General features: G+C 63.1%; 44 protein-coding genes (1 of these 44 running past the window's edge). 17 read left to right on the top strand and 27 right to left on the bottom strand.

Translation table 11 applies throughout. From position 1 onward, the window contains the following. A protein-coding gene (locus NA645_RS02270; protein ID WP_256047323.1) for a nucleobase:cation symporter-2 family protein crosses the window boundary here: on the top strand, positions 1-129 show its end. The gene continues 1,413 nt to the left of window position 1, outside the view; the window shows 129 of its 1,542 coding nt (coding positions 1,414-1,542); its start codon lies beyond the left edge, outside the window; the stop codon is at positions 127-129. 146 nt (positions 130-275) lie between these two features. Here NA645_RS02270 and NA645_RS02265 read toward each other — a convergent pair whose 3' ends face one another. Beyond that, a complete protein-coding gene (locus tag NA645_RS02265; protein WP_256047322.1) occupies positions 276-635 on the bottom strand; it encodes a DUF1090 domain-containing protein in 360 nt (119 codons plus the stop codon). Between the two features lie 159 nt (positions 636-794). Here NA645_RS02265 and NA645_RS02260 point away from each other — a divergent pair, with 159 nt between their 5' ends. Continuing rightward, positions 795-2,183 carry a uracil-xanthine permease family protein gene (locus NA645_RS02260; RefSeq protein ID WP_256047321.1) on the top strand — a complete coding sequence of 463 codons (1,389 nt, stop codon included), beginning with the start codon at positions 795-797 and terminating at the stop codon, positions 2,181-2,183. On the opposite strand, the gene NA645_RS02255 is transcribed toward NA645_RS02260, so the two are convergent. After that, on the bottom strand, positions 2,184-3,284 hold the full coding sequence (locus NA645_RS02255; RefSeq protein ID WP_256047320.1) for an NAD(P)/FAD-dependent oxidoreductase: 1,101 nt from the start codon (positions 3,282-3,284) through the stop codon (positions 2,184-2,186). A 105-nt stretch (positions 3,285-3,389) separates the two neighbouring features. On the opposite strand from NA645_RS02255, the gene NA645_RS02250 reads away from it, so the two are divergent. Further along, positions 3,390-3,845, top strand: coding sequence for a metallophosphoesterase family protein (locus NA645_RS02250; protein WP_256047319.1), 456 nt, complete (start codon positions 3,390-3,392; stop codon positions 3,843-3,845). A gap of 211 nt (positions 3,846-4,056) precedes the next feature. Here the strand turns inward: NA645_RS02250 and NA645_RS02245 are convergent, their stop codons facing one another. Both NA645_RS02245 and NA645_RS02240 read right to left on the bottom strand, forming a co-directional pair. Beyond that, positions 4,057-4,704, bottom strand: a complete 648-nt coding sequence (locus NA645_RS02245; protein WP_256047318.1) for a YitT family protein — start codon at positions 4,702-4,704, stop codon at positions 4,057-4,059. Between the two features lie 85 nt (positions 4,705-4,789). Beyond that, positions 4,790-5,305: a dihydrofolate reductase gene (locus tag NA645_RS02240; RefSeq protein WP_256047317.1), complete on the bottom strand. Its 516-nt coding sequence runs from the start codon at positions 5,303-5,305 to the stop codon at positions 4,790-4,792. A gap of 149 nt (positions 5,306-5,454) precedes the next feature. Between NA645_RS02240 and NA645_RS02235 the strand changes: the two genes are divergently transcribed. Continuing rightward, positions 5,455-6,576: a glycerophosphodiester phosphodiesterase gene (locus NA645_RS02235; protein WP_256047316.1), complete on the top strand. Its 1,122-nt coding sequence runs from the start codon at positions 5,455-5,457 to the stop codon at positions 6,574-6,576. Positions 6,577-6,615: 39 nt separating this feature from the next. Here the strand turns inward: NA645_RS02235 and NA645_RS02230 are convergent, their stop codons facing one another. Further along, the gene (locus NA645_RS02230) at positions 6,616-7,008 is read right to left on the bottom strand and encodes a DUF4282 domain-containing protein (protein WP_256047315.1); all 393 of its coding nucleotides are present in this window, start codon (positions 7,006-7,008) and stop codon (positions 6,616-6,618) included. A 61-nt stretch (positions 7,009-7,069) separates the two neighbouring features. Between NA645_RS02230 and NA645_RS02225 the strand changes: the two genes are divergently transcribed. Both NA645_RS02225 and NA645_RS02220 read left to right on the top strand, forming a co-directional pair. Next, on the top strand, positions 7,070-8,464 hold the full coding sequence (locus NA645_RS02225) for a DUF2868 domain-containing protein (protein WP_423836555.1): 1,395 nt from the start codon (positions 7,070-7,072) through the stop codon (positions 8,462-8,464). Positions 8,465-8,842: 378 nt separating this feature from the next. Next, on the top strand, positions 8,843-10,216 hold the full coding sequence (locus tag NA645_RS02220) for a GTPase/DUF3482 domain-containing protein (protein WP_256047313.1): 1,374 nt from the start codon (positions 8,843-8,845) through the stop codon (positions 10,214-10,216). Between the two features lie 233 nt (positions 10,217-10,449). On the opposite strand, the gene phoU is transcribed toward NA645_RS02220, so the two are convergent. The 5 genes from phoU to NA645_RS02195 all read right to left on the bottom strand — a co-directional run bounded on the left by phoU (position 10,450) and on the right by NA645_RS02195 (position 17,406). Continuing rightward, positions 10,450-11,169 (bottom strand): phosphate signaling complex protein PhoU, encoded by a 720-nt coding sequence (gene phoU, locus NA645_RS02215; RefSeq protein WP_256047312.1) that lies wholly within the window; start codon positions 11,167-11,169, stop codon positions 10,450-10,452. Between the two features lie 132 nt (positions 11,170-11,301). Further along, positions 11,302-12,129 (bottom strand): phosphate ABC transporter ATP-binding protein PstB, encoded by an 828-nt coding sequence (gene pstB, locus NA645_RS02210; RefSeq protein WP_256047311.1) that lies wholly within the window; start codon positions 12,127-12,129, stop codon positions 11,302-11,304. A 76-nt stretch (positions 12,130-12,205) separates the two neighbouring features. Next, the gene (pstA, locus tag NA645_RS02205) at positions 12,206-13,876 is read right to left on the bottom strand and encodes a phosphate ABC transporter permease PstA (protein WP_336605243.1); all 1,671 of its coding nucleotides are present in this window, start codon (positions 13,874-13,876) and stop codon (positions 12,206-12,208) included. A gap of 73 nt (positions 13,877-13,949) precedes the next feature. Beyond that, complete coding sequence (locus NA645_RS02200) at positions 13,950-16,226, bottom strand: ABC transporter permease subunit (protein WP_256047310.1); 2,277 nt, start codon at positions 16,224-16,226, stop codon at positions 13,950-13,952. Positions 16,227-16,440: 214 nt separating this feature from the next. After that, positions 16,441-17,406, bottom strand: coding sequence for a PstS family phosphate ABC transporter substrate-binding protein (locus tag NA645_RS02195; RefSeq protein WP_256047309.1), 966 nt, complete (start codon positions 17,404-17,406; stop codon positions 16,441-16,443). A 217-nt stretch (positions 17,407-17,623) separates the two neighbouring features. On the opposite strand from NA645_RS02195, the gene NA645_RS02190 reads away from it, so the two are divergent. After that, the gene (locus NA645_RS02190) at positions 17,624-18,025 is read left to right on the top strand and encodes an acyl-CoA thioesterase (RefSeq protein WP_131649457.1); all 402 of its coding nucleotides are present in this window, start codon (positions 17,624-17,626) and stop codon (positions 18,023-18,025) included. On the opposite strand, the gene NA645_RS02185 is transcribed toward NA645_RS02190, so the two are convergent. After that, entirely contained in the window at positions 18,011-19,234 is a 1,224-nt protein-coding gene (locus NA645_RS02185) for a GGDEF domain-containing protein (protein WP_256047308.1), read from the bottom strand. The two genes, NA645_RS02190 and NA645_RS02185, sit on opposite strands and share 15 nt — an antisense overlap. A gap of 167 nt (positions 19,235-19,401) precedes the next feature. Here NA645_RS02185 and NA645_RS02180 point away from each other — a divergent pair, with 167 nt between their 5' ends. Then, positions 19,402-20,310, top strand: coding sequence for an AEC family transporter (locus NA645_RS02180; protein ID WP_423836557.1), 909 nt, complete (start codon positions 19,402-19,404; stop codon positions 20,308-20,310). Between the two features lie 30 nt (positions 20,311-20,340). Here the strand turns inward: NA645_RS02180 and NA645_RS02175 are convergent, their stop codons facing one another. The 4 genes from NA645_RS02175 to recC all read right to left on the bottom strand — a co-directional run bounded on the left by NA645_RS02175 (position 20,341) and on the right by recC (position 30,720). Beyond that, a complete protein-coding gene (locus NA645_RS02175; protein ID WP_256047307.1) occupies positions 20,341-21,561 on the bottom strand; it encodes an ATP-binding protein in 1,221 nt (406 codons plus the stop codon). Positions 21,562-21,643: 82 nt separating this feature from the next. Beyond that, on the bottom strand, positions 21,644-23,482 hold the full coding sequence (gene recD / locus NA645_RS02170; RefSeq protein ID WP_256047306.1) for an exodeoxyribonuclease V subunit alpha: 1,839 nt from the start codon (positions 23,480-23,482) through the stop codon (positions 21,644-21,646). Positions 23,483-23,678: 196 nt separating this feature from the next. Beyond that, the gene (recB, locus tag NA645_RS02165; protein WP_256047305.1) at positions 23,679-27,224 is read right to left on the bottom strand and encodes an exodeoxyribonuclease V subunit beta; all 3,546 of its coding nucleotides are present in this window, start codon (positions 27,222-27,224) and stop codon (positions 23,679-23,681) included. Between the two features lie 181 nt (positions 27,225-27,405). Continuing rightward, positions 27,406-30,720: an exodeoxyribonuclease V subunit gamma gene (gene recC, locus NA645_RS02160; protein WP_256047304.1), complete on the bottom strand. Its 3,315-nt coding sequence runs from the start codon at positions 30,718-30,720 to the stop codon at positions 27,406-27,408. 226 nt (positions 30,721-30,946) lie between these two features. On the opposite strand from recC, the gene NA645_RS02155 reads away from it, so the two are divergent. Continuing rightward, the gene (locus NA645_RS02155; RefSeq protein WP_256047303.1) at positions 30,947-32,629 is read left to right on the top strand and encodes a Na/Pi cotransporter family protein; all 1,683 of its coding nucleotides are present in this window, start codon (positions 30,947-30,949) and stop codon (positions 32,627-32,629) included. Between the two features lie 135 nt (positions 32,630-32,764). Here NA645_RS02155 and NA645_RS02150 read toward each other — a convergent pair whose 3' ends face one another. The 4 genes from NA645_RS02150 to NA645_RS02135 form a co-directional block, all read right to left on the bottom strand. Beyond that, entirely contained in the window at positions 32,765-35,314 is a 2,550-nt protein-coding gene (locus NA645_RS02150) for a TRAP transporter permease (RefSeq protein WP_256047302.1), read from the bottom strand. Positions 35,315-35,465: 151 nt separating this feature from the next. Further along, positions 35,466-36,431, bottom strand: a complete 966-nt coding sequence (locus NA645_RS02145; protein ID WP_256047301.1) for a TAXI family TRAP transporter solute-binding subunit — start codon at positions 36,429-36,431, stop codon at positions 35,466-35,468. A 204-nt stretch (positions 36,432-36,635) separates the two neighbouring features. Next, complete coding sequence (locus NA645_RS02140; RefSeq protein WP_256047300.1) at positions 36,636-38,042, bottom strand: sigma-54-dependent transcriptional regulator; 1,407 nt, start codon at positions 38,040-38,042, stop codon at positions 36,636-36,638. After that, the gene (locus NA645_RS02135; RefSeq protein ID WP_336605242.1) at positions 38,029-39,516 is read right to left on the bottom strand and encodes an ATP-binding protein; all 1,488 of its coding nucleotides are present in this window, start codon (positions 39,514-39,516) and stop codon (positions 38,029-38,031) included. Before NA645_RS02135 ends, NA645_RS02140 begins: the two co-directional genes overlap by 14 nt. 150 nt (positions 39,517-39,666) lie before the next feature. Here NA645_RS02135 and NA645_RS02130 point away from each other — a divergent pair, with 150 nt between their 5' ends. After that, positions 39,667-40,053, top strand: coding sequence for a DUF4168 domain-containing protein (locus NA645_RS02130; protein WP_256047299.1), 387 nt, complete (start codon positions 39,667-39,669; stop codon positions 40,051-40,053). Positions 40,054-40,462: 409 nt separating this feature from the next. On the opposite strand, the gene NA645_RS02125 is transcribed toward NA645_RS02130, so the two are convergent. The 3 genes from NA645_RS02125 to NA645_RS02115 form a co-directional block, all read right to left on the bottom strand. Continuing rightward, the gene (locus NA645_RS02125; RefSeq protein ID WP_256047298.1) at positions 40,463-40,921 is read right to left on the bottom strand and encodes a DUF1456 family protein; all 459 of its coding nucleotides are present in this window, start codon (positions 40,919-40,921) and stop codon (positions 40,463-40,465) included. A gap of 175 nt (positions 40,922-41,096) precedes the next feature. Then, on the bottom strand, positions 41,097-41,447 hold the full coding sequence (locus NA645_RS02120) for a c-type cytochrome (RefSeq protein ID WP_256047297.1): 351 nt from the start codon (positions 41,445-41,447) through the stop codon (positions 41,097-41,099). 75 nt (positions 41,448-41,522) lie between these two features. Then, positions 41,523-42,797, bottom strand: coding sequence for a PQQ-dependent sugar dehydrogenase (locus tag NA645_RS02115; protein ID WP_256047296.1), 1,275 nt, complete (start codon positions 42,795-42,797; stop codon positions 41,523-41,525). Positions 42,798-43,108: 311 nt separating this feature from the next. Here NA645_RS02115 and NA645_RS02110 point away from each other — a divergent pair, with 311 nt between their 5' ends. Beyond that, positions 43,109-43,840 (top strand): carbonic anhydrase, encoded by a 732-nt coding sequence (locus NA645_RS02110; protein WP_256047295.1) that lies wholly within the window; start codon positions 43,109-43,111, stop codon positions 43,838-43,840. Between the two features lie 198 nt (positions 43,841-44,038). Beyond that, complete coding sequence (locus tag NA645_RS02105) at positions 44,039-45,658, top strand: NAD(P)/FAD-dependent oxidoreductase (protein ID WP_256047294.1); 1,620 nt, start codon at positions 44,039-44,041, stop codon at positions 45,656-45,658. Positions 45,659-45,696: 38 nt separating this feature from the next. On the opposite strand, the gene NA645_RS02100 is transcribed toward NA645_RS02105, so the two are convergent. The 3 genes from NA645_RS02100 to NA645_RS02090 are packed head-to-tail and all read right to left on the bottom strand — an operon-like array spanning position 45,697 to position 48,554. After that, positions 45,697-46,422, bottom strand: a complete 726-nt coding sequence (locus NA645_RS02100; RefSeq protein ID WP_256047293.1) for a substrate-binding periplasmic protein — start codon at positions 46,420-46,422, stop codon at positions 45,697-45,699. A gap of 21 nt (positions 46,423-46,443) precedes the next feature. Then, entirely contained in the window at positions 46,444-47,796 is a 1,353-nt protein-coding gene (locus tag NA645_RS02095) for a GGDEF domain-containing protein (protein ID WP_256047292.1), read from the bottom strand. Beyond that, on the bottom strand, positions 47,787-48,554 hold the full coding sequence (locus NA645_RS02090; protein WP_256047291.1) for a substrate-binding periplasmic protein: 768 nt from the start codon (positions 48,552-48,554) through the stop codon (positions 47,787-47,789). The genes NA645_RS02095 and NA645_RS02090 overlap by 10 nt, the downstream gene beginning before the upstream one ends. Positions 48,555-48,912: 358 nt before the next feature. Here NA645_RS02090 and NA645_RS02085 point away from each other — a divergent pair, with 358 nt between their 5' ends. Further along, complete coding sequence (locus NA645_RS02085) at positions 48,913-49,359, top strand: DUF2147 domain-containing protein (RefSeq protein ID WP_256047290.1); 447 nt, start codon at positions 48,913-48,915, stop codon at positions 49,357-49,359. Positions 49,360-49,691: 332 nt separating this feature from the next. Further along, a complete protein-coding gene (locus tag NA645_RS02080; RefSeq protein ID WP_256047289.1) occupies positions 49,692-50,894 on the top strand; it encodes an MFS transporter in 1,203 nt (400 codons plus the stop codon). Between the two features lie 116 nt (positions 50,895-51,010). On the opposite strand, the gene typA is transcribed toward NA645_RS02080, so the two are convergent. Further along, positions 51,011-52,834: a translational GTPase TypA gene (typA, locus tag NA645_RS02075; RefSeq protein WP_256047288.1), complete on the bottom strand. Its 1,824-nt coding sequence runs from the start codon at positions 52,832-52,834 to the stop codon at positions 51,011-51,013. Positions 52,835-53,003: 169 nt separating this feature from the next. Continuing rightward, complete coding sequence (thiI, locus tag NA645_RS02070; RefSeq protein ID WP_256047287.1) at positions 53,004-54,458, bottom strand: tRNA uracil 4-sulfurtransferase ThiI; 1,455 nt, start codon at positions 54,456-54,458, stop codon at positions 53,004-53,006. Positions 54,459-54,794: 336 nt separating this feature from the next. Between thiI and glnA the strand changes: the two genes are divergently transcribed. From glnA to NA645_RS02055, 3 genes are all read left to right on the top strand, one after another. Further along, positions 54,795-56,201 carry a glutamate--ammonia ligase gene (glnA, locus tag NA645_RS02065; RefSeq protein ID WP_256047286.1) on the top strand — a complete coding sequence of 469 codons (1,407 nt, stop codon included), beginning with the start codon at positions 54,795-54,797 and terminating at the stop codon, positions 56,199-56,201. Between the two features lie 152 nt (positions 56,202-56,353). Then, positions 56,354-56,914, top strand: a complete 561-nt coding sequence (locus tag NA645_RS02060; protein WP_256047285.1) for a DUF4124 domain-containing protein — start codon at positions 56,354-56,356, stop codon at positions 56,912-56,914. Beyond that, on the top strand, positions 56,911-57,540 hold the full coding sequence (locus NA645_RS02055) for a DUF4124 domain-containing protein (RefSeq protein WP_256047284.1): 630 nt from the start codon (positions 56,911-56,913) through the stop codon (positions 57,538-57,540). Before NA645_RS02060 ends, NA645_RS02055 begins: the two co-directional genes overlap by 4 nt. Positions 57,541-57,671: the final 131 nt, after the last annotated feature.

Here is a 57,671-nt window from a genome sequence, read left to right as displayed (position 1 = left end):
TTCCGCGATGGCAAGCTGTTTGACGTGGACGGCAACGAGGTGCCAGTGATCGGCGCCGAAGACCACGGCGCACCCACACAGCAGCCACCGCAAGCCAAGATGACGGAGGCGGTTCCGACCAGCGGATAAGGCCGCCGCGCGAAAGCCCGATTGAACAATGCCCGCCTCATCCAGGCGGGCATTGTTTTATGCAGAGTTCGGCGTTGTCGCTGTTACGCCAAGCCTTAGGGTCTGTTGCCGTTTCGTCGCAGCCGCGTACGAAACGGGAACAGACCCTAGTCTTCCAATATCTCTCGCAACTCTTCCCTGGCTTCGGCCAGTTTGCGCTCGCGCGTTTCGATCTTCTCCGGATCGCCATCACGCAATGCCTCTTGCAGATCGGCTTCACGCTCGCTGATCTCCTCCCGCGCCTCGTCGATCTCTTCTTGCCGCTCGGCCTGCAATCCCTCTTCGGTACAGTGCGCCCGGACCTTGCTCAGCGCGGTTTCCAGACCCTCGATACGCCCGGCGTTGCCCTGTTCACGGGCATGCTCCAACTGGCGGCGGATGTCCGCTTCCTTGCTGGCACAGCTTTCCTGAGCGTGGGCCAGGCCGGTGACGAGCGACAGCAGGGTCATTGCGACGACGATTTTCATTCGGGCACTCCTCGATTGGGTTTCGGTAATTGTAGGAGTCGTATCGGTGCAACAGGTTGCGGAAAATAACCGCGACAAGCCTTCAAGGCCCCGAACGCCGCACTGTCCGTACGGCAGCCCGGTCAGTAGAATCGCGCTCTTTTCGCCTGGAAGACGGCCATGAGCGCTCCCGATAATAAAACCGCCCCCGAAACGCCGGACGAACTGGTCTACGGGCTCGATGACCGTCCACGTCCCTGGATTGCCTTCTTCGCCGCCCTTCAGCATTTGCTGGCGATCATCGTGCCGATCGTTACCCCCGGCCTGCTGATCTGCCAGGCCATCGGCGTGTCGCCACGCGACACCAACATCATCGTCTCGATGTCACTGGTGATTTCTGGCATCGCCACCTTCGTGCAATGCAAGCGCTTCGGACCACTGGGTGCCGGGCTGCTGATCGTGCAGGGCACCAGCTTCAACTTCGTCGGCCCGCTGATCGCCGGCGGCGTATTGATGGTTAGCCAGGGCACGCCGGTGGAAGGCGTGATGGCGGCGATCTTCGGCGTGGTCATCGCCGGCTCCTTCATCGAGATGGGCGTGTCGCGCATCCTGCCGTTCATCAAACGTCTGATCACACCATTGGTGACCGGCATCGTGGTGCTGATGATCGGCCTGACGCTGATCAAGGTCGGTCTGATCAGCATGGGCGGCGGTTACGCGGCCATGGGCGACGGCACCTTCGGTAGCCGCGAGAACTTGCTACTGTCCGGTGTGGTGCTGGCGGCCATCGTCGTGCTCAACCGGTTACCAGTGGTGTGGCTGCGCAGCTGCGCGATCATCATCGCGCTGGCCATTGGCTATGCGCTGGCCGCTTATCTCGGGCGTCTGGACTTTACCGGCATGCGCGAAGCCGAGCTGTTCGAAGTACCGATGCCGTTGCACTTCGGCCTGGGATTCTCCTGGAGCCTGTTCATTCCGATGGTGGTGATTTATCTGGTCACCTCGCTGGAAGCCATCGGTGACATCACCGCCACCAGCAAACTTTCGCGTCAGCCGGTCGAAGGCCCGCTGTGGATGCAGCGCATCAAGGGCGGCGTGCTGGTTAATGGCGCCAACTCACTGCTGGCGGGCATCTTCAATACCTTCCCCAGCTCGGTGTTCGCGCAGAACAACGGCATCATCCAGCTCACCGGCATCGCCAGCCGTTACATCGGTATGTGGATCGCCGTGATGCTGGTGGTGCTCGGCCTGTTCCCGGCAGTCGCCGGCGTGCTGCAGGCGGTACCCGAGCCCGTGCTGGGCGGGGCCGCGCTGGTGATGTTCGGTGCGGTGGCGGCGGCGGGCATCAACATCCTTGCCGGTATTCAGCTGGATCGTCGCGCGCTGCTGATCATCTCGGTGTCGCTGGCGCTCGGCCTGGGCTTTTCCCAGGTGCCGGAATTCCTGGCGAACCTGCCGGTGGCGCTGCGCAACGTACTGGAATCGGGCGTCGCCACTGGCGGTATCTGTGCACTGCTGATGAACTGGTTTTTGCCCGAGTCGCCAGAGAATACGCACGAACAGGCCTGATCACCCGAGGCGCTGACGCACCTCGTCGGCAATCGCCAAGGCTGCGGTCAGCCCTGGCGACTCGATGCCGAACAGATTCACCAACCCGGCGATGCCATGCTGCGTCGGGCCGTCGATTCGGAAATCCGCCGCCGGCTCGCCCGGGCCGCTGATTTTCGGTCGGATACCGGTGTAAGCCGGTTGCAGCGCGCCATCCGGCAGCTCAGGCCAATAGCGACGGATGGCGGCGTAAAAGCTGTCGGCGCGACGGGCATCCACATCGTAATCGAGCGACTCGACCCACTGCACATCCGGGCCGAAGCGGGCCTGGCCACCGAGATCCAGCGTCAGGTGCACACCCAGCCCATCAGGTTCGGGTAGCGGATAAACCAGATGCCTGAAGGGCGTCGCCGTCGCCAGGCTGAAATAACTGCCTTTGGCGAAATAGCGCGTTGGCACCGCATCGGCAGGCAGGCCGCTAGTCAGGGCGGCGATCACCGGCGCCGCATGTCCGGCGCAATTGATCACTGTCGTAGCAAGCAGCGTCATCGGCTCATCGCCGCCGATATCGACACGCAACCCATCGTCCAGAATTTCGATCGTTTTTACCGGCGCACGCAGCGCCAGCAGCGCGCCCGCGCGCTCGGCATCACCCAGCAGCGCCAGCATCAGCGCATGGCTGTCGACGATCCCGGTGCTCGGTGACAAGAGTCCCGCGACGGCGTTGAGCTGCGGTTCCAGCGCGCGCACCTCGCCGCCATCGAGCCGCCGAAGATCATCGACGCCGTTGGCTACGCCGTGCGCTTGTAGCGCTTGAAGTCCGGCCAGTTGCGACTCGTCGGTCGCCACGATCAGCTTGCCGCAGCGCCGATAAGGTACGCCGTGGCTGTCGCAAAACGCGTAGAGCGCATCCCGCCCCGCCACGCACAGGCGAGCCTTCAGCGAGCCTTGCGGATAGTAGATGCCGGCATGAATGACTTCGCTATTGCGCGAACTGGTGCCCGTGCCGATGGCCGCCTCGGCTTCCACAATCAGCACCTCGCGCCCGGTTCGCGCCAGTACCCGTGCCACAGCAAGCCCCACAACGCCCGCCCCGATGACGATGCAATCGACCCGTTCCATTGATTCGCCCTCTTCGTTCGGCGAGCGCCAGACTGCCGCAACATCGAACCGCAGCCAAGTCTCGGTTGCCTTAACCTGGAGCACACTCGAACGACTGGAGTCCGCATGCGCATCGGCATCATCTCCGACACCCACGGCCTGCTTCGGCCCGAAGCGGTGGCCGCATTGAAAGGTTGCGACCGCATCATCCATGCTGGCGACATCGGCAAGGCGGAAGTTCTCGACGCGCTTCGAGAGCTGGCGCCGCTGGACACGATTCGCGGCAATGTCGACAGCGGTGAATGGGCCGCCGATATCCCCGAGCGGCTGGATCTGCAGCTTGGCGGGCTGCGCATACACGTGCTGCACGATCTTAAGGAACTGGCGCTGAACCCTGCCGACGCCGGTATCGCCGTGGTGATCGCCGGGCATTCCCATCAGCCGAAGATCGAGCAGATCGACAATGTGCTCTACATCAATCCGGGCAGTGCCGGGCGGCGCCGCTTCAAGCTGCCGATCAGCCTGGCGCTGCTCGACATCGAGGACGGCCAGCCCCGCCCGCAGCTGGTTACGCTGGGCTGAGCCAAGGTTTTCGATCCGAGCGTCGTGGGAAGCCTAGCCTCTGCCGGGCGAACAAGTTCGCCCCTACAGGACTGCCCTGACCGGCAGCTCTGAGTCGCCGCATCATGTGTAGGGGCGAATTCATTCGCCCAACGGGGCCAACCCCACCCGGCGCCAGTGCAAGTCCACCCCTCTGGACGCGCCCGTGGTTGAACACCGGATAAATCCAGCATCAACTAACTCCCATATACCGGTCGGCACGATGATTGATCGCCAGCACCAGATTGAGCGCCACCGCACCGAGCACCGATAGCCCGACCTTTTCCGGCGGCACGATGAACACCGCTGCCAGCACGATCAACGCATCGATGCACATCTGGAAGGTGCCCGCGCGTAGGCCGATGCGATCCTGCAGATACAACGCCAAGATGTTCACCCCGCCGAGGCTGGCGCGGTGGCGGAACAACATCAGCAGCCCGACGCCCATGGCGAAGCCGCCGAACAGCGTCGCGTAGTAAGTATTCAACTCGGCGAAGCGAATCCAGTGCGGTGTCAGCTCGGCCAGCAGCGAGACCAGCCCCACCGCAACGACCGTGCGCAGGGTAAACCCCCAGCCCATGCGCCATATCGCCAACAGGTAAAACGGCAGATTGAGCGTGAAAAACACCAGTCCGAAGGGCCAACCGGCGAAATACTTGAGCAGAAAAGCCAGGCCAACCGTGCCGCCGGTAAGCAGCCCCGCATGGCTGTAAAAAGCGATGCCCAGCGCCACCATCGCGGTGCCAAGCAGCAACGCGAGCGCATCTTCCCAGAACGGATGGCGCACGAAGATCGCAGCGATCGTCCCCGCATTTCCGGCGTCCGGCTCGTTGTTTTGCATGAAGAGGTCTCGTGGCAAACGAGTGGAAAGCATAGAGCCTGACGCCACGCGAGGACTTGGCGTCGATCAAGGAAAGATGGGTGATTCAGCGCCGCTGCCAGGTCTCGAAACGGTAGCCCGGAGCCTCGCCCTCTGCCGGATGCGCCTGACAGTCGCTGCGCTGCCATTCGGCTTCGTCGAAGTTCGGAAAGAATGCATCGCCGTCGGGAGTGGCTTCGATGCGGGTCAGATACAGGCGCTGCGCCTGGTCCAAGGCCTGAGCATAGAGTTGCGCGCCGCCTATTAGCATCAATTCCTCAACGCCCTGCTCGCGCGCCCATTGCTCGGCGCGAACCAGCGCAGCATCTAGCGTGGAAAACGTCTCGGCACCTTCGAGTCGCAGGTCCGGCTGACGGCTGATCACCAGATTCAGCCGCCCCGGCAACGGCCGGCCGAGCGAATCCCAGGTCTTGCGACCCATGATGATCGGCTTGCCGAGCGTCATGGCCTTGAAGTGTTTGAGGTCTGCTGGCAGATGCCAGGGCATGCGGTTGTCGAGGCCGATGACACGGTTGTCCGCGAGCGCCGCGATCATGGCGAGGGGAAGGGGGGGCTTTTTCATGGCGGCGAGAATAGCAGAGGGCCCCCGGGCAGTCAGCGCGTCGAATTCACGTCAACATCATCGAACCGTCACGTTCGGTCCACCGAAGCGTCAAGCGGGCGTCACTGATAGGCTTCAGTCTGATCGCTCCCCTTCCTCGGAGACGCCCCATGGCCCGCCCTACCCACACTCTGCGCCACTGGTTCACCGCCTGCGGCCTGTTGCTACCGATCGCCGCCTTCGCCGCCTCCCCAAATTCGGCCAGCGAGGCGAAGCTGCAAGGCAATCACAACGAACCCCATCCGCTGGTGATCGCCCACCGCGGCGCCAGCGGCTACGTTCCCGAGCACACGCTCGCCTCCTACGCCCTGGCCGTCTTGCAGGGTGCCGACTACATCGAGCCGGACCTGGTGATGACGCGCGACGGCGAGCTGGTCGCCCGTCACGACAACGAACTCGGGCTGACCACCGATGTATCCCAGCACCCTGAATTCGCCGATCGCAAGCGCACCCAGATGGTGGATGGCGTCAGCCTGACCGGCTGGTTCAGCGAAGATTTCACCCTGGCCGAGCTGAAGACCCTGCGCGCCATCGAGCGCATCCCGGACATCCGCCCCGGCAACGCCCGTCTCGATGGCAGCCTGGAAATCCCCACGCTGCAGGAAATCATCGACCTGGTGAAAACCCTGCAGCTGAGCGAGCGCCGGCGTATCGGCCTTTACATCGAGACCAAGCACCCGACGCATTTCCAGCAGCTGGGTCTGAGCATGGAGCGGCCGCTGGTACACACCCTTCACCGCAACGGTTACGCCGGACGCAAGGCGCCGGTGTATATCCAGTCGTTCGAAGTGGAAAACCTGAAAACCCTGAGCCGCCTGACGCAGCTGCGCTTGGTGCAGCTGTTCAGCGGCGGCCAGCCGTACGACCAGCAGGTGCGCGGCAGCGAACTGACCTACGCGCAGATGGCTACCGCCGAAGGGCTCAAGGCGATTTCACGTTACGCGACGGGCGTCGGGCCGGAGAAGAGCTACGTCATCCCGCGCGACGCCAACGGCAACCTGGGCCAGCCCACCGACTTCGTCCCGAACGCCCATGCCGCCGGGCTCAAGGTGCATCCGTATACGTTCCGCGCCGAGAACGCTTTCCTGCCGACCAATCTGCGCGCCGGTGACGCACCCGCCGATCGCGGCGACATCGAAGCGGAAATCCGCGCATTCCTGGATGCGGGCATCGACGGGCTGTTCATCGATCATCCGGATGTTGCGGTGAAAGTACGCGCCACGGCCGAATAGCGCTAAAGAACAGGCGGCACGGACGCCGCCCTCAGCCGATCACTGACGATTGGCGATCTTCTGCAGGTTCTCGTTGATCTTGAACAGCACGATCAGCAGCTCGCACCAGACCCGCGTACCGATCAGGCCAAACAGCAGCACCCCGAGGCCGGACCAGAAGCCCCCGCCGTATTCGCTGAACATCGTGGCGAGAGCCCCAACGACCACGCTGATCAAGCCCAACCAGTAGATGAAGATAATGATCTTCGGCGTCAGCATGGAGTCGAAGAAAAAGATGTCTTTCATGGTGAAGTCCTTTTGAAGCGCACAGGCACGGCAGGCAAACGCGCCGTGTGGCGAATCGGCCTGTCCCTGGCAGACGATGCGGCGAACCGCGGAATGATTGGCGGCGGATGCTAACAGAATCGTCCAGCGCTCCATCTGGATAGCCATTTCACCCTTCCGTTCGGCAACGGTTATTCTCAGGACCGAGCCCGTCACTATGAGAAGCCGCGTGTCCGCACCTCACCTGTCGCTGCCCAATCCCCTCGACCGCCTCTGGCTGACCGAAGCCGTGCGTCTGCGCGAAGAACACGCCGGGCCGCTGGACGATGCCGAAGCCAATCGCCAGGCCCGTGCGCAGGGCGGTGATCTATCCGAGCTGATCGAGCGGCGCGCGCTGTGGCTGGCCCGCCGCGACGGGCTGATCGAGGCGCAGCGGCATTGGCATCAGGGTGCACGACTGGCCGGCTTCGCGCTGATCCTGCTCGCGCTGTTCACCGGCGCCGGGCTGGCCTGGGCAGCGCTTGGCGATGGCCAGCAACCAGTCAATGTGTTCTGGGCGCTGGGCAGTCTGCTCGGGCTGAATCTACTGACGCTGCTTGGCTGGCTGCTGGGCTTCGCGCTGGCCGGCGATAGCGGCGGCGCGCTGGGCCGTCTGTGGCTCTGGCTCAGCGAAAAGCTCGCCCGCGATGCACGCGCCGTGCAACTGGCACCGGCGCTTTTGGCGGTCCTCGATCAGCGCCGCCTCGGGCGCTGGCTGCTGGGTTTGGGTGTGCATGGCTTGTGGCTGCTGGCGATGGCCAGCGCGCTCGTTACCCTGCTGGCGCTACTGGCCACGCGGCGTTATGGCTTCGCCTGGGAAACCACCATTCTCGGTGAAGGCACTTTCGTCGGGCTGACCCAGGCGCTCGGCGCGCTGCCGTCATTGCTGGGTTTCAGCGTCCCGGATATTGACCAGATTCGAGCCAGCGGTGCGCTGAGTCACGACTTCGAGAGCGCCCGCCAGCGCTGGGCCGGCTGGCTGGTAGGCGTTGTCCTTATTTATGGTTTGCTGCCGCGGCTGCTGCTAGCGCTGTTCTGCCTGTGGCGCTGGCGACGCGGTCGTACGCAGCTACGCCTGGATCTGCAATTGCCCGCCTACCGCCTGCTGCGTGAACGACTGCAGCCACCCAGTGAACGTCTCGGCGTCAGCGATGCGGCACCAACCCAGCTGCACGCTCCAAGCCTCGGCGCGCAGCTGAACGGCAGCGAAGGCGCTGTTCTCGTGGCCATCGAACTGGACCAGAGCCGCCCGTGGCCGCCGAAGCTGCCTGAATCGGTCGCCAACGCCGGCGTGCTGGACGACCGCGAGCAACGCCGTCGATTGCTGGACCAGCTGACCCGCTTCCCACCGCAACGCCTGGCAATCGCCTGCGACCCGCGCCGCTCGCCGGATCGCGGCACGTTGGCGTTGATCGGCGAATTGAGCCGTTGCGCCACCGAAACCCGCGTCTGGCTGCTGCAGGCTCCGGTCGGCGAGGCGCTGGACAGTCATCGCCTGGAGGATTGGCGACAGGCGCTGGATAGCCTCAGCCTGGCCCATTCCAGCAGCGCGCCATTGATCTGGCTGGAGAGCGGTCATGACTGAAAGCCGCAGCCGGCGTCCCACCCAACTCGATTCGCAGGCTCGTCAGCAAGCCGGTTCCGACTGTCGAGGCCCACTCCGGTTCGAGATGGCGGACGCTGGAACCTGCACTCCAACAAACCGTATCCGCCCTGTAGGAGCGAGCTTGCTCGCGAACCGAGGCAGCGGAAAAACAATCGCCAGCAAGCGGGCTCCTACGAAAAGCGGTCCGGGAAGCCGGTGCCACGTTTGGTGGGGACACGCACTCGCTGGAGGGGAGGCACACATAACTGACTCCCACCTCCCCGTAGTAACCAACTTGCTGGCGATCAACCCAGGCACGACCCGGAGACCGGAAGCCAGCAGGCTCCTCGTAGAGTGGCTCGTAGCGGAGCCTAAAACATGAGCGCCCCTCTGAAGCTCGCCCTGGTCGGGCACACCAACGTCGGCAAGACCTCGCTGCTGCGCACCCTTACCCGCGATGTCGACTTTGGCGAGGTATCGCACCGCCCCAGCACCACCCGCCACGTCGAAGGCGCCCGGCTGTCGGTCGATGGTGAACCGCTGCTGGAGCTGTACGACACGCCCGGCCTGGAAGACGCCATCGCCCTGCTCGACCATCTGGAACGAATCGAACGCCCGGGCGAACGCCTCGATGGCCCGGCGCGCACCGCACGCTTTCTCGACGGCAGCGAGGCGCGCCAGCGTTTCGAGCAAGAAGCCAAGGTGCTGCGCCAGCTGCTCGCCAGCGACGCCGGGCTCTACGTGATCGACGCCCGCGAGCCGGTGCTGGCCAAATACAAGGACGAACTGGCGGTGCTCGCCGGCTGCGGCAAGCCGCTGCTGCCGGTGCTTAACTTCGTCGCCCAGCCCGGTCACCGAGAGGACCAGTGGCGCGAGGCGCTGGCCCGGCTGGGGCTGCATGCACTGGTGCGTTTCGACAGCGTGGCGCCGCCGATCGATGGCGAGCGCCGCCTCTATGAAAGCCTGGCACTGCTGCTGGAGCAGTCGCGTCCCAAGCTGCAACGTCTGATCGATGACCATGAAGCTCAGGCCGCCGCACGTCTCAGCGAAGGCAACCGATTGATCGCCGAATTGTTGGTCGATGTCGCTGCCTGCCGCCGCAGCGTCGCCGCCCAGCCGGAACTGGAGCGCGGTGCGATCCGCGAACTGCACGACGCCGTGCGCGCTCGTGAGCAGGCCTGCGTCGAAGCGCTGCTGCGGCTCTACGCCTTCCGCCCGCAAGATGCCGCAGCCGCCGACCTGCCATTGCTCGATGGCCGCTGGGGCGATGACTTGTTCAATCCAGAAACGCTCAAGCAGCTGGGCGTGAAAATCGGCGGCGGCATGGCCGCGGGCGCGGCGGCCGGGGCCGGAGTCGACCTGATGGTCGGCGGCATCACCCTCGGCGCTGCCGCGCTGCTCGGCGCCATCGCGGGCGGCGGTGCGCAAACGGCGCGGCATTACGGCAATCGCCTGCTGGGCAAACTCAAAGGTCAGCGCGAATTGACCGTCGACGACGCCGTGTTGCGCCTGCTCGCCCTGCGCCAGCGACAATTGCTGGGCGCCCTCGCCACCCGCGGGCATGCCGCGATGGACGCAATCCGCCTCGATGCGCCAGACGACAAGGCCTGGCGCGAAGGCAAGCTCCCCGAGGCGCTGCATCGCTGCCGCGCGCATCCAGCCTGGTCATCGCTCAATCCCGGCGCCCGGCTGCAGGACAGCGAACGCCAGGCGGCGCTTGATGCACTGCAGGCTGAATTGCGCGGAGATTAAGCCTCGCGCACCCCATTGGTGGGCTGAAGCCCACCCTACATTGCTGGCCACTTCCGTAGGGTGGGCCGGGCGGCATTCTGCTTTAGGTTGTAGGGTGGGCTTCAGCCCACCGGCCGATAGCTTGGCCGGCCGGCGCATTCCGGATGGCTTCTGGCGGGCTGAAGCGGAACGCGCCCGGCCGCACCCTACGGTGCGGCGCCCCGCTTCAGCCCACCAACAGGCCCCGCCGATTTTCAGTCGCGCTTGTTGGCAACTTCCTCGGCCATGCGGGTCAGGCCCAGGTGGCGGACGTCGGTGCCGCGTACCAGGTAGATCACCAGTTCCGCGATGTTACGGGCGTGGTCGCCGATGCGTTCCAGCGAACGCAGCACCCAGATGACGTTGAGCACGCGGGAGATCGAGCGCGGATCTTCCATCATGAAGGTGACCAGCTCGCGCAGGGCGGTCTTGTATTCGCGGTCGACGGTCTTGTCGTACTGCGCCACCGACAACGCCAGGTCGGCGTCGAAGCGGGCGAAAGCGTCCAGCGCTTCACGCACCATCTTGCGCACCTGATCGCCGATATGACGCACCTCGACGTAGCCGCGCGGGGCCTCGCCCTCTTCGCATAGCTGGATAGCGCGACGGGCGATCTTGCTGGCTTCGTCGCCGATCCGTTCGAGATCGATCACCGACTTAGAGACGCTGATGATCAGCCGCAGGTCCGACGCCGCCGGCTGACGGCGGGCGAGGATGCGTACGCATTCCTCGTCGATGTTGCGCTCCATCTGGTTGATCTGGTCATCGATATCGCGCACTTGCTGCGCCAATCCCGAGTCGGCCTCGATCAGCGCGGTGACCGCGTCGTTAACCTGCTTTTCCACCAGCCCGCCCATGGCCAGAAGGTGACTGCGCACCTCTTCCAGCTCGGCGTTGAACTGCTGGGAGATGTGTTGGGTGTGGATGTCTTTCATTTCATTCGCTCCGCGAAAGCTGGGAGTTGAAAGCAGGAAGCTGGAGGTAAAAGCTGGAAGCCAAACGTCAGAAGCCGAAGCCGTTGCTGTTTTCTTCCAGCTTCAGGCTTTCAGCTTCAAGCTAACGCGCGCTTAGCCATAACGCCCGGTAATGTAGTCTTCGGTCTGCTTCTTAGCCGGGTTGGTGAACAGCGTGTCCGTGTCGCCATACTCGATCAGTTTGCCCATGTACATGAACGCGGTGTAGTCGGAGACGCGCGCAGCCTGCTGCATGTTGTGGGTGACGATGACGATGGTGTACTTGGATTTCAACTCGTAGATCAGCTCTTCGACCTTGAGCGAGGAGATCGGGTCCAGAGCCGAGCTGGGCTCATCGAGCAGCAGCACTTCGGGCTGCACGGCGATGGTCCGAGCGATCACCAGACGCTGCTGCTGACCGCCGGAAAGGCCGAGCGCCGACTCGTGCAGGCGGTCCTTCACTTCTTCCCACAGCGCGGCGCCCTTGAGCGCCCATTCGACGGTTTCGTCGAGCACGCGCTTCTGTTTGATGCCCTGGATACGCAGGCCGTAGACCACGTTCTCGTAGATGCTCTTGGGGAAGGGGTTGGGCTTCTGGAACACCATGCCGACTCGCCGGCGCAGATCGGCGACGTCTTCGCCCTTGCGGTAGATGTTGTGGCCGTCGAGGTTGATGGCGCCCTCGATGCGGCAGCCATCGACCAGATCATTCATGCGGTTGAAGCAGCGCAGCAGCGTGGACTTGCCGCAGCCGGACGGGCCGATGAAGGCGGTCACGCGTTGGCGCGGGATATTCATGCTGATGTTGAACAGCGCCTGCTTCTGACCGTAGTACAGGCTCAGATCCGGCACCTCGATGGCCACCGGCTCGTCGGCCAGACTGAGGCTGCGCTTGTCGCGGCCAAGGGCGGAAATGTCGATGGAATGGGTATTCGATTGCATGTGCTCACTCCGGGAAGAGCTGGAAGCTGAAAGCGCTCTTGCTTCCAGCTTCCGGCTTCTAGCTTCCAGCTAACGATTAATGGTCCAGCGCCTTGTATTTCTCGCGCAGGTGGTTGCGGATGACGACCGCACTGAGGTTGAGCGTCGCGATCACCAGCACCAGTAGCAACGCCGTCGCGTAGACCAGCGGCCGCGCCGCTTCGACGTTGGGACTCTGGAAGCCGACGTCATAGATGTGGAAGCCCAGGTGCATGATCTTCTGGTCCAGATGCAGGTAAGGGTAGTTGCCGTTGAGCGGCAGCGAAGGCGCCAGTTTGACCACACCCACCAGCATCAGCGGCGCCACTTCGCCCGCCGCGCGGGCCACGGCGAGGATCAGTCCGGTCATCATCGCCGGGCTAGCCATGGGCAAAACAACCTTCCAGAGCGTCTCCGACTTGGTCGCACCGAGGGCCAGCGAGCCTTCGCGTATCATCCGCGGAATACGCGCCAGGCCTTCCTCGGTGGCGACGATCACCACCGGCAGGGTGAGGATCGCCAGGGTCAACGACGCCCACATCAGGCCCGGCGTGCCGAATACCGGGGCCGGGGCCGCTTCAGGGTAGAAGATCCGGTCCAGCGAGCCACCCAGCACATAGACGAAGAAGCCCAGGCCGAACACGCCGTAGACGATGGAAGGTACGCCGGCGAGGTTGTTCACCGCGATACGAATGATGCGAGTGAGCAGGCCCTGCTTGGCGTACTCGCGCAGGTAGACCGCTGCTATCACGCCGAACGGGGTGACGATCACCGCCATGATGATGGTCATCAGCACGGTGCCGAAGATCGCCGGGAAGATGCCACCCTCGGTGTTCGCCTCGCGCGGCTCGTCGCTGACGAATTCCCAGACCTTGGCGAAGTAGAAGCCCAGCTTGTCGACCACCGACATGGCGTTAGGACGATAGGCACGCACGACCTTGTCGAGCGTGATTTCCTTTTCCTGACCGTCCATGGTGCGCATGACGATGCTGTCGCGGTTGAAGCTCTGGTAGAGCGACACCAGTTCGCCTTCGAGTGCCTTGTATTCGGCATCCCACTGGGCGCGCTCGGCGTCCAGTTGCGCCTGCGCGGCGGCGTCGAGTTGACCGTCGAGCTCCAACTTGCGCGTCTTCAGGCGCAGACGTTCGAGGCCATGGTTGATGCGGCCGATATCGACCTTTTCCAGCCGCGAAATCTGCGCATGCAACTCGTCGATGCGATCGATGCGGCGCTGCAGCTCGTCCCAGGCATCGTCGCCCTCGGCGACCAACTGGCCGCTTTCTTTGACGCTCAGCAGCTCGCCGTAGAAATTGCCCCACTCGCGGCGCTCCATGACGATTAGATCCGCCGGCTTGCGCTCATTGCTCAACCACTCGCCGACGACCCAGGAGAAGTCCGCGCCATAGACCTCACGGTTGCCGACCTTGAGCAACTCGCGGGTCATGAATTCGCCGCCCTCGACGTCCACCGGCAAACCGCTGGCGGCCAGCCGGGCACGCGGTACTTCTTCGGCCTGCACCCGCTCGCCGGCCAGCACGCGTGGTTCGGCACCAGGCACCTGGTAATCGGCGACCATGACGTCGGCCGGCCAGAAGTGTTCCAGTCCGCGCACGGCGATCACCGCCAGCAGACCGAGGGTCATGATCACGGCGATGGACACCGCACCGGCATTCATCCAGACCCAGGGGGTGCCGCTCTTGATCCAGGTTTTCAGCGAATCCTTTTTCACGGATCGTTACCTTTGTCTTAATCCCGACGCAGCCGCGATCGGCTGCATGTTGCGCCCGCAGGCGCGGCTCTCATTACAGGCTGGCGTACTTGCGACGCAGGCGCTGGCGAATCAGCTCGGCTAGGGTGTTCATCACGAAGGTGAACATCAGCAGCACCATCGCCGCGAGGAACAGCACGCGGTAATGGGTGCTGCCCACTTCCGATTCAGGCATTTCCACCGCGACGTTGGCCGCTAGGGTGCGCATGCCTTCGAAGATGTTGGCTTCCATGATCGGCGTGTTGCCAGTAGCCATCAGCACGATCATGGTTTCGCCCACGGCGCGGCCCATGCCGATCATCAGCGCCGAGAAGATGCCCGGGCTGGCAGTCAGCAGTACCACGCGGGTCAGCGTCTGCCAGGGTGTCGCGCCGAGCGCCAGGGAACCCAGGGTGAGACTTTTCGGCACGCTGAACACGGCGTCTTCGGCGATCGAGTAGATCGTTGGAATCACCGCGAAGCCCATCGCCAGGCCGATCACCAACGCGTTGCGCTGATCGAACGGGATACCCATTTCGTTGGTCAGCCACAGGCGCATGTCGCCACCGAAGAACCAGTTCTCAAGATAGCCGCTGACGGCCAGCGAGCCCCAGCCCACCGCCAGGATCACGGGGATCAGCAGCACCGCTTCCCAACCCTCCGGCACGCTCAGACGAACGTTTTCTGGCAGTCGGCTCCAGAGCCAGGCGGCCAGCAGAATGCCCACCGGCATTAGCAACAGCAGGCTGAAAATCCCCGGCAGGTGGTTTTCCAGATAAGGCGCAAGAAACAGACCGGCGAAAAAGCCCAGGATGACGGTCGGCAGCGCTTCCATCAGCTCGATCACCGGCTTGACCTTGCGGCGCAGGGCCGGGGCCATGAAGTAAGCGGTGTAGAAGGCCGCGCAGATCGCCAGCGGTGCCGCCAGCAGCATGGCGTAGAACGCCGCCTTGAGCGTACCGAAGGCCAGCGGCGAAAGGCTCAGCTTGGGTTCGAAGTCACCGGTCGCGGAGGTCGACTGCCAGACGTAATCCGGCTCCGGATAGCTTTCGTACCAGACCTTGCCCCACAGCGCGCTCCAGGAAATCTCCGGATGTGGATTGTCGATCACGAAGCGCTGCAGTTGGTCCCCCGACTCCACCAGCAGGCGGGTGGCCCGCGGCGACAGGGCAGCAACAGCCGCACCCTCGGCGACCGGCTCGGTCAGCAGCGTGCGATGCGCGGTGCTGTGGAAAATCCCCAGGGTGCCGGCGCTGTCGAGGGCGAGGAAGCCCTTGCGGCGTTCTTCCGGGAGGATTTGCGTGATCGGCTGGCTGCCTAGCTGGAAGTTGCGCACGTTTTGGAGCTCGGCCTGGCCATCGCTGCCGCGCACCATGAACCATTGACCGATGCCGCCCGTCGAGTCGCCGACCATCAGGGAGATGCCACCCAGCAAGGCGGCCACGCTGGTGATTTCACCCTTGCCACCGAGCAGCTTGTAGCGCCCGTTGAGTTGCTTGCGGCGTAGATCGAAGACATCGACGCTGGCCCGACCACTCACCGCGAACAGCCACATATGGCGCGGATCGATGCGCAGCGCCTTGATCGGCTCGGAAAGTTGCGGAAGATCCAGGCGCTCCTGTTCCTGGGTGGTTTCCCCTGTCAGCAGATTCTCGGTGGTGGCAATCCGCAGTGCCTGGAGCGCGCCATTGGCGGCGCCGGCTACCATCAAGGTCTTGCCGTTTACGCTGACCGCGGCGTGGGCGATGGGCCGGCCTTCTGGGTCGAGCTGCAGCGGTTCCTGGCCGAACGGGTAATCCAGCTGTGGAGTGATGGTCTTGTTGCCGTTCGGGTAGGTGACCTTGTAGTTGTGTTCGACGACGAGCACCTGGCCATTCTCCAGGCCCAGCACGATACGTCGATTGCCGGGCGTGTCCTGGCCAACCGAGACGATGCGGCTGCCAGCCGGTAGCGGCAGGTCGATGGTGCGCAAGGATTCCCCGGTCCGCAGGCTGAAGAAGCGAACCAGGCCATCGTTGCCGAGGCGCATGGCGACCTGATTCTGCTCTTCCATGGCCAGCAACAGCGGCTCGCCAGCGTCTGCCAGCCAAGTCGGCTGTTGCGCATCGCGCGCCTCCAGCTCGGCGCCCTGAAACATCGGCAGGACGACCTGTGCGAGGTAGAAGAAAATCAGGCAGATGGCGCCAAGCACGGCGAGGCCACCAATGGAGACGTACCAACGCGCCAGGTTGTCGTTTAGCGCGCGGATGCGGCGCTTGCGTTGTAGAGCCGGCGTATTGAAATCCAGCCGTTGCACATCGGAATTCGCGCTCATGGTCTCTATATCGTTCATGCGAAGGTCCTGGCCGCTCAGGCCGTCAAAACTGCTGCGCCATCCGGCACGCGTCGTTCCACTGGATACCGAGGGCCGCTGGGCGCCTAAATCTAATCAAGCTGTGTGACAGAAACATTACAGCGAGGTGACGCGACGACGCCCGCCAGCGCAAAAGTGCGTGGCGGGCGTCGAGCTCAGGCTCGCAGCGGCTGCCGCGAGACTGGCGTGCGTCTTACAGGCCCAGTTCCTTCAGGGTCTTTTCGACGACGGTCTTGGGCAGCGGAATGTAGCCGTCCTTGACCACGACTTCCTGGCCCTGCTTGGAGAGCACCAGCTTGAGGAACTCGGCGTCGATCGGGCTCAGCGGCTTGTTTGGCGCCTTGTTCACGTAGACGTAGAAGAAGCGTGCCAGCGGGAACTTGCCGGCCAGAGCGTTCTCTTCACTGGCTTCGAAGGCTTCGCCGCCCTTGGACAGGGGAACGGCACGGACGCTGGAGGTCTTGTAGCCGATGCCCGAGTAACCGATTGCGTTCAGGGTGCTGGAGATCGATTGCACCACCGAGGCCGAACCCGGCTGCTCGTTGACGTTGGGCTTGAAGTCACCCTTACACAGGGCTTCTTCCTTGAAGTAACCGTAGGTGCCGGACACCGAGTTGCGACCGAACAGCTGAATCGGCTTGCTGGCCCACTCGCCGGTCAGACCCAGATCGTCCCAGGTCTTGATGTCCTGCTCGCCACCGCATAGACGGGTGCTGGAGAAAATGGCGTCGACCTGCTCGATGTCCAGGCTCTCGATCGGGTTGTCCTTGTGTACGAACACAGCCAAGGCGTCGATCGCAACCGGCACTTCAGTCGGCTTGTAGCCGTACTTCTCTTCGAAGGCCTGGATTTCGTTGTCCTTCATCGGGCGGCTCATCGGGCCCATGTTGGCCGTACCTTCGGTCAGCGCCGGCGGTGCGGTGGAGGAACCGGCAGCCTGAATCTGGATGTTGACGTTCGGGTAGCTGCGTTTGAAGTCTTCGGCCCACAGGGTCATCAGGTTGGCCAGCGAGTCGGAGCCGACGCTGGACAGGTTGCCGGAAACGCCGGAAGTCTTCTCATAGGTCGGCAGAGCCGGGTCAACGGCGGCAACAGCGCTGGCAGCGCCTACACCAGCGGCAACGAAGGTCAGGGCCGCCATCAAACGATTCAGTGTCATACCTTGCTCCTAGCAGGGGTGTGCTCGAGTGTGTTGGAACGGGGGCCATTGTCTGCAGGCCGCGTGAACACTCTATGAACGGAATATGACAATCTGGTTACGGCAACGGAGACGCGACTGCACGGTCGCTGCTGAAACATTCAGCCGCTATACTCGCCCGGCCCGCACTACTGCGGCTTTTTCGCGCCAGAACAACAACCGCGCCGCGAGTCGACCGATGAAAGAATACGAACAGGAAGATCCGATTCCACAGGGCGATCTGGCCCTGCAACTCACTGCGCTGCCACGCGAGACCAACGGGTTCGGCGATATCTATGGTGGCTGGCTGGTCTCGCAGATGGATCTGGCCGGAACCGCCATGGCCAGCCGCGTGGCAGCCGGCCGCGTGGCCACGGTGTCCATCGATCGCATGGCCTTCATGGTGCCGGTGGCGGTGGGCGCGCAGCTGTCCTTTTATACCCAGACGCTGGACGTCGGGCGCAGCTCGATTCGCATGCTCGTGGAAGTCTGGAGCGATGATCCTGTCTCCAGCGAGTGGCGCAAGGTCACCGAGGCGGTGTTCGTCTTCGTGGCCATCGACGGTAGCGGTCGCACTCGCCCGGTATCACCACGCCGCTAAGCAGCTGCGGGCCTCGGTTGATTGACCGGCGCTCATTGCGTAGCGGTTCTTGCCAGCCAGCTTGGCTTCGTACAAGGCCTTGTCGGCGGCGTGATACAGCTGTTCGGGCGTCTGCTCCGGCTGCAGCACCGCCACGCCAATGCTCGACGTGACGTGAGCACCATGCACCGAGGCCGGATGCGGCAACGCTCGCTCTTCCAACTTTTGCAGAATCTGTCCGGCAATTGCCTGTGCCGATTGCGCATCACAATCGAGCAGTAGCAGCGCGAACTCTTCACCGCCCACCCGCGCCGCCAGATCCAGCGGCCGCCGCGAGAAGCCCACGAGCAGCGTACCGAACTCCCGAATCAATGCATCGCCCGCCGGATGGCCGAGGCTGTCGTTGTAGTCCTTGAAGTTGTCCAGATCGAGCAACAGCAAGGCCAGCGGCTTGCGTTCGCGCCGCGCCTGCAACAGCGTTTGCGGCAAGGCGCTATCGAAGCTGCGGCGGTTGGCCAACCCCGTCATGGCATCGTGCTGAGCGACCCAGCCGAGCAACTTGCGCATCAGGAACTGCTCGCGCTGCGAGTATTCATGGACGTAGCGGCTGATCGCGCCGAGCACCAGCAACAGCAGGTAATAGCTGACCGAAACCCAGTGCACCAGCAGCTCGCTGGGTGAAAGCACCACGACCGCGATCAGTACATCGAACAGAACGATCGCCATCGCACTGGCCAGGGCACGCCAGAAGGTTACGCCGAGAAAGAAGAACGAGCAGACGATCAACAGGCCGGCACCATAGCGAAAGGCGAGCTCCGGCTGGGTGAGTTCGTATTGCATGTCGATCCGCGCCGCGATCACGCCGATCAGCACAAGGAACGCCGGGAACAGACGGTTAGCGATGATTCGCGCCCGTCGCATGAACAGCGTCAGCACCAGGATTGCCAGACCGGGCACGATCTGCAGCAGGCGCAGCACGGTCAACTCACGCAACCAGTCGGGATCGTGATCACCAAATAGCTGGTGCTCGACATAGAGGTAACCGCAGACCACCAGGATCAGCAGACAGGCGCCGAGCTGCTGCGCCAATCGCGCCTGGCGACCAATATAACGGCGGAATTCGCGTTCCAGGTCCGGCGCGAACAGCAGGCGTCGGAAGCCATCGAGCAACTGCTGCCCGTAAGGCGTGTCCCGATAATCCTCGGCGGACTTGGTTTCTATGGTTCGCATTGGAGGGAAGCTCATATACAGAAGCACGCACATGATATCAATTAGGCATCATCGTGCTCGTTTTTCCGATGAGCGCCAGCCTCGGTGCAGCGCCACTACGTCTGGCTTGCGGACTCAAACGCAACGCCGCACTATCGCCTATCTACATGCACCACTGGATGTATCGCGTGATTGCCCTTCTGCTCGCCCTCTGGCCTTTATTTGCGTTGATCGTTGCCGGCTATTTTCTACGCCTGAAAGAGTTCCCCAACGAGGCCTTCTGGCCGGGCGCCGAACGGATCAACTATTTCGTGCTGTTCCCGGCGCTGCTGTTCAGCAGCCTGGCCACTGCGCCGCTGAACAATCCTGCACTGCCGCGCCTGGCCGGCGCGGTCATGCTCGGACTGGGGCTGATATGGGTCGGACTGTTGCTGGTCAAGCGGATGCGCGGCTGGCCGGCCGCTCGCTTCGGCGCGGTTGCCCAGGGCGCACTACGCTTCAATACCTATCTGGGTCTGGCGGCGGTGGGCAGCCTGTTCGGCAAGGAAGGCCTGGCGCTGGCGGCGCTGATGCTGGCGCTGATGGTGCCAACGGTGAACGTCATGTCGGTCTGGGCGCTGACCGCCGAGCGTGGCGTCAATGTGCGCTCGCTGTTACTGCCGATCATCAAGAATCCGCTGATTCTTGCCTGTCTGGCCGGTGCGCTGGTGAACCTCGCAGGGCTGGGCTTGCCCGGCGGGACCGATCGACTATTGAGCCTGCTGGCCGCTGCCAGCTTACCGCTAGGGCTACTCTGCGTCGGCGCGGCACTCAAGCCGCAGGAGCTGAGCGGGGAGATCCCGGCGCTGGGCTGGAACAGCGCGACACGCCTGCTGGCCGTCCCGCTGCTGGCTTATGGCGTGGCATTGGCTCTCGGATTACCGGACATGGAGACGAGCATCCTGGTGCTGTTCTTCGCCCTCCCCACCGCACCCACTGCTTACGTCCTGACCCGCCAGCTTGGAGGCGACAGCCACCTGATGGCCGGCATCATTACGCTGCAGACGCTGCTCGCTGCGGCCAGCTTGCCGTTGGTGCTGACGCTGCTGAACAGTTGAGATAAACGCACCGGCCGGGCCGAAGCATCCTCAAGTCGACCAGAACATCGCGAGCGGCACGGCCACCAGGTGCTCATCAAAAGGCACGACTTGCTCTCCTGTGTAGAAGACCACGCCGCGCTTGAACTGCTGCGGCGTGGTCTCGCGCAGATGGCGAAGACCGTTGAAGTCCTTGCTCGTGATAGTGGCCGCTGCCTTGACTTCAATGCCGATGAGGTCGCCCCGACGATTCTCCAGCACGAAATCGACCTCGACACCCGTGGAAGTACGGTAGTGCATCAGTTGCGTGCGCAGATCCGACCAGCTTTGGTGCTTGGCCAGCTCGGCATGAACGAAGCCCTCCACCAGATTTCCTGGCAGCCCCAGGCCGGACGCTATGCCCGATTCGCTCAAGCCCTGCAGATGAGCCATTAATCCGTAGTCGGTCACGAACAGTTTGGGCGATTTCTGTAGCCGCTTGCCGAGATTGGACGACCAGGCGGGTACCTGACGCACAAGAAAAAGCGTCTCCAACAAGGTCAGATAGCGCTTGAGCGTGGTCTGCGGAATGCCCGTCGAGCGGGAAAGCTCGGCGGCATTCAGCAGTCCGCCACTACGGGCACCCAGCAGTTGCATCAGCCGCGGCATCTCCGTCAGCCCGTCTATCTGGGCCAGGTCGCGTACGTCGCGCAGTAGAATTGTATGGAGATAGCTATCGAACCAGGCTTCCCGGCGGCGTTCGCTGGCACGGCTCAGCGCCTCCGGATATCCACCTCTGCTTAGCCTCACGATGAAGTCCTGCCGCTCGAAATGATACTTGTCTGGCAGTTGGCCATCGAACAGTCGATCGATCACGCTCAGGGGCTGACGTTCTATTTCGCTTTGCGCCAAAGGCCACAGGTTCAGAACTTCCATGCGTCCTGCCAGGGAATCAGCAATCTGCGGTAGCAACAGAACATTGGCCGAGCCGGTCAGGAGGAAACGGCCAGATGTGCGATCACGATCTACCGCAGCCTTGATCGCCAGGAATACCCCAGGAGCACGCTGCACCTCATCGAGGCAGACCGCTCCCTTCAACGCATTGATGAAACCGAATGGGTCAGCCTGCACCGCAGCCAGCACAGCCGGGTCATCAAAGGTGTAGTAAGTGGCATCGCGGCCAAGGTCTTGGATCAGCGTACTCTTGCCGGTCTGACGGGCGCCGTTGACCAGCACGACAGGCGAATCGTTCAAAGCAGCCAGTAAATGTTGACGGATTCTGCGTGCGTACATGGTGTAATTTCATCCAGCAAGTGGGTGAAATTACACCACAACCGGACGACAGGGAACAGTATCGATTCTCCCGCTCATGTTTCTAGAACAAACCAAGCTGCTCTATCGGCTCGGCAAGCTTATCCGGATCGCCTCTCTCCGACTCCTGCCTGCTCCGTGCCAGCCGTTGCGCCAAGCCTGCTGCTCGCTCGGCTCGTGTATTCACCGCCTCGGCGAGCCGCGCCGGCAGCGCCCAGATCTCGACCTTACGCTTGGCGCGGGTAATGCCGGTGTAAAACAGCGAGCGGGTCAGCAGTGGGCTGGGCTGTTCGGGTAGCGCCAGCAGCACCTCATCGAACTCCGAGCCCTGGCTCTTGTGCACGGTCATGGCGAAGGCGCTGTCGTGGCTTGGCAGCCGCGCCGGGGCGAAGCCGCGATAACCTTCATCACCCTCGAAAAACACCCGCAGGCCGTGCTCGGTTTTCAGACATAGACCAATGTCGCCGTTGAACAGCCCCAGCGCGTAGTCGTTCTGCCGGACCATCACTGCACGGCCGGGATACCAGCGTTCGCGTGCCGGCACGCCGAGGCGCCGTTTGAAGCGCGCTTCCAGCGCCTCGTTGAGGCCGGTGACGCCAAAGGCACCTTCGCGCTGAGCCGTCAGCGCGCGAAAGCCGTTGAAGGCATCGAACGCTGCAGTCGGATCCGACTGCCGTGCCGCCTGTAGATAAGGCGCATAGCCCTGTTCTAGGCGTTCGATCAGCGTGTTGGGGCTGGGCGCCGCGTTCCAGGCCAGATCGACGCGGCCTTCCTGCAGCAACGCGGCGGTACCCTTGGCGTCGCCACCGTTGATCCGCCGCGCCAGTTCGCCGATGCCACTGTCGCCGGCGAAGCGATGGCTGTGGGTCAGCAGCACCACCGCATCACCCAGGCGCGAGCGCGGCGTCTCGACCGGCACGCTTTGCCCGGTGATGCGCTGCAAGTCGCCCGCTGCCTGGGCGTCAAAGCCGCGCCCTTCGCAGAGCTCGGCGAACACCGCACCGGCCTCCACCGCCGCCAGTTGATCCTTGTCGCCGAGCAGGATCAGCCGTGCCTTTGGCGGAAGTGCGACGACCAGCTTGGCCATCAATGCCAGATCGACCATCGACGCCTCGTCCACCACCAGCACGTCCAGCGGCAGCGGGTTGGCTGCGTCGTGACGGACTTTCGGGCTGTCGCCACGGCTGCCGAGCAGGCGATGCAGCGTGCGTGCCTCATCCGGCAGCGCGTCCTTGAGCGCATCGCTTATCGGTAAATTGGCCTTGGCGTTGCGGATCGCCTCGGCCATGCGCGCCGCCGCCTTGCCGGTGGGCGCGGCCAGGCCGATGGCGAGGCGCTCGGCTCCGGGCTGCTCCAGCAGCGCAGCCAGCAACCGCACTACGGTCGTGGTCTTGCCTGTGCCGGGGCCGCCGGAAATCACCGCCAGCCGACGCCGCACCGCCTGCGCTGCAGCCAGCCGTTGCCAGTCGGGGCTCTGCTGATTGAAGTCGAACAACCGCGCCAGGCTGTCGCTGAGCTGCGGTTCGTCCACCTCAGGCACATCCGCCGAGCGGGACAGCAGCTGTTCGGCCAGCTGTTGTTCGTAAGCTTGGTAACGGGACAGATAGAGGCGGTCGCCGACGAGCGTGAGCGGTGCGTAGTCATCGGGCCCACCGACCAGCGGGGATATCTTCAGATGCTCACGCCAGCTAGCGAGTGGCGGCAGGCTGACATCATGATCCGGCCAGGGCCGCTTACCGGCCAGGCTCCCCAGTAGCAAACAGACGTCGCCGTTACCAAGCGCCTCGCAGCACAGCGCGGCGCCGAGCAGCACCGGCTCGGATGCCATTGGATCGAGGCGCCGCAAACTGTCAATGAAGGCACGCTCCAACGGGCCGAGCGGCAGGTCCGAGCGAAGCGTCATTGCGCGTCCCTCCACGCGGTAGGCGTCGCGCCGTTCAAGCGGTGGGCTGAAGCCCACCCTACAGAAAAATTGGAGCGCGCCGGCTCCAGGCTTGCCACCTGTAGGGTGAGCTTTAGCCCACCAAAACGTGCAGCACCACATGGGCGTTGCGCTGATGCAAACCTCTCGCCCCACTTCACAGAACATGCTTCTCGCATCATCTACCCTCCTCGAACAACCGATCCAGCGCATCGAGCAGCGCATCGTCCGGCCGTGCGAAATAAACGCCCGCCTCGGGCATGCCGCGCAGGAATAGGTAGAACGCGCCGCCGAGTTGCTCGTCGCGGAAGTCTGCCAGGCGCTGGCGCAGGAAGCGGCGCAGCGCCACCAGGTAGATCAGGTATTGCAGGTAATAGTGTTCGCCCGCCAGCGCCTGCAGCAGCCGCTCGCCGCCGTAGTAGCTCGCGTCCGGGCCGAGCCAGTTGGACTTGTAGTCCGCGATGTACCAGCGCCCGTCGTGCTCGAAGGTCAGGTCGATAAAGCCTTTGAGAAAGCCCTTGAGGCTGTCGAACTCCAGGCGTGCCGCCGCCTCGCGCAGCGGCGCGGCAAGGCCGTTGGCCGGGTCGGTCAACAGGGTTCGCAAGCGCATCACATCGAGATCCTGAACCGGAAAGGTGAAGCCCAGCTCGGGTAATCGCCGTGCGGCTTGCAGGTCGGAAAGGCTTAGGCCGGCGCCATCCAGGTCGGTCTCCAGGACCTGTTGCAGATGGGCGGAGGCGACCTCTTTCCACTCCAGCGGCAGCCCATAGGCCTGCAACGCCGGCTCGACGAGCTCCGACAGCTCGCCCTTGCCGCGTGCCCAGTCTTCGAGAATCGCATGCAGGCAGGTACCGGCACGTGCACCGCGAGGGAAGGCGAAAAAGCCGCTGCCCGGTTCGCCGGCATCAGGAATCGCCAGGGCGTCGCGGTCCGGCGCTTCCATGTGCATGCCGGCGGCCAAACCGGAAAAGCTGCCGATACGCCAGGCGCTGTGCAGGCTGCGGTTGAGCTGCGACAACTGCTGCGGCGGTGCCGCGCGGCCTGGGCCATGAGCGCTGGCTTCGCGTTGTTCGAGTGGCAGGCAGGCCATGCTGCCCTCGCTCCCCTGAACCAGCCGCTCGATGGCCAGGCGCAGGCTGGCGCCGTTGAGATCGGCCAGATGATTGCCCAGCTCGGCCAACGGCTGTGCGCCCGCAAGTTCACGGCCGTGCAGCAGCCAGGCCAGGGCGCTGCTGTGCAGGCCTTCATCCGCCAGGCTGCCATCCTTCTTCGGCTTGCACAGGCACACCGGACCCCAGTGCAGCCAGAGCCGATCACGGGCACGGGTCAGCGCGACGTAGGCCAGGCGCAACTGCTCGGCGAAGACTTCCTGGCGGGCACGTTCGAGGTTTTCCTCCAATTCGCCACTGCCCAAATCCAGCAGCGGCTGGCCGTGTTCGTCATGGCAACGGGCGCTGTCGCGGTTCTTACCGAGCAACTTGCCGTCCCAGAGAAAGGGGCAGAACACCAACGGGTATTCAAGGCCCTTGCTGGTGTGAATGGTGACGATCTGGACCCGCTCGGCATCGCTTTCCAGGCGCAGCAACGCTTCTTCGCCGGCGCCTTCGCTGCCGCGCTGCGCGTTGAACCAGGCGAGCAAGGGTTCGAGGCCGGGGCGCAACAGGCTCTCGGCCTGCAGCAATTCGCCCAGGTGCAGCAGATTGGTCAGCCGACGCTCGCCATCAACCCGCGCCAGCAGCCGCTCGGCCACTGCCTGCTCGTCGAGCCAGGCACGGAACACACGCATGAAGCCCTGTTGCTGCCAGAGCTGGTGATAACGCTCGGCGGCTTCGCGCTCGGCGTCCCACTGCAGCTGATCATCCTGGCAGCGGGCGAGATCGGCGGCGCTGCGGCCTAGCATGCGCGTAGCCAGAGCGTAACGCAGCAAACCCTCGCGACCCGGTTCGGCATAGGCGGCGAGCACCGCGGCGAGCTCCGTGGCCTCTTCGCTGCGCCAGACGCTGTCGCGCCCGCGACGCACACTGGGCACGCCACGTGCGGCCAGCTCGTCGGCAATCATCCCGGCCTGGCGGTGGTTGGCCACCAGGACTGCGATGTCGCCCCCCTTCAGTGGGGTGAACCTGCCGTCCTTGTCGAAGCCAGCCCGGCCCTCGGCGGCAGCTGCCAGTTGCAGGGCGATGCGCCGTGCGGTGTCGCCCGCCGCCAGTTGCGCGGCTTCACCCTTGCCCAGCGGATCGTCGCCAAGCCAGACCAGCGACAACGGCGCCGCCTCGGCCTCCTCCACCAGGCGCAGTTGCGCGCGCGATTTTTCGGCAGCGCCCACTGGCGGGTACTGCAGGTCGTTCTGGGCGAAGGGTTGCGGATGGGTGAACAGCCGGTTCAGCGCGTCAATCAATGCCGGCGTTGAGCGGTAGTTGATCGGCAGGTTATAGGGCCGGTCGGCCTGGTTGCGCGCGGTGATATAGGTCGCCAGATCGGCGCCACGAAAGGCGTAGATCGCCTGCTTTGGGTCGCCGACAAAGCACAGCGAGGCCGGACTGCCCGTGGCGTAGATGCGGTCGAAGATGGCGTACTGGATCGGGTCGGTATCCTGGAACTCATCAATCAGCGCCAGCGGATAGGTGGCGCGCAGCGAGGCGGCCAGATCCTCACCAACCGGTCCCTGAAGCGCCTGATCCAGGCGATTGAGCAGGTCGTCGAACGCCAACAACCGCTGCGCCGCTTTACGCTCCGGCAGTTCGCGGTTGAGCCGTTCAAGCAGCGCAACCTGTAGCGCAATCAGCCGTTGCTTGCCCGCCGGTAGCGCCTCTGCCACGCGGTCGGACAGCTCATCCAGCGCGTGAGCCAGCTCGCAGACGGGCGCGTCGAAACCCTTCTTGCAGGCCTTGCTCAAGGCGCGCACGCCGAACTTGGCGGCGCCGTCTGGCAGGTCGAACATCACCGCGGGGTCAGCGAAATAGCCGTCCAGCTCGCTACGCCAGAGTTCGAACTTGATGCTTTTGTGGGTGTTCTGGTTGAGACCACCGTGGGCCAACAACTCGGCGACCCAGGCAGTACCGGCCTCCTGCCAGAGGGCCGCAGCGCGATGCCAAGCCGCCTCGACCGGACGCAGATCGGCCGCAACGATCCCGCCCTGTGGCTCGACACGCAGATAGGGCTTGCCCAGATGGCTGCGCAAACGCTGGCGCAACCACAGCGGGGTGATCCGGCTCTTGGCTAGAAACCGCGCCCAGGCTGGATCGGCATCGGCCAGCTCGCTACGCCAGGCATCGGCGAGTAGGGCATCGATGATCTCGCGGTCGTCGGCGGTCAGCTCACTATCAAAGTCGCCGCCCGCCTCGAAGGCCGCGTCCTGCAAGGCACGCTGGCAGAAGCCGTGAATGGTGAAGATCGCCGCCTCGTCGAAGCCGTGTACCGCCAGCAGCAGGCGGCGTCGTGAGGCTTCGTCCGGGTAGCGGGCATGGAGGCGATTGAGGAAGTCGTCGTCGCTTGGCGAGCCCTCATAAACGGCCAGCAGATCGGCCAGCCGCGCGCGGATGCGCTCGCGCAGCTCGGCGGTGGCCGCGGTGGTGTAGGTCACGACGAGGATCTGGCCTACCGACAGTTGCCGCTCCAGTAGCAGGCGGGCGTAAAGAGCCGTGAGCGTCCAGGTCTTGCCGGTGCCGGCACTGGCCTCTATCAGCGAGCGGCCGTCAAAGGGAGAATCGAGCAGGTCCAATTTCATGCGAACCCCCCGGAGGCGACATGGGGTTTGTCAGCACGCTTTCGCGACGAAGCGGTACGGCCACGGAGGGACCGCTCCACAGTGCATGAGCTTTTCGTAGGGTGCGCTCCGCGCACCACCAAGCCTCGATGCATGCGGTGCGCGGAGCCCACCCTACGGTGGGGGCAAAGAATCGACAGGCTCATGCGTCTTGCTCCTCGTCCTGGGCCAGGGCATCCAGGGCCGGGCCGATCAGCTGTTCGGCCAGGGCTTCGAAACGCTCGCCCAAGGGATCGCGGTCGCGGAAGGCCAGGGCGTTCCAGGGGTCTTCGGATTCGGCGGCGATGGGGCTGAATTCGGCGCCCAGCCAGGCTTCGCGGGCGCGCTTGCGGGCGCAGTCGAGCGGTTCGCTGCCACGGGCCGGTTTGCGGTAGCTCTTGGCGAAGGCATGGCTGCTGCGCGGCAACAGCGGCAGCGGTTCACGGATCGCGCAGCGATAGGCGGCCAGCCAGGATTCAAGCAGTTGCGCGGCGTTTGCCAGCGGACCCAGTTGCCAGTCACCGGCCGGCGACAGCATCAGGCTGTTGCGTTCGGTACCCGGCGTGGCGGACAGGTTGAGCAGCAGATGGCGCAGCCAGAATGGCGGCAGGTCCCATTCGCCGAGGCGACCGAGCTTCCAGCCGAACAGCCCGCCCGGAGTCACACCGTCGAGCCAGCCGTGCACCCGCACGCCGGCCAGGGTGATGTCCACGGCCAGCGGTTCGGCAACCTCTTCGGGACGCAGCTCGAACAGTCGCGGAGCGAATGCCCGCACCGGACCGCGCAGCTTGCCCCACAGCACCTGACCCAGCTCGCCGGTGGGCAGCCAGCCGGCGGCGCAGGCCATGCGGCGCTCTTCCTCATCGCTCCAGCCGTGCTCCAGCGCTTGCAGCGACAGACGACGCAGGCCGTTCCAAGCGGGCATTTCCAGGTCGAAGGGCTCATCGCTGGCAAGCGCCTCCTGGTCATCGGCCAGGCGCAGACCCAGGCGCTGTTCGAGCAGGAAGCGCGCCGGATGGCGGAAGCACTGCAACAGCTGGGACGGCTCGATGGTCAGCCAGGCCTCGTCGGGCTCGGCAAGCAGACTGGTAAAGGGTTGCACTTGTGTCCGCGGCGGTTCGGCCAGGCGCTGGGCGGCGCGGAACCAGGGCAGCGAATAGCCGGCGCAGAGCGCGCCGTTGAAGTTGCGTGGCGAGAAGGGCTGCAGCGGATGGGCGATGAGAATCTTCTGGCTGGCCTTGGGTTTTATCGGCTGCGAGGCATCGGTGTTGGCAGATTCGCGAGCAAGCTCGCTCCTACATTTGGCGGTCATGTCGACCGCTTCCAGCACTTCGCTGAGCAGTACCGAAGGCGGCAGCACGGCGTTGTCGCGCGGGTCGCGGCCGACATACGACAGATACAGCGCCTCGCGCGCCGACAGCAGGGTTTCCAGCAGCAGGTAACGGTCATCCAGTCGCCGCGCACGATCGCCCCGCCGCGGATGGCGGCCGATCAGGTCGAAGCCCGACGGCGGCGTGCGCCGGGGAAAGGCGCCGTCATCCAGGCCGAGCAGGCAGACCACGCGAAACGGTAGGCTGCGCATTGGCACCATGGTGCAGAAGGTCACCGCACCGGTGAGAAAACCCGAGGCGCCACCGCCCTGCTGCAGCGCGGCGCTGAGCTGCTGATGCACCAGTTCCAGCTCGATGGGGCGCTCGAGGTCCGCAGCCTGCGCCTGGTCGCGCAGTGAAGCACAGGCCTGGGACAGCAACAGCAGGGTGTCGCCGGCCTCGCGTTCGTCGAATAGGTTGTCGAGCAAGATTTGCAGGTCGTCCGCCCACTCACCCAGCGGGCGTGGCCGGGCCAGCTGATCGGCCAGTTTGCCGAGGCGCTCGACGAACTCTACCAACCGACCCAGCAGCTGGCCTCGCGCGCCTTCCAGCGCATCCAGCGGCCAATGCTCACCGAGCAGCGGCGCAGAGTCGCCGGCCAGTTGCGGTGGCGCAGCGAAGCCCAGTAGCAACCGATCCAGCCCCTGTCGCCAGGTGAAGGCGGATTCGTCCGGCAAGCCCAGTCGCGCCCGCTGGCTGCCATCGCGGCCCCAGCGCACACCCGCCTCGCGCAGCCAGTCGCGCAGCAGCGGCAGGTCTTCGCTTTCGATCCCGGCGCGACGGGCGATGGCCGGTTGCTCCAGCCAGGCGAGGATTTCCTCGGCGGCGAAACGGCTCTGCGCCAGCATCAGCAATTCTAGGAATGCTTCGATCAATGGCAGCTCGGCGCGCAGGCTGCGGTCGGCGAGGCTGTAGGGAATTCGCGGGCTGCCTTCGCGCGGGGCAAACACCGCTTCGATAAAGGGCGCGTAGCGCTCGATATCAGGGGTCAGCACCACCACCTGATCCGGGCTTAACGCCGGATCGGCGGCGAAGCGTGCCAACAATTGATCGTGAAGAATCTCCACTTCGCGCAACGGCGAATGAGCGATATGCACTTCCAGCGAGCGGTCATCCTCGGCCAGTGTCATGCGCTCGTCGGGCAAGCGGGTGCGCAAGCGCAGGATGTCGTTCTGCAGCGCGTGCAGCAGGCTGTCGTCGCGCAGATCTGCGTCTTCGGAATACAGGCCGATTTCCTGGCGACCTTCGCTCGTCGCGAGGCTGAACAGCGAATCGAAGAAGTCGCGGCCCTGCTTGCCCAGGCTCGCCAGCAGTGGATGACCGACATCGAGATACCAATCATCGACACCGCTCTCTGGTTGCCGCGCCAGCTCGCGAATATCGCGGATCTCGCCCCAGGCTTCGCGGCTCGGGTTGAGCGCGCAGACCACCACCTCGATATGCCGAGCCAGCCCATCGAGCACACGCAAGTGATGCGGCGGCAGGCTGCTGATGCCGAACACCAGCAGCCGCTCGGGCAGGCCGGGTAAAGGCTCGTCGCTATAGAGCCGCTGCAGCAAATCATCGAGCAGACGGGCACGATGCGGATGGCCGTCCTTGGTCAGCTCGCGCCAGAGCAGCGCCTGCCAGGCTTCATCGGGACCAAGATCGAACGTCGCCCCGCGCTCCCACGCAGCTAACCAGTCGTCGCGATAGAGCAAGTATTGGTCCAAAACGTCGGCGATCTTCGCTGCCAGTGACAGCCGCCGACGCTCGTCGCCGCCGTCGAGATATTGCGCCAGACGGGGCGCCAATTCCAGGTTGGACGGCTCGCACAGCCAACCATAGAGGCGCCAGGTCAGGGTCGAAGGGGAAAATGCCGATTGCTCCGGCAGGCTGCCCAGCACCGTGCGGCTCAGGTCCCAGACGAACTTAGCCGGCAACTGCATTTCCAGCTGCATGGCAATGCCTTGCTTGCGCGCCAGTTCCAGCGTCAGCCAACGGCCCATGCCCTGGCTCGGCACCACGACCAGCGCCGGTGCGAAGGGGTCGCTCAGTGGCTGGGCAAGCAAGGTGGTCGCCAGTTCGCCGAGGGTTTCCAGATCGGGAGCGTGGTAGAGACTGAGCATGGGCAGACCATTGAAAAGCGAAGTGGGTAGGTTACAGACCACCCGCCCGGCTAGCGAGTGACTGCACCATCGTGCACCGGCGTCGCGACAAGCTGCGTCGCGCCGGCCAGTCATGACAGTTTCTTGAACGGCACTACAGCGCGAAGGTCAACCGGATATCCCTCGATTCGTATCGCGTCGCTCGGCGCAGACGCTTGCCGTTGCCGCTCGCCGGAGAACCACACTGATGTTGACGTTGCTGCACCTGCTTTCTTCCATCGCCTTGCTGGTCTGGGGCACGCATATCGTGCGGACCGGGATCATGCGGGTCTATGGCTCGCATCTGCGGCGTATGCTCGGCCACAGCATGGCCAATGCGCCGATGGCTTTTTCCGCCGGCATCGGTGTCACCGCACTGGTACAGAGCAGCAACGCGACGGCATTGTTAGCGATCTCGTTCGTTGCGCAAGGGCTAATGGCGCTGCCCACGGCGCTGGCAATCATGCTCGGTGCCGACGTCGGCACGGCCCTGATGGCGCGGGTGCTGACGTTGGATCTGTCATGGCTGTCGCCGGTGCTCACGCTGGTCGGGGTCTGTCTGTTTCTGTCGCGCAAGCAGACCCGCGCAGGCCAGCTCGGACGCGTTCTGATCGGCCTGGGTCTGATCATTCTGGCGCTGCAGCTGATCGTCCAGGCCGCCGCGCCGATCACCGAAGCGCGCGGCATGCGCGTGTTGTTCTCGTCGCTGGCCGGCGACACTCTGCTTGCGGTGGTCGTGGGTGCGCTGTTCGCGGTGCTCTCCTACTCCAGCCTCGCCGCGGTGCTGCTCACCGCGACCCTCGCCAGCGCCGGTTTGATCAGCCTGCCGGTGGCGCTCGGCGTGGTCATCGGCGCCAACGTCGGCAGTGGCGTGCTGGCCTGGTTCAACGCCACCGCGCAACCAGTATCCGCTCGCCGCGTGGCGCTGGGCAATCTGCTGTACAAACTCGCCGGGCTGGTGGTATTGCCCTTCCTGCCAATGCTGGTCGAGTGGATGGCGACCCTCGGCTACAGCGCGCAAACTCAGGTCATCGCCTTTCACCTGGCCTACAACACGGCGCGCTGCGTGCTGTTGCTGCCCACGGTGGGCCTGATGGCCAGGCTATGCGAGCGCCTGCTGCCGGAACGTGTGCTGGATGGCGGTATCGCTCAGCCGCGCCATCTGGACCCGACCGCTCTGGACACGCCCAGCCTGGCCCTGGCCAACGCCGTCCGCGAAACCCTGCGCATCGGTGACCTGGTGGAAACCATGCTGGCGCGCCTGCTCGAAGTGCTACGCGAAGACCGACCGGAGCCGGGCGAGGAAATTCGTCGTCTGGATGACGATGTCGATGCGCTCTACAGCGGTGTGAAGCTCTATCTGGCGCGCATGCCGCGCGAAGATCTGGCCGAGCAGGAAAGCCTGCGCTGGGCAGAAATCATCGAGCTGGCGATCAACCTGGAACAGGCCGGCGACATCATCGAGCACATGCTCGGCAAAGTGCAGAACATCAAGACGTCCAAGCGACGCTCGTTCTCCGACAGCGGACTGGATGAGCTCAGCCAGCTGCACGCGCTGCTCAGTGCCAACCTGAGCCTCGGCCTGTCGGTATTCCTGTCCGGCGATTCTCACAGCGCACGGCAACTGCTGCAGCAGAAGCGGCAATTCCGCAAGCGTGAACGCGAACTGGCCCATGCCCACGTGCATCGGCTGCATCAACAAGTGGTGGAAAGCATCGAAACCAGCGCGGCGCATCTGGAACTGATCGCCGACATGAAGCGGCTGAACTCGCTGTTCTGCAGCGCAGCTTATGCGGCACTGGAAGGGCCAGGCGGTAGCAAGGGCCGATCCGCGGCAGAAATATCACGCGATGCAGCCATTGAGCATCAACCACCTGGCAAGCCAGCCTAAGGCCCGGCTAAAGCTAACGGAACGGCATCAACGGCATCGCTGCTGGCTCGCCAGATGAACATAGCGGCCACGCAAAGCAGAAAAACCCCGGCGATGCGTTGGCATGGCCGGGGTTAGTTCAGCAAAACACGTCGATCAGCTCGACTTACGCCGCCTTTGCATCCAGACGATGAGGCCGAACAGCGCAAAGCCGGGTAGCCACATCCATTCCTTGGCCCAGCGATCGGTGGGCGCGCGCACCGCAAGGATTTCCTGGTCGAACTCCAAGCCCAACTCGGCAGCGGGACTGCCGAAGGTGACGCTGTCGACCAGCACCTTGCCGTCTTCCTCATAGGTCATCAGGCCGAGCTTTTCCAGCTTCTCCTCGCCGGTCGCCCCGTCCGGAATCGCCATCAACAGACTGAACTCGCGCGTGTCGCCCACCGCGTCCTCGCCACGGATACGCAGGCGGAGCTGACTATCCTCGTCCACGATTTCCAGCGCCTGTACCAGTTGGGCCGGCGGGATATCGCGATAGGGGTCATGCACCATGTCCATCCAGAAGCCTGGCCGGAACAGGGTGAAGGCTACCAGCAACAGCATCACGCTTTCGTACCAGCGGCTACGCACCAGGAAATAGCCCTGGGTGCCGGCGGCGAAGATCAGCATCGCGCCAGTAGCAACCAGGAAGATCAGGATGCCATGCCAGAGCCCGACATCGATCAGCAACAAATCAGTGTTGAAGATGAACAGGAATGGCAGCGCGGCGGTACGCAGGCTGTAGTAAAACGCCGTGACGCCGGTCTTGATCGGATCGCCCTTGGATACCGCTGCAGCGGCGAACGAGGCTAGTCCCACCGGCGGCGTGACGTCGGCCATGATGCCAAAGTAGAAGACGAACAGATGCACGGCAATCAGCGGCACGATCAGCCCGTTCTGCTGCCCCAGCGCCACCACCACCGGCGCCAGCAGGCTGGACACCACGATGTAGTTGGCGGTCGTCGGCAGGCCCATGCCAAGGATCAGGCTGAACACCGCGACGAGCAGGAGCATCAATAGCAGGTTGCCCATCGACAGCATTTCGACCAGATCAGCCAGCACCAAGCCGACGCCGGTCTGCGAGACCGCACCGACAATGATGCCCGCTGCCGCCGTGGCGATACCGATGCCGATCATGTTGCGCGCGCCTGCGATCAAACCTTCACGCAAGTCGACCACGCCGTCTATGAAACCACCGTGCTGGTGGCTGCCGTCGCGGCGCATCCAGCTGAGCAGCGGACGCTGGGTCAGCAGGATGATCACCAGCATTACCGTGCCCCAGAACGCCGACAGGCCGGGCGACAGCCGCTCGATCATCAGGCACCAGACCAGCACCACGACAGGCAGCAGGAAGTGCAACCCGGAGAGCAGCACCGCACGGGTATTCGGCAGCTCTTCCAACGGCTTGTCCGGATCTTCGGCTGGCAACGGCGGATTGCTCGCCGCGATCTTCAACAACGCCAGATAAACCAGCGTCAGCAGCACCGAAATGCCCGGCAGCGCATAATCACCGAGAACCGGCTTGAGCCATCCGAGGCCGTAGTAGACGGCCAGCGAGAGTCCGGAAATCAACACCGCACCGAAGGCAAAACCCGTCAGGCGGCGCAGCCAGGGCCTGGGCTGGTGCGTGCCGATCGGCTGCATGTTCTGCTTGAGCGCTTCCAGATGCACGATGTACAGCAGCGCAATGTAGGAAATTGCCGCCGGCAGAAAGGCGTGCTTGATGATTTCCACGTAGGGAATGCCGACGTACTCGACCATCAGAAACGCCGCGGCCCCCATCACCGGCGGCATGATCTGGCCGTTGACCGAGGACGCCACTTCCACCGCACCGGCCTTTTCCTTGGAAAACCCAACCTTTTTCATCATCGGAATGGTGAAAGTACCGGTGGTGACCACGTTGGCAATCGACGAGCCGGAAATCATGCCCGTCAGGGCCGAGGACACCACCGCCGCTTTCGCCGGGCCGCCACGCATGTGGCCGAGCAGGCTGAACGCTAGCTGAATGAAATAGTGCCCAGCGCCGGCGCGGTCGAGTAGCGCGCCAAACAGCACGAAGAGAAAGACGAAACTGGTGGATACGCCCAGGGCGATACCGAACACACCTTCAGTGGTGATCCACTGGTGGTTCGCCATCGCAGTGAAGCTCACCCCACGGTGCGCCAGCAGACCCGGCATGTAAGGTCCGGCGAGGCTGTAAACGATAAATATCAGCGCGATGATCGCCAGCGGTGGGCCGAGCGCGCGGCGAGTGGCTTCCAGCAGTAGTGGAATACCGATGCAAGCTGTGACCAAGTCTGCGGTCGTCAGGTTGCCCGGGCGCTGTGCCAGTTGCTGATAAAAGATGAACAGGTAGGCGGCACTGGCAGCGGCCACCAGGCCCAGCGCGATATCGATCAACGGCACTCTATCGCGTGGCGAACGTTTGAACGCCGGGTAGGCCAGAAACGCCAGCAGCAGCGCGAACGCAAGATGGATGGAACGGGTTTCGGTGTCGTTGAGCACACCGAAGCGCAACATGAACGGAAGCGGCGAGGCGATCCAAAGCTGGAACAGCGACCAGAGCAGGGCTAGGCCCGCGATCATTTTCGCCATGGCGCCTTCGGGCAGTCGCGCGCCGACGTCCTTGGCGATGAGCTCTTCAGTGGACAGTTGATTGTCTTGCATGAAATGAGGCCTGTTTTTCAAGTAACGGAACCACGAAAACCCGTGGCACGGGGCTCACGGGTTTTCAGGCGAATGCGGCGGATAAAGGGCCGCCGCACCGATGCAGCAAACCTACGCAGGCCGCAGCATTTCTTTGCGGTCTGCCGGGCCGTTACATCCAGCCACGTTCCTTGTAGTAGCGCTCGGCACCTTCATGCAGCGGCGCGGACAAGCCAACCTTGATCATGTCTTCCGGCTTGAGGTCCTTGAACGCAGGGTGCAGGCGCTGGAAGCGCTCGATATTCTCGAACACCGACTTGACCAGCTTGTAGACGATCTCGGCATCAACCTTGGACGTGGTGGAGAGAACCGCCTTGCCACCGATCGACTGAGTCGCGCTGTCGTTGCCCTTGTACATTCCGCCGGGAATTTCGGCCTTGGTGTAGTAGGTTTTTTCAGCCAGCAGCTTGTCGATTTCCGGGCCGGTGATTGGCACCAGAACCGCGTCTACGGTGGTGGTTGCTTCCTGAATCGCGCCATTGGGGTGACCGACGAAATAGGTCATGGCATCGATATTGTTGTCGCCCAGCGCGCTGGCCAGTTCGGCCGGCTTGAGTTCGGCGGCGAGGCTGAAGACCGACTGATCCCAGCCCTTCTCTTTCATGATCTCTTCCAGCGTGTCGCGCTGGCCGGAACCGGGATTGCCGATGTTGACGCGCTTGCCTTTGAGATCATCCAGGCCCTTGATGTTGGCGTCACGGCGCGCCAGTACGGTGAAGACTTCGCTTTGCAGGGAGAAGATTGCGCGGATGTCGTCCATCGCGCCTGCCTTCTCGAATGGCGCGAGGCCTTCCATCGCCTTGTACTGGTGGTCCGACTGCATGATGCCGAAGTTGAACTCACCGCTGCGCAGACCGTTGACGTTGGCCACGCCGCCGCCGCTGGCTGGCGCGTTGCACTTGACGCCTTCAGCGTTGCGATTGACGAAGCGGCAGATCGATTGACCGGCGACGTAGTAGACGCCCGTCTGACCACCGGTGCCGATGGTCACGAATTGTTCTTGCGCCTGAGCCACACCGCTCAGACCAGTCCCCGCCAAAGCGGCGGAAAATATCCATGCCAAGGATTTGCCTTTCATGGATTCACTCCTTATTGGTTGTTGGATTGCCTCGCCGCACCTCGTGAGCATTTGGCGAGAAGTTGGGAGTCTAGCAGGCCATCGGTTTCACACGTAACGCTGTGAGCGACGCAGGTGAAAGCGCCGAGGGCGGCCAGCACATCGAGACCGGAGATTTCGACTCAGTTGCCCGGCGTGCGTTCCAGCGTGCGCGTCGCTGACGGCTCAGCCTTCCTCCGGGTCCTGCTCTTTCTCACCCAGGCGCCGATACAGAGTGCGACGACCGATCCCGAGCAAGGCTGCGGCACGACGTTTGTTGCCCTCGACTCGCTCCAGCACGTGGCGGATGTAACGCATTTCCAGCTCGTCCAGGGTCGGCAGCAGCGGGCCGTCGATCATCAGCCCGAACAGTTCGTCGGCGCGGGTTGCGGGCGTGCTTTCCTGATAGCTGGCGATGCGCGTCGGCAAATGCTCCAGCTCGATGTCACGCCCATGACAGAAGGTCACCGCGCGCTCCATGGCGTTCTGCAGTTCGCGCACGTTGCCGGGGAACGGATAGCGCCGCAGCTGTTCCAGCGCGGTGCGCGACAGGCCACGCACGGGTCGCCCGTCGCGTGCAGCGAAGTGCGCGACGAAACCGGCGGCGAGCAGCTCGCGATCCTCCTCACGGTCGCGCAGCGGGGGCACTTGAAGGATGAAGGTCTCCAGACGGAAAAACAGATCTTCGCGAAACGACTCGCGGCCGGCAGCCGTCTCCAGCGGCCGGTTGCTGGCGGCGATGATGCGTACGTCGACGCTCAGTTCGCGCTCGCCACCCACCGGGCGAATGGTGCCCTCCTGCAGCACGCGCAGCAGTTTGGCCTGCAACGGCAACGGCATCTCGCCGATTTCATCGAGAAACAGGGTGCCGCCGTCGGCCTGCTGGAACAGCCCCTTGTGGGCGCGACTGGCCCCGGTAAAAGCGCCGGCGGCGTGACCGAAGAATTCGCTTTCCAGCAGTTCGGCCGGCAGGCCCGCACAGTTGATCGCCAGGAATGGCCGCTGCGCCCGCTCACTTTCTGCATGCACGGCGCGAGCAACCAGCTCCTTGCCGGTGCCGCTTTCGCCGATCACCAGCACCGGCCCCGCAGCGCGCGCCAGCTGGCGGATCTGGTCGAACAACTCGCGCATCGCTCGACTGCGGCCGAGCATGCCGTGGAAGCGGTCGTCGCTGAGCAGCTGCTGAAAGCGCCGCACCTCGCCGCGCAATCGACGGGTCTCCAGTGCACGCGAAACGGCGAGACCAAGATGATCCAGATCCAGCGGCTTGGTCAGAAACTCATCGGCGCCTTCCTTCAAGGCCGCCACTGCCTGCTGAATGCTGCCGAACGCGGTGATCACCAGAAACGCCGGCGCCGCCTGCATCGCCTTGACCCGCCGCAGCAGCGCCATGCCATCGGCACCCGGCAGGCGCAGGTCGCTGATTACCAGATCCGGCTCCCAGCTCTCCAGCAGCGGCACGGCATCTTCGGCGCTGGCCACGGCGTGCACCGTTAGCGCGCGGTCTTCCAGCTCCTCGCCCAATAGCTGGCGCAGGCCGTCGTCGTCTTCCACCACCAGCACCCGCTGCGGCGCGCCGTCATCCTGCTGCATCCTTATCCTCCTCTTTGGCCAGCGCCAGTGAAATGCGAAACGCCGCGCCACCCAGCGAGCTTTCGACCAATTCGATACGGCCGCCACATTCGGCCACCACGCCATGCGCCACGGCGAGCCCGAGCCCACTGCCCTTGCCCACCGGTTTGGTGGTGAAGAACGGCTCGAACAGCGCCGCGCGGTGCTGTTCGGCCACACCGGGGCCATCATCCTCGACCTGGAACAGCAGGCAGTCGTCCTCCCGCCACCAACGAAGCAGCACGCGGCCGCCCGGACTGGCCTGGGCGGCGTTGCGCAGTAGATTGGTCAGCGCCTGTTCGAAGCGCGGCGGATCGACTTCGCAATGCAAGGCCGCGGCAGGCGCCTCGAGCAGGAGTGCGACCTTCAGCGCGGCCAGCTCGTCGGCTACCGCGGCGGCCGCCGAATGCGCCAGTACATCGGCGGGCATCCGTCGTGCCGGGAGGCCGGCGGCGCGGCCAAAGTCCAGTAATTGCCGGACGATTTGGCTCAGGCGCTGCACCTGGCTGCGTATCTGCAACAGACCCTTGCGTTGCCCGTCGTCTAGATGCTCGCTGCGCAAAACACGCTGCGCCTTGCCATCGATGACGCTGAGCGGGCTGCCCAGTTCATGGGCGACACCCGCTGCCAGGCGACCCACCGCGGCCAGTTGTTGGGTGCGCCGCAAGCGGGCTTCGAGTTCCGCCTCGCGCGCCTTCTGCTCGGCCATGCGCTGTTCGGCATCGGCGATGCTGTCGAGCATCTGATTCAATGCGCGACCCAGCACCGCGATCTCTTGCGGGCCACTGCGCGGCGCACGGTGCTGACGGTCACCAGCAGCAACCCGCGCCATGCCCTGGGTCAGCTGTTGCAAATGCCTGCCGATCGCCGACCAGTGACCGAGCAGGACGATGCAGACCGCCGCCAACGCCAGCACCGCGGCGGAAATGCCCGCGATCACGCGCAGCCGGCGTGTGTCGCGCTCGAAATCAGTCCCGCGACGAGTGACCTGCAACAGTCCGTTGATGCGCCCGCCGCTCTGTTCGAGCGGCACGAAGTAGGAATACACCTCGCGCCCACGGATTCGCTGATAGCCGCCACGACGCTTGCCATCGGCGGTCAGCTCCTGAATCGAGGATTGGTCCTGATCCGGTTCGATGGCCCCGGCAAAGGCCACCAACTCGCCCTCGTGATCATAGAGATAGGCACCGTATACACGGCCGACGCCAAGCACCGATTCCAGCACCTGCTGCGAGGTGCGGTCATGCTGCTTTTCCAAGCTGTCGCTAAGCGGCAACCGAACCGCCCGCGCCACCAGCTCGACCTCTTCCTGCAAACGCCGCTCGCTGTTGCGCTCGACAGTCCACAACAGCAGGTAACTGAAGCCGAGCATGATCGCCACCAGCGGGATCACGACCTTCAATAACAGTGCGCCGCGTAGGGTCGAAGTTCTTTGCCAAACTGCTACATGTGCCATTTCGGCACGATACAGAACAGCCTCCGAAGCGTCGATGCAAATAAGACGGCCGGAATAAGTCCTTATGAATCAAAGGATTAACGGTTATGCCTATTTTGGCACGGGTGATGCACCTTCCCTTGCGTCTTTCAGAAGCCAGGAATATCGAACATGACCAAGCTGAAAACCCGCCTTGTATCCGCCAGCCTCGCCGCCCTGTTCATGGTCGCTGGCGCTTCCCAGGTGTCGGCGCAGCAGGCCACCCAGGCCCCTCAGCCCGCCCCGGCCATACAGGCGTCAGACATCAGCGACCAGAAGCTGGAGAAGTTCGCCGACTCACTGGGCGAAATCATGGAGATCCGCGAGGACTTCACCGCCAAGCTCGAGAAGACCGGCGACCCGGCCGAGGCCCAGCAGCTACAACAAGAGGCCAATGAGAAAATGATGAGCAGCGTCGAGGACAACGACCTCAGCATTGAGGAATACAACGCCATCAACCAGGCCGTACAGAGCGACCCACAACTGCGCGATCGCGTCATCGCCATGGTGCAGAACTAAGGTTCACAGCGTCAACCAGCCCTACCTGCTCGGTGGGGCTTTTTTTGGCGCCGCAAAAGTCGTGGCGTGCAAGCCGTTCGCTGACTTACCGCGCAGCGCCAAGCCTTTGAAGAAGTTGGGCAGTGACGTAGGGTGGGCTTCAGCCCACCGTTAAGCAGATTGGAGGGCTGAAGCGGGACGCAGGCGCTCACCCTTCGGGGCCGCCCGCAGACATATGCAGTTACGGCGCTTGATTGCTCTTGCTCTGCGTCCGATTACTGCGTTCTGAACTACTGACGCTATGACGCGGAGTATCACCAAGGCGTGTCCACGCCGGAGCGTGGCGATCGTATTGGTGGGCTAAAGCCCACCCTACAAAGCTATAGCCTGTGACATAGGGTGGGCCGAGCCGTTACGGCTTCTCGCTCGATCACTTCCCGCGCAGCGCCAGACCCTTAAGGAAGTTGCGCAGCAGCTGGTCGCCGCAGACGCGGTAGTTGCTGTGCCCAGCCTTGCGGAACAGTGCGCTGAGCTCCGGCTTCGAGACCGGAAAATCAGCCGCCTTGAGGATCGCATGGATGTCGTCCTCCTTCAGCTCGAAGGCCACGCGCAGCTTTTTCAACACCATGTTATTGGTTATCGGCAGCTCGATGGGCGGGGTCGGGCGGCTCTCGTCCTTGCCGCGCTTGTAGATCACCAGACCGTCGAGAAAATACGCCATGATCCGGTCGCTGCAGGGCTTGTAGCCTTCTTCTTCGTCCTTCTTTAGATAGGCCTGCGCCTCGGCATCGGGAATCTCACAGCCGGTGAGCCGGGTGATCTCGGCGATTTTCGCGTCATCGACGTTGAGGATGTAGCGCAGGCTGCGCAGCACATCGTTGTTGACCATGGATATTCCTTACTTCGTTGTATGAGCGAGCGCGGCAATGGGTGATTGCGCTGAATCCTGTGATCCAGGCAATGACAGAGGCGGCTCGGATGGGCGCGGAGTATAGGGGATAGCGCAAATTTTCAGGAAAGCGCCGCTCGAATGGCATAAGCCGACTGCCCATCCGCTACCACCGCTACTGCGGCAATTCCACGCTGACCTTGATCGCCGAATACCAGGCCGTCAGATCGGCAATATCGGCCTCGCTCAAACTTGCGGCAATCACGCTCATCTGTGGATGTTTGCGCGCACCGCTGCGGAACGCTTTCAACTGCCCAGCCAGATAGAGTTCGCCGTTGCCGGCCAGATTGGGCGCGTCCGCCGCTTTGCTCAGTCCATCGAGGCCGTGGCAGGCCGCGCACATCTTTGCCTTGGTTTTGCCGGCTGCAATATCGCCTGCGGCTTGCGCCGTCATCGTCGTCGCGCACAGCGCCGCGAGAAGGACGAGCCGGTGAATCAGCCATCCGTTGCGATTACCTGATGCCATGAATTTTCCTTGATGCGTGTGGCTGACCGCTCCGCCAAACAGCGCGACGCGGTCAGCCCTGATTGCTTCGGTAACTCAGTTCTCGCCGCCGTCATAGGAGATACGGTAGATGGCGCCAGCGGTGTCATCGCTGACCAGCAAGGAGCCATCCTTCAGCTGGGCCACGTCGACGATACGGCCGAAGTATTCGCCGGTCTCCTCGTTAAGCCAGCCTTCGGCGAAAGGCACCGTATCGCCGGACGGCGCGCTGCCGTCGGCGGCGAACGGCGTGAACATCACCCGCGCGCCGGCCGGCACGGTGCGGTTCCAGCTGCCGCGCTGGGCACTGAACAGACCACCGCGATACTTCTCGGGAAACATCTTGCCGGTATAGAACGTCAGCCCCATATCCGCGGCGTGGGCCACGGTTTCCATAACTGGAAAGGTCAGGCCCTCCGGTGGCGTCTCCTCGGCGTACTCGTTGGTACGTACCTGACCGCCGCCATACCAGGGCATGCCGAAGTGCATGCCGGCCTTCGGCGCGTGGTTGATTTCGCCAGGCGGGGTGTCGTCGCCCATGCCGTCTACCTGGTTGTCGGTAAACCACAGCTCCTTAGTCGTCGGGTTATAGGTGATGCCCACCGAGTTGCGCACGCCGGTGGCATAGGCCTCGCGTTTGCTGCCATCGCGCTCCATGCGCACGATGCCGCCGATGCCGTGCTTGGTATAGAGGTCGAGCTTGTCCTTGGGCGGCACGTTGTGTGGCTGGCCCAGGGAAACGGTTAGCTTGTTATCAGGCCCCACGGCGCAAACCCTGGCGCCGTGGTTGTAACTCTCCTCATCGGTCGGAATCAGCTCGCCCGTCGGCACGACGATGTCTGCCGCCACATCCGGGCCTTCGTAAAAGAACTCGGCAGCGGGAAACACCAGCACACGGTTGTGCTCGGCGACGAACAGGAAGCCATCAGGACTGAAGCACGGGCCCGGCTGAGTAAAAGAAATAGCCGGCGCGAAGCGTTTGACTTCATCGGCGGTGCGATTCTTGGTCCGGTCGGTAACTGCCCATAGATCGGTTTTGCGGGTGCCGACGAACACCACGCCACTGGACGGCCCAACCGCCATGTGCCGCGCATCCGGTACCACCGCGTAGAGGTCGATCTTGAAGCCGTCCGGCAGCTTGATGCGCTTGAGGTTGTCCCGAATCGCATCGGCGATCTCGCCGTCCTGCGGCACGGTTTTCATATCGAGGGACTGGCCGGTGGTCTTCATCGAACGCATGCGTTCCAGCGCTTCGTCACTGGTGGGCGCGGCCAGCGCTATTCCAGATAGGCAAACCAGCAAGGCACTCAGGGTAAAAGATGCAGGTTTCATCGGGCCAACCTCTTCGAGGGTCGTCTCGGCGGACGATCGATATTGTTGTTGTGCTCAGCGCCTCCCAGGCCGCAGCGATAGCCTTACAACCAACTCTGGAATACGAAAAACGAGACTCTGTCACAGCGTAGCGCCAAACGGGACCTTTGCCAGAACCACCACGTGTTGGGCTGACTGACACGCCTCCCGACGAGCCGCATCGACCAACTTGCGCATGCCAGCCGAGCAACCTGGGCTTGGCCTTGTCAGAGAGCGGGAGCGCCCACGTCCGTTCGGGGCTCGCATGTCTATAGATGAAGTTGGAGAGTTGTATGAAAAGAGCCGCATTGAGTCTGGGCGTATTGCTTGCGTGCGCCCACGCAGGCGCCGTTACGCCGGGTATTCATTGGGATTATTCCGGTGAGGCGGGGCCGGAGAACTGGGCCAAATTAACGCCGGAATTCGGCGCCTGTTCGGGCAAGAACCAGACACCGATCGATATCGACGGCCTCGTCGAGGCGGACCTCGCACCGCTGCGGCTGAACTACAAGGCTGGCACGAGCGAGGTGGTCAATACCGGGTATACCGTGCAGGTGAACTACGCGCGCGGGAGCCAGCTGGCACTCGACGGCAACGAATACGAACTGCTGCAGTTCCACTTCCACATGCCCAGCGAGAACCATATCAAGGGCCAGTCCTATCCACTCGAGGGCCATCTGGTGCACGCCGACGAGAAAGGCAATCTCGCCGTGATAGCCCTGATGTTCAAGGAAGGGGAGCAGAACGCTGCGCTGGCTCGTCTGTGGGACACACCGCCGAAAGCGGGCGAGACCCAGCCGATCACCGCCATGACGAACGTCACCGAGCTGCTACCGGCCGACTTGAGTTACTACAGGTTCAGCGGCTCGCTCACCACGCCACCTTGCACCGAGGGCGTGCGTTGGCTGGTACTGAAACAGCCCGTCGTCGCATCCAATCAGCAGATCGAAGCGCTGAAAAACGCGGTAGGCCACGCTAATAACCGCCCACTGCAACCACTCAATTCTCGGGTCGTACTGCAATAACCCGCCGCAAAGCCAAGCAGGTCGGCCACGACGGGCGCTGCGGCGTTAGTCCAGCGTTCGGTTGCGCATGAATGACAGGGCGCAACCGGCGCGGCTACACTGCGCGCCTTCCCTTGATCACACCGATTCGCCTGCCTCGCGCAGGCAGGGTCGATCTGTCGTCACCACCTCTGCCGGGGCCACCGGCCAGGACTCGCCATGATTCGCATCAACGAACTGCAACTGCCGCTCGATCACTCCGCCGATGCCCTGCGTCAGGCCATCGTGGCACGACTGAGTATCGCCGATACCGAACTGCTCGACTTCAGCGTCTTCAAGCGCAGCTATGACGCGCGCAAGAAGAACAGCGAGATCACCTTCGTCTACATCATCGACGCCAACGTGGCGAATGAAGAGCAGTTACTCGCGCGGCTGGCCGATGACCGCAACATTCGCATCTCGCCGGATACCGGCTACTACCCCGTCGGTAAGGCGCCCGAGGGGCTGAGCGAGCGTCCGCTGGTGATCGGCTTCGGCCCGTGCGGGCTTTTTGCCGCGTTGACCCTGGCGCAGATGGGCTTCAGGCCGATCGTGCTGGAGCGCGGGCGCGACGTGCGCAGCCGCACCAAGGACACCTGGGCGCTGTGGCGCAACAAGGTGCTGAGCCCGGAGTCCAACGTGCAGTTCGGCGAGGGCGGCGCGGGGTTGTTTTCCGACGGCAAGCTCTACAGCCAGATCAAGGACCCGAAATTCTACGGCCGCAAGGTGATGCACGAGTTCGTCCGCGCCGGCGCGCCGGACGAGATCATGTTCGTCAGCAAGCCGCACATCGGCACCTTTCGCCTGACCGGTGTGGTCTCGACCATGCGCGAGGAAATCAAGGCGCTGGGCGGTGAAGTCCGCTTCGACAGCCGCGTGGTGGATTTCATCATCGAAGACGGCCGCATCGAAGGCGTGCGCATGGCCAGCGGCGAAGAGATTCGCAGCCGTTACGTGGTGCTCGCCCTCGGCCACAGCTCGCGCGACACCTTCCGCGTGCTGCACGAGCGCGGCGTGTATCTGGAAGCCAAACCCTTCGCCGTAGGCTTCCGCATCGAGCATCCGCAATCGCTGATCGACAACGCGCGCCTGGGCAAATATGCCGGGCATCCCGAGCTGGGCGCGGCGGACTACAAACTGGTCTATCACGCCAAAAATGGCCGGGCGGTCTACAGTTTCTGCATGTGCCCGGGCGGCACCGTAGTGGCCGCCACCTCCGAGCCCAATCGCGTGGTCACCAACGGCATGAGCCAGTACTCGCGCAACGAGCGCAACGCCAACGCCGGCATTGTCGTCGGCATCAACCCGGAAGAGGATTTCCCTGGCGGCCCGCTGGCTGGCGTCGAGCTGCAGGAACAGCTGGAATCGCACGCCTTCGAGCTGGGTGGTAGCGACTACTGCGCACCGGGGCAACTGGTGGGCGACTTCATCCGCGGCAAAGCCTCGAGCGCGTTCGGCGAAGTCGAGCCCTCCTACAAGCCGGGCGTCCGTCTGGGCGATCTGGCGCCATCGCTGCCCGACTACGTGATCGAGGCGATCCGCGAAGCGCTGCCAGCGTTCGGCAAGCAGATTCGCGGTTTCGACCGCACCGACGCAATCCTTACCGGCATCGAGACCCGCACCTCATCGCCGGTGCGGATCAAGCGCGACAACGACTCGCTGCAAAGCATCAATACCCGCGGCCTGTACCCGGCCGGTGAAGGGGCCGGTTACGCCGGCGGCATCCTTTCCGCTGGCGTCGACGGCATCAAGGTCGCCGAAGCGGTGGCGACGGCGATGCTGGCCGATCTGCAGGTTTGACCGAACCCGCCCGCAACGCGCAATGGCCAGAGCACCGATCAGCGCTGGCGCGCCATGATGCGGGCGACCGCTCCCTCGGCCCGCAACTGCTCGAAAGCCGCCTGGGTGCGCAGCACGGTAGCGTCATCGGTACGCCGGCTGTAGGCCATGTAGAGCTGCGTGGACGCGTTGGTGGTGAAGACCTTCTCGACCATGGCCGGGTCCAGGCCGGCCTCGTTGCATAGGGCGATCATGTCTTGCTCCGGCATGGGCACCAGGTCGACCTGGCCGTTGAGCAAGCGCTTGAAGTTATCGCTGTTGTGGGCCGTCACCATGATTTTGCTGAAACCGTTGGCCTGCAAGTACTGGTGACGCACGTCCTCGCGCATCACACCGATCCGATAGGTTTTCGCTGCGTCCAGATCGGGCACTTGAATGTCGCCCCTCGCCCTCAGTTTGTAGAAGTGGTACTCGATGCGCATGATCTCGCCAACCCAGCGAAACAGCTCATCGCGCTCCGATGTCCGCGCGATGAGATAAACCAGCACGCCCGGCTCCTGCAGCGCCATGTCATAGGCGCGCGCCCAGGGATACAGGCCGATCTGATAGTCAGCCAACCCTGCGCGCTGTAGTGTCGCCTCGACCACTTCGGTGGCGGGACCGGCCACCTTGCCATCGTGTAGATAGGTGTAAGCGGTGTCCTCCGTCACTACACGAAGGGTATCGGCATGCACCACAGGGCCGAGCAGTCCCAGCGAAAGGGCAATCCAGACTGTCAGGCGCATCGTGTTCGTCCTCGTCGGGGCTTAGTAGGATATCCGGTCACGCCCCAGCGTCTTGGCCCGATAAAGGGCCTCGTCCGCACAGCGCAGCAATTGATCGAAGTGGTCCATGGAATCGGCATCGAAGCTGGCCAGCCCGATGCTCATGGTCAGATACGGCGACACGGGTGAGGCTTCATGCGGCAATTTGCGCTCGGCCAGTCGCTGCTGCAGGCGCTGAGCGGCGCGGCAGGCCGCATCGGCATCAACGCCCGGCAACAGCACCACGAATTCCTCGCCGCCGAACCGCGCCACCACCTCACCGGCGCGAGCGAGCACGGATTTGAGGGTATCGGCGACGGTTCGCAGGCAATGGTCACCCTGCGCGTGGCCATAGTGATCGTTGTAGCGTTTGAAAAAATCCACGTCGCACATCAGCACGGTCAAGGGCTGGCCGAGGCGCAGGGCGCGGCGGAATTCAACGTCCTTGATTTCATCGAAATGGCGGCGGTTAGCCAGGCCAGTGAGCGGATCGCTACGCGACAGCTGCTCCAGCAGAACATTGGCGGCACGCAATTCGACGGTCCGCTCCTCGACCAGTTCAGCCAGCCGGTCACGATGCGCGGCCAGGGCCAGCTCATCCTGATGCTGACGTTCGAGGTAGGTGGAGAGCTTCGCCTGTAGCCCATTGACACCGGCTTCGAGCAGGCTCAGTTCGTCCCGCCGCTTTGCTGAGCGATCGAGCCGCAACGTCCGATCCAGATTTTCCGGCGTCAGCCCGGTCAGGTGACGGGCGATTTTGCGCACGTGCAGCGTGACGGTGCTGTTGAACATCCACATGATCAGCCCGGCCAGCAGCAATGACTGGATGACCTGGGTGACGACGATGCTGATGACCTCGTCCAGCAGGCGTTCCCAGAGCACCCGTTCGTTACCCTCCAAGGTCAGCTCGCCCACTGTTTCGCTCGCGCCGGCGTAGGGCTCATAGGTCAGGCTACGCTGCAGTTTGGGAATACGGGGCGAGGCGGGACCGTCCGCTCTCTGGCGCCGCAGGACCTCCGGCGCACGACCGGCGCGGATGATCTGCAGTTCGACACGACCGACCAGCGCAACCTTGGCCACGCTGTCGAGCTGGGTTTCGAGGGCATCACTGTCCATCTCCCAGATCGCCTTGGCCAGATTGCTCTGGAAGACCTGGTCGATGAGGATCAGCTCGGCGTTCATCGCGGCCAGGCTCGTTTGCCACGCCGACCAGGTGCGCACGCCAACCGTGGCCAAGGTAAACAGCAGGCAGAACCCCAGCGTTGCCAGCACCAGCCGGCGGCCGAGCGAGCCCACTGCGGCCGGAGAGGGTGACGAAGTCGCTGGGCCTGTTGGTGTGGTGGTCGTCAGAGCCATTTTTTTACGATCGCGTCATAGCGCCCATCGGCGCGCACCTTGGCCAAGGCTTCGCGGAAGCGCTCGACCACTTCGTCTGACGTGCTTCTGCTGAAGGCCAAGCACAAGCCATCGGCCCCGCCCAGATCGTCCAGCTTCAACTGAGCCACAGCCGTCTCGTCGGGATTACCGCTGGCCTGCCGCACCAGATAGTGCGCATTGAGATCGTTGGATATCCAAAGATCCACTCTCCCGGCCTTTAGCTTTTTGTAGTTGTGTTCGTATTTGTTGCTCGACTGCAGGTTCTGGCCGATGACAAAACCCCTGTCGAGCAGATACTCCTCGCCGACGTCCTGCTTCACCGTAGCGATCTGGTACTGACGCGCATCGTCGAGACTTTTGAGGTGGAACTGTTTACCCGGCAACGAAAACAGGTGCCAGCGTGTCGGCGCGATAACCCCGACCCACTTGAACAGCGCTTCGCGCTGCGGAGTCCGGGCGATCGAATAGATCAGCACGTTTTCAGAATTGAGCGCGATGTCGTACGCGCGTGCCCATGGCATCGACTGGATGCGCGCTTGTTCCCCTACCTCATCCAGCAGAGCCTGTACGACCTCGGTGCCCATGCCGGTCAACTTCCCGTCAACGGTCATGTTGTAGGGCGGCAGCTCCTCGGTGACAACGGTAATGCCTGCGCCTGCGGAAGCCGTATGGCTGCCGAACAGCCATGCGAGCAGCGACAGGGCAAGACTCATATGGCGAAACGACGGACGATTCATCGAACGACCTCCGTAACGAGGAACATCAGGCAGGTACCACGCAAACTGGCCATCATATTGGCATCATTCAAAGAGCATTCAAGCACTCCTTTTTCTCGGCTTCGCAAGCGCAGACTTAAACGCCCACCCACATTTGCCGCAACCCTCCGATAGACGGTGCGCGCAGGTGGCAATGGGGGCTTCTCGCCGGGGCCGTTGCTGCGATTCGCTGATGGCCGTCTCGCGACACCATGCTCTGGATGATCGGGAGCCGGCGGCCGGCGCAGTGCGAACGGAATCGAGCGATACAGCGTCGGAAAGCGCCACGGTTGGGCGCCATGCTAGAGTCGCCGCCGTCAATCACGCCGCCGGAGAAACCATGCGCCGACTGCTCACCGCCCTATTGCTGGCATTGCCATTAACCGCCACATCCCTGGCCTTTTCCGCCGAATCGCCAGCGGGCCGCTGGCAGACCATCGATGACGAAACCGGCAAGCCCAGGTCCATTGTCGAGATTCAGGAAGCCGCCGACGGCACAGTGAGCGGCAAGGTGGCGCAGATTCTGCAGTCGGACCAAGGCCCCAACCCGCTGTGCAGCACCTGCGAGGGCGAGCGCAAAGACCAGCCGATCACCGGAATGACCATTCTCTGGGGGCTCAAGCCCGATGGGAAACACGTCTGGAGCAATGGCAACATCCTCGATCCGGCGAAAGGCAAGACTTACCGCGCCAAGGTGACCTTGCTCGAAGGCGGCGAAAAGCTGGAAATGCGCGGTTACCTCGGCATCGAAGCACTGGGCCGCACCCAGACCTGGATTCGTCAGTAAAACCGCAAGTCACATCCAGGCGGGGCAACGCGGCGTTGGTCTGACCTGCGATGCGCCTCAAGCGCCTGCTCGCGCGGCCAACGCAACGGGCCGATGTTGCGCCCAATGCACTGGAATGATCGGTCCTACCGAACAAACACATCGGTCAACCGACCGCGGGGCCACCGCCCATGGCTGGCTCCGGTGTTGACGGGTGGAATGCCCGTCACTATCGTTCCCCCGGCTGGATGGGTTGATGCCTCGCGTCACCGCACGACATCAACTCGCCACTCAATTTGGGATAACCGAAGGCACACAACGCCCGAAACCCCTCACCGGGAATCGGAGCCGTCATGGATCTTCGCTTGTTTCTGCTAGCGCTCACCACCTTCGCTGCCGGCGTGGCGGAGAGCGTTCTCATCGGCATTCTACCGCCATTGGCCAGTGATCTTCGGGTTTCGGTCAGCCTGGCCGGTCAGCTGACTACCCTCTTCTCCATCGCTTTTGCCGTGGCCGTCCCGCTGCTGGCCTGGCTAACCAGACGCTGGGAACGCCGCCGCCTGCTGGTAGCGGCGCTGCTGATCTTCGCGCTGTTCAACGCTTGCGCCGCAATCAGCCCGAACTATGCCAGTTTGCTCCTGGCGCGCATCGGCATGGCCGCCTGCTGCGGGCTGCTGATCGTGATGTCGACTCTGCTGGCATCGGAGATGGCGCCTGCGGGGCAGCAAGGCCGGGCCATCGGCATCATCTTCATGGGCATCAGTGCCTCGCTGGTATTCGGTGTGCCTCTGGGCGTACAGGTCACTGACTGGTTCGGTTGGCGCTGGATCTTCTTCGCCATCGCAATCTACTCATTGCCCCTGAGCCTGCTGCTGTGGCGATATTTGCCCGACAGCCGCTCCAGCGCCCTACCGGGCCGCGCCGGCTACTTGAGACAACTGAGCCATCGACCGCTCTGGCTGGCGCAAGCCGTCTCGATACTGCTGCTCGGTGGGCACTTCACCTTGTTCACCTATTTCACGCCGTACCTGGCGGCGATGCTTGAGATGAACGACGCCACTGCGGTTAGCGGATTGCTATTGCTGATCGGCCTGGCAGCGCTGGGTGGCGGCTATCTGGGCGGCTGGCTGGCCGATCGCGTCGGTCCGCGCCTGGCCCTCGTGCTCATTCCTGCGGCCTTCTGCCTGGCATTGGCGGCCATTCCCCTGAGCTTGCACAGCGTTTTCTTCATCCCAAGCGTGATGCTCTGGAGCACCATCAGCTGGATGATTTCCCCGGCCGTGCAGAGCTTCCTGCTTCACAGCGATCCCGCCAGCGGCAGCGCCGGTGTCGCGCTGAATACCTCGGCGATGCATCTGGGCGTGGGGCTGGGTGCGGCAGTAGGCGGGCTGGTCGTAGCGCTTGCGGGCGTGGGCTGGACCCCCTGGGTCGGGCTTGGTCTGACGGTTCTGGCGTTGCTCTGCGCGATTGGCGCGTCTACTCACAGAAGAAGCGCTGAATCGGACTCGTCCGATGCACTGATGGCGGCCTCACGTTCGCGTACGGGCGCGCATTGACCAGGCTTTCGACCATCAGGTGTCTATATTTCCTGCATACGGAACTGAAGGCGGAGCAATATTGCAGGCAGCAAAAAGGCGCCCTAAGGCGCCTTTTCGTTGCAGCTAGGCGAGAATCAAGCCTTGTTGGCTTTCTTCGCAGCGCGGCTACGCTCGCCTTCGTCGAGGATCTTCTTGCGAAGACGGATCGACTTCGGCGTGACTTCGCACAGCTCGTCGTCCTGGATGAACTCCAGTGCCTGCTCAAGGGTGAAGCGGACCGGCGGGACCAGGGCGATGGTTTCGTCCTTGCCCGAAGCGCGCATGTTGTCGAGCTTCTTGCCCTTGGTGGGGTTTACGCCAAGGTCGTTATCACGGCTGTTCAGGCCAACGATCTGACCGTTGTAGATTTCCTGGCCGTGCTCGACGAACAGCTTGCCGCGCGCCTGCAGGGTTTCCAGCGAGTAGGTCAGCGCCTTGCCGGTATCGATCGAAACCAGTACGCCGTTCTGACGACCGGACATGTGGCCGGACTTCATCACGTCGTAACGGTCGAAGATCGAGGTCAGGATGCCTGCGCCGTTGGTCAGGGTTAGGAACTGGTTACGGAAACCGATCAGACCGCGGGCCGGAATGTTGTACTCCAGGCGAACACGGCCCTTGCCATCCGGGACCATGTTGCTCAGGTCGCCCTTGCGCAGGCCCATCTCTTCCATGACCTTGCCCTGAGCTTCTTCAGGGATATCGATGGTGACATTCTCGAACGGCTCGTGCTTCGCGCCGTTAACTTCGCGAATGATCACTTCTGGACGGCCCACGGCCATCTCGAAGCCCTCACGACGCATGGTTTCGATCAGTACCGACAGGTGCAGCTCCCCACGACCGGAAACTTTGAACTTGTCCGCCGAGTCGCCTTCTTCGACGCGCAGAGCCACGTTGTACAGCAGCTCCTTGTCCAGACGCTCCTTGATGTTACGGCTGGTGACGAACTTGCCTTCCTTGCCGCAGAACGGCGAATCGTTGACCTGGAAGGTCATGGAAACGGTCGGCTCGTCAACGGTCAGCGGCTTCATCGCTTCGACGTGGTTCTGATCGCACAGGGTATCGGAGATGAACAGCTCATCCATACCGCTGATGCATACGATATCGCCAGCGGTGGCTTCGTCGACGTCGACGCGGTGCAGACCGTGATGCCCCATCAGCTTGAGAATACGGCCGTTACGCTTCTTGCCCTGCATGTCGATGGCAGTGACCGGGGTGTTCGGCTTGATGCGACCACGGGCGATGCGGCCAACGCCGATGATGCCGAGGAAGCTGTTGTAGTCCAGCGCGGATATCTGCATCTGGAACGGGCCGTCGACATCGACGTTCGGGGCCGGGACGTGGTCGACAATGGCCTGGTACAGCGGGGTCAGGTCCTCGGCCATGTCGCTGTGATCCAGTCCGGCAATGCCGTTCAGGGCGCTGGCATACACCACCTGGAAGTCCAGTTGCTCGTCGGTGGCGCCCAGGTTGTCGAACAGGTCGAATATCTGGTCCATGACCCAATCCGGACGCGCGCCCGGACGGTCGATCTTGTTGATCACCACGATCGGACGCAGGCCGGCTTCGAATGCCTTCTTGGTCACGAAACGAGTCTGCGGCATCGGGCCGTCCTGAGCGTCCACCACCAGCAGCACCGAGTCGACCATCGACATGACGCGCTCGACCTCACCGCCGAAGTCGGCGTGGCCGGGGGTGTCGACGATGTTGATGTTGTAGCCGCTCCACTTGATGGCAGTGTTTTTCGCCAGGATGGTAATGCCGCGTTCCTTTTCCTGGTCATTGCTGTCCATCACGCGCTCGTCGTTGAGCTCGTTGCGCTCCAGGGTGCCGGACTGACGCAGCAGGGCATCGACCAGGGTGGTTTTGCCATGGTCAACGTGAGCGATGATGGCGATGTTACGTAGATTCTCGATCACAGTAGTGGTCTCGTAGTTGGGTCGGGCTGCTCAGCAATGCATCGAGCGGCCAACGCGAAAAATCAGATGAAAGTAAAGTGCAGATCGTTAACGACATGTCGCGGCAATACAGCCACGAAGCGGGTCGGGAGGGCGGTGGCGGATACTGCCGCCCAGCAGGCCGGGCTGTTTAGCTCGGACGATAAACGCGCACATTGACATGCCCCTCGCTCAGCAGATGATGAGCATGCAGGCGACTCATGACACCTTTGTCGCAATACAGCAGGTACTGGCGATTGGCATCCAGTTCCTTGAAACGGTTGTTCAGCGCGTAGAAAGGCAGCGTTTGCACTTCGATGCCGGGAAGTTGCAGAGGTTCGTCCTCGGCCGCATCGGGGTGACGGATGTCGAGAATGACCTGGCTGGCCGTCGCCTCGACTACTTCCTCCACCTGAATATCTTCACCCAGCTCGTCGATTACGCGGTCGATGGCGACCTGACGGGTGTTTTCCAGAGCGCGCTCGAGCACCTGCATATCGAACTGTTTTTCTTCGTGCTCGACACGGTAGCGCTTGGCGCGGGTGGTCGGGTTCTTGGAGATCACGCCGCAATACTCGGGCATGTTCTTGGCGAACTCGGCGGTGCCGATCTCGAACGCGGTGTCGATGATGTCCTGCTTGTGCGCGGCGATCAGCGGGCGCAGTACCAGCATGTCAGTAGCCGAGTCGATCACCGACAGGTTGGGCAGCGTCTGGCTGGAGACTTGGGAAATCGCCTCGCCGGTGACCAGCGCATCGATGTGCAGGCGCTCGGCGATCTGCGTGGACGCACGCAACATCATGCGCTTGAGCACCACACCCATCTGGCTGTTATCGACCTTTTCGAGAATCTCGCCGACCACTTCCTCGAACGGCACGCTGATGAACAGCACGCGGTGAGAGCTGCCGTACTTCTTCCACAAATAGTGAGCGACTTCCATTACGCCCAGCTCGTGGGCGCGACCGCCGAGATTGAAGAAACAGAAATGGGTCATCAGCCCGCGGCGCATCATCTGATAAGCCGCCACGGTGGAGTCGAAACCACCGGACATCAACACCAGGGACTGCTCCAACGCACCCAGCGGATAGCCGCCGATGCCGTCATGCTGAGCATGGATGACGAACAGACGTTGGTCGCGAATTTCCATCCGCACTTCGATTTCCGGCGCTTTCAGGGAAATGCCCGCAGCGCCGCACTCCTCGCGCAGACGGCTGCCGACATGGCGCTCGACATCCATCGAACTGAACGGATGCTTGCCGCCGCGCTTGCAGCGCACGGCGAATATCTTGCCAGCCAGCCGATCGGCGAAGTGTGCTTTGCACTTCTCGGTGATAGCGTCCAGATCGCCGAGCGGGTATTCGTGCACTTCCAGACAATGGGCGATGCCCGGCGTGCAGCGCAGGCGCTCGATCATCTCACGCAGCAGCTTTGGCTCGCTGTGTGCGGTTTCTACCTCGATGTTGTCCCACACGCCTTCCACCCGCAGTTCGGGATCGAGGTCGCGCAGCACGGTGCGGATGTTCTTCGCCAATTGGCGAATGAAGCCCTTGCGCACCGGTGGGCTCTTGATAGTGATTTCGGGGAAAACCTTGACGATCAGCTTCATGAACAGCGCGCGCCGGTATGGCGTAAAAAGAGGGGGGCGGAGTATAGCGGAATTGATCAAGCTTTAGTCAGCTTTATCTACCCGCTCTGACTGCACTCAAATTGAACAAAGGCTAAAAGCGGCGCACCAATTAAGTGCACAAAGCGGACGACGCGCATTGCCGAGAGGCCTGAGTCTTCGGCGACCCGTCGATTACAGGCGTCCGGACCCAAGACGGAGCACTGGCATGCAATTTGCTCTCTTGTGAGGCAGGTTGCCTTGGCGGAACATCGCCGCCCGGCTTCACCCTGCTTCGGAAGCATCCCCTGTCAGCGCTTCCACTTTTTGGAGAACACCATGTCGAAGTCGCTTCAACTGATCAAAGATTACGATGTGAAGTGGATTGATCTGCGCTTCACTGACACCAAGGGCAAGCAGCACCACGTCACCATTCCGGCTCGTGATGCTCACGATGAAGACTTCTTCGAACATGGCAAGATGTTCGACGGCTCCTCCATCCATGGCTGGAAGGGTATTGAAGCTTCCGACATGATCCTGATGCCGGTCGACGAAACCGCCGTGCTGGATCCGTTCACCGAAGAGCCGACCCTGATCCTGGTCTGCGACATCGTCGAGCCGAGCACCATGCAGGGCTACGACCGCGACCCGCGCTCCATCGCCAAACGCGCCGAGGAATTCCTCAAGTCCACCGGTATCGGCGACACCGTATTCGTCGGCCCGGAGCCGGAGTTCTTCATCTTCGACGAAGTGAAGTTCAAGTCGGACATCTCTGGCTCGATGTTCAAGATCTACTCCGAGCAAGGCTCCTGGATGACCGACCAGGACGTCGATGGTGGCAACAAGGGGCACCGCCCAGCCGTCAAAGGTGGCTACTTCCCGGTTCCGCCGTGCGACCACGACCATGAAATCCGTACCGCCATGTGCAATGCCATGGAAGAGATGGGCCTGGTCATCGAAGTGCATCACCACGAAGTGGCGACTGCTGGCCAGAACGAAATCGGCGTCAAGTTCAACACGCTGGTGAAGAAGGCCGACGAAGTTCAGACCCTCAAATACTGCGTGCACAACGTCGCCGATGCCTACGGCAAGACCGCGACCTTCATGCCCAAGCCGCTGTATGGCGACAACGGTTCGGGTATGCACGTGCACATGTCTATCTCCAAGGATGGCAAGAACACCTTCTCCGGCGAAGGTTATGCCGGTCTGTCCGAGACCGCCCTGTACTTCATCGGTGGCATCATCAAGCACGGCAAGGCGCTGAACGGCTTCACCAACCCGTCGACCAACTCTTACAAGCGTCTGGTTCCGGGCTTCGAAGCACCAGTGATGCTGGCCTACTCGGCGCGCAACCGTTCCGCCTCGATCCGCATCCCGTACGTGTCGAGCCCGAAAGCCCGCCGTATCGAAGCGCGCTTCCCGGATCCGGCTGCCAACCCCTACCTGTGCTTCGCCGCACTGCTGATGGCTGGCCTGGACGGCATCCAGAATAAGATCCACCCCGGCGATGCTGCCGACAAGAACCTCTACGATCTGCCACCGGAAGAAGGCAAGCTGATCCCGCAGGTGTGCGGCAGCCTGAAGGAAGCCCTGGAAGAGCTCGATAAGGGCCGCGCGTTCCTGACCAAGGGCGGCGTGTTCAGCGATGACTTCATCGATGCCTACCTCGAACTCAAGAGCGAGGAAGAAATCAAGGTGCGCACCTTCGTGCATCCGCTGGAATACGATCTGTACTACAGCGTCTGACAGTTGCCGTAAGCCACACGCAACAAGGCCTCCCTCGGGAGGCCTTGTTCGTTTCGGCCGCTTTAAGCCGGCGTTCGCAAATCTCATCGAACCAACTTGCCTGAGAACCCGAGCAGTGCAAGGCTTCAGCCCACACCCTCGCGGAGCTTCCCATGCGCATTGCATTGTTCGGCCTGCTTTTAATCCTCAGCGTCCCGGCGCTGGCGCAGATTTACAAATACACCGACGACAAGGGCAACACCGTCTTCACCAACCAGCCGCCGGACGGCGTTGCGGCGGACGAAGTGAAGTTGCCTCCGGCCAATACCGTGAATATCAAGACCCCCGAACCACCGCCGCCACTGCCTGACGACCAACAGGGCGAACAGCAGCAGCCTTACCGAAGCCTGACGATCGGCGGGATTCCCGATGAGCAGGCGCTGCGCGCCAACAATGGCACTTTTGTCGTCACGGCCCAGCTCGACCCGCCACTGCGCCGGGGACACCAGATCCGCTTTCTGCTCGATGGCATCCCCCAGGCGGGACCGAGTAGCAATACATCGCTACAGCTGAGCAATGTCGATCGTGGTACCCACCTGCTCCAAGTCGAGGTGCTGGCAGGCGGTCAGGTGGTGCAGCGCAGCGCTGAAGAATTCACCGTGCAACGGGTCAATACATCCAGTCCGGCGCTGCGCCCGCCACCAGCGCCGAAGCCACCGAAGCCTGCATCTTGATGAACGTTCAGCAGTTCCTGGCGGTTCTGCTCTTGACTGCAGCCATGCCGGCCGCTGCTGGCGTGTATACCTACGTCGACGAGCAGGGCAATCGGGTATTCACTGACCGCCCCAGTGGCCACGTGGTCGAATCGGTCGATTCCAGACCAATCAATAGCATGCCCGCTCCGCCGACGGTACCACCGGCCACACCAGACAAGACGCCGCGCGAGGCCAAGTTCAGCTATCGACTGCTCGAAATCGTCCAGCCTGAGCACGACACCACGCTGCGCAACAATGCCGGCGAACTGTCCGTCAGCGTCACCAGCGATCCCGCCTTGCAGCCCGGCCACCACTACCGCCTGCTGCTCGATGGAAGCCCGGTCGCGCCGGCCACCAGCGAGCCCACCTTCGCACTGGGGAACATCGACCGCGGCAGCCACCAGCTGATCGTGGAAGTGATCGACGACGAGGGGCAGGCACTGCAAAGCAGCCCACCTCGCACCTTTCACCTATTGCGCACCTCTCTTGCGCAGCGGCGTATGGTCAACCCCTGCAAAAAGGCCGAATACGGCGTTCGGCCCGAATGTCCGCTGAAGGACAAACCCAAGGAAAAGAAAGATATTCCCTTCGTGCCCTTTCTGTGACCATTCTATGCACTGAAATGGTGCACAGGCGGCATTAGCCTCACCCGCTGTACCGCCTCGCTGCCATGCTCTGCTTTTGGAGCGTCGGGGCAGACGGCGCCCGCATGAAAAAAGGGCGCCTTGCAGCCCGC

It is taken from the genome of Stutzerimonas stutzeri, assembly GCF_024448955.1.
GTDB lineage: Bacteria > Pseudomonadota > Gammaproteobacteria > Pseudomonadales > Pseudomonadaceae > Stutzerimonas > Stutzerimonas stutzeri_AQ.
Note: the sequence above shows the minus strand (reverse complement) of the source record. Positions and strands in the feature narration are given on the sequence as shown.

Bases quoted from the DNA above. Each gene is read 5' to 3' on its own strand.
- NA645_RS02265 (WP_256047322.1), bottom strand. From the start codon at position 635: ATGAAAATCGTCGTCGCAATGACCCTGCTGTCGCTCGTCACCGGCCTG.
- NA645_RS02260 (WP_256047321.1), top strand. From the start codon at position 795: ATGAGCGCTCCCGATAATAAAACCGCCCCCGAAACGCCGGACGAACTG.
- NA645_RS02255 (WP_256047320.1), bottom strand. From the start codon at position 3,284: ATGGAACGGGTCGATTGCATCGTCATCGGGGCGGGCGTTGTGGGGCTT.
- NA645_RS02250 (WP_256047319.1), top strand. From the start codon at position 3,390: ATGCGCATCGGCATCATCTCCGACACCCACGGCCTGCTTCGGCCCGAA.
- NA645_RS02245 (WP_256047318.1), bottom strand. From the start codon at position 4,704: ATGCAAAACAACGAGCCGGACGCCGGAAATGCGGGGACGATCGCTGCG.
- NA645_RS02240 (WP_256047317.1), bottom strand. From the start codon at position 5,305: ATGAAAAAGCCCCCCCTTCCCCTCGCCATGATCGCGGCGCTCGCGGAC.
- NA645_RS02235 (WP_256047316.1), top strand. From the start codon at position 5,455: ATGGCCCGCCCTACCCACACTCTGCGCCACTGGTTCACCGCCTGCGGC.
- NA645_RS02230 (WP_256047315.1), bottom strand. From the start codon at position 7,008: ATGGCTATCCAGATGGAGCGCTGGACGATTCTGTTAGCATCCGCCGCC.
- NA645_RS02220 (WP_256047313.1), top strand. From the start codon at position 8,843: ATGAGCGCCCCTCTGAAGCTCGCCCTGGTCGGGCACACCAACGTCGGC.
- phoU (WP_256047312.1), bottom strand. From the start codon at position 11,169: ATGAAAGACATCCACACCCAACACATCTCCCAGCAGTTCAACGCCGAG.
- pstB (WP_256047311.1), bottom strand. From the start codon at position 12,129: ATGCAATCGAATACCCATTCCATCGACATTTCCGCCCTTGGCCGCGAC.
- NA645_RS02200 (WP_256047310.1), bottom strand. From the start codon at position 16,226: ATGAACGATATAGAGACCATGAGCGCGAATTCCGATGTGCAACGGCTG.
- NA645_RS02195 (WP_256047309.1), bottom strand. From the start codon at position 17,406: ATGACACTGAATCGTTTGATGGCGGCCCTGACCTTCGTTGCCGCTGGT.
- NA645_RS02190 (WP_131649457.1), top strand. From the start codon at position 17,624: ATGAAAGAATACGAACAGGAAGATCCGATTCCACAGGGCGATCTGGCC.
- NA645_RS02185 (WP_256047308.1), bottom strand. From the start codon at position 19,234: ATGCGAACCATAGAAACCAAGTCCGCCGAGGATTATCGGGACACGCCT.
- NA645_RS02175 (WP_256047307.1), bottom strand. From the start codon at position 21,561: ATGTACGCACGCAGAATCCGTCAACATTTACTGGCTGCTTTGAACGAT.
- recD (WP_256047306.1), bottom strand. From the start codon at position 23,482: ATGACGCTTCGCTCGGACCTGCCGCTCGGCCCGTTGGAGCGTGCCTTC.
- recB (WP_256047305.1), bottom strand. From the start codon at position 27,224: ATGAAATTGGACCTGCTCGATTCTCCCTTTGACGGCCGCTCGCTGATA.
- recC (WP_256047304.1), bottom strand. From the start codon at position 30,720: ATGCTCAGTCTCTACCACGCTCCCGATCTGGAAACCCTCGGCGAACTG.
- NA645_RS02155 (WP_256047303.1), top strand. From the start codon at position 30,947: ATGTTGACGTTGCTGCACCTGCTTTCTTCCATCGCCTTGCTGGTCTGG.
- NA645_RS02150 (WP_256047302.1), bottom strand. From the start codon at position 35,314: ATGCAAGACAATCAACTGTCCACTGAAGAGCTCATCGCCAAGGACGTC.
- NA645_RS02145 (WP_256047301.1), bottom strand. From the start codon at position 36,431: ATGAAAGGCAAATCCTTGGCATGGATATTTTCCGCCGCTTTGGCGGGG.
- NA645_RS02140 (WP_256047300.1), bottom strand. From the start codon at position 38,042: ATGCAGCAGGATGACGGCGCGCCGCAGCGGGTGCTGGTGGTGGAAGAC.
- NA645_RS02135 (WP_336605242.1), bottom strand. From the start codon at position 39,516: ATGGCACATGTAGCAGTTTGGCAAAGAACTTCGACCCTACGCGGCGCA.
- NA645_RS02130 (WP_256047299.1), top strand. From the start codon at position 39,667: ATGACCAAGCTGAAAACCCGCCTTGTATCCGCCAGCCTCGCCGCCCTG.
- NA645_RS02125 (WP_256047298.1), bottom strand. From the start codon at position 40,921: ATGGTCAACAACGATGTGCTGCGCAGCCTGCGCTACATCCTCAACGTC.
- NA645_RS02120 (WP_256047297.1), bottom strand. From the start codon at position 41,447: ATGGCATCAGGTAATCGCAACGGATGGCTGATTCACCGGCTCGTCCTT.
- NA645_RS02115 (WP_256047296.1), bottom strand. From the start codon at position 42,797: ATGAAACCTGCATCTTTTACCCTGAGTGCCTTGCTGGTTTGCCTATCT.
- NA645_RS02110 (WP_256047295.1), top strand. From the start codon at position 43,109: ATGAAAAGAGCCGCATTGAGTCTGGGCGTATTGCTTGCGTGCGCCCAC.
- NA645_RS02105 (WP_256047294.1), top strand. From the start codon at position 44,039: ATGATTCGCATCAACGAACTGCAACTGCCGCTCGATCACTCCGCCGAT.
- NA645_RS02100 (WP_256047293.1), bottom strand. From the start codon at position 46,422: ATGCGCCTGACAGTCTGGATTGCCCTTTCGCTGGGACTGCTCGGCCCT.
- NA645_RS02095 (WP_256047292.1), bottom strand. From the start codon at position 47,796: ATGGCTCTGACGACCACCACACCAACAGGCCCAGCGACTTCGTCACCC.
- NA645_RS02090 (WP_256047291.1), bottom strand. From the start codon at position 48,554: ATGAATCGTCCGTCGTTTCGCCATATGAGTCTTGCCCTGTCGCTGCTC.
- NA645_RS02085 (WP_256047290.1), top strand. From the start codon at position 48,913: ATGCGCCGACTGCTCACCGCCCTATTGCTGGCATTGCCATTAACCGCC.
- NA645_RS02080 (WP_256047289.1), top strand. From the start codon at position 49,692: ATGGATCTTCGCTTGTTTCTGCTAGCGCTCACCACCTTCGCTGCCGGC.
- thiI (WP_256047287.1), bottom strand. From the start codon at position 54,458: ATGAAGCTGATCGTCAAGGTTTTCCCCGAAATCACTATCAAGAGCCCA.
- glnA (WP_256047286.1), top strand. From the start codon at position 54,795: ATGTCGAAGTCGCTTCAACTGATCAAAGATTACGATGTGAAGTGGATT.
- NA645_RS02060 (WP_256047285.1), top strand. From the start codon at position 56,354: ATGCGCATTGCATTGTTCGGCCTGCTTTTAATCCTCAGCGTCCCGGCG.